Raw genomic sequence first — 44,163 nt, 5'->3', positions numbered from 1 at the left:
TTGAGGACTGTGGCGAGGTCTCGCAGAGGACCGGGCTGGAGGGCGTAGACGCGGCGCTGGCCGGTGCGCCGGGAGGTCACGACACCGGCACGCTCAAGGGCCTGCAGATGCTTGGTCGTCTGCGGCTGCCGCGCCCCGGCGAGCTGGGCCAGAACCCCGACCGAGCGGGGCCGGTCCGCCAGCAGTGCCACGAACCGCCAGCGGGCCGGGTCGGCCAGCGCGGAGAGTAGTGCGTCCATAGGATGAAGTATTCTCTAGAAAGAATATTCGCGTCAAGGAATATTCTGCTTGCGCTCGAACGGTTACGCTCAGCGACCACTGACACTCGGAGCCGATGTGGGGGTTGAGCAGGCTCAAAGCGCGAAGGGCGTCCTGAACGGTGTAGTCACGGGTCGGGGTGGCGCCGGAACAGTTGGCCCAGTGGTGCCGCGCACCGGGGGCGTATGGCGCGGGCGCAGCCGTCGGGGGTGGCCCGCCCGCAGACGCCGGCCGGCCGGGTCGGGGACGGGCGGGGGTGGATGCGGTGGCGTACGGGCGGTAGTTCGCTCCACCCGAGTACCGCGTGGGTCGTTCTGGACATCGGTCGCCGCCGAACACTTCGCCTTTTGACCCGACAACATCTGGCAGGGTTGCCGCCCCCAGACGCTGGCGGCGTATGCCGAGCGCCTCATCGACACCCACTCCTGGGAATTCTGGTGGGACTGAACCCGGCCTGCCGGGAAACGAACACTTGAGAACTGGGAAGCGATCTTCAAGGCCTCGTATTGGTCCGTGTCAGGGACACCCGTCAACTGCACAAACGTCCGCGTGGGACACGATGTTCAAGCAGCGCCCCGGAGAACGCCGCCCAAAAGAAGCCGTCTTGCCGCCGTAGATCGTGCGCACGTGCTCGGCGAGGGCCTCGACGGAGGCGTAGTCGGAGACGTACGTGCGAATCCATTCGACGCCCGCGACGCCTGTCGTCCCGGTCTTCTCCGAGTCGGCTTGACACCGCCTGAGCCGACCATGCGGTGGCGGGCGATCACTCCCGCCCCTGCTCCCTCCAAGGCCGGCAGCGCAACAAATGTGGCCGACGACCCGGTCTGCGCCTCCAGAAGCGCCTGGCCCTACTCCACCGCGTCTGCGTGCGGTTCGTGGCCGACAAGACCGCGCTGCCGGAGCTGATGTCCACCCGCCGGTACGACACGCGCTCGGACGAGGGACTGGCGACCGCCGTCGACTGCGCCGGCGCGTTCCTGCGGTAACTGATCGGGGACGCTCAACTGCGCAGCGAAGTGAGCCGCGACGTTGTCGCCTGAGCCGGTGGAGGCAGCTGTCGGCGATCGGGGGGTGCACCGGAGGTAACCGCAGGAACGAACAGTGCGGCCGGGCAGGATGATTCCGCCGGCCACTGTCCCGTCACAGCCGCCCGAAGGAAGACCGACTCGGTCGACGGACCAGGGCCTGTCCGGTCGGGCGGGGAGGAGACCGGACAGGCCCTGGTGGATTCAGGCGGTGCGCAGCCAGACCGTGGTGTCCGGCGGCAGCAGTCCGTCGTGGCCCAGGGGCCCGGAAGCGAGGAGCAGGTCGTGGGCTTCGGGGAGAGCCATGGGCCGGTGGGAGAGGTTGACGGCGCACAGCAGTCCGTGGCCGCGTTCGAAGAGGAGGGTGCCGTGGGGGCTGTCGAGCCAGCGGAAGTCCTCGCCGCGCAGGGCCGGGGTGGTGCGGCGCAGGCGCAAGGCGTCCCGGTAGAGGTGGAGCATGGAGGCGGGGTCGGCCTGGTTGGCTTCGGCGGTGTATGACTTCCAGTTCTCGGGCTGCGGGAGCCAGGGGGTGGAACCGGGCGGGCCGAACCCGAAGGGTGCGGTGTCGCCGCTCCAGGGCAGGGGAACGCGGCAGCCGTCGCGGCCGCGGGCCGTGCGGCCGGAGCGTTCCCAGGTGGGGTCCTGGAGGACGTTGTCGGGGAGGTCTTCGACTTCGGCCAGGCCGAGTTCCTCGCCCTGGTAGATGTAGGCGCCGCCGGGCAGGGCCAGCATGAGCAGGGCCGCGGCGCGGGCGCGGCGGGTGCCCAGGTCCAGGTCGCAGGGCTGGGTGTGGGCGCGCAGCGGGGCGCTCACACCGGTGTGGGCGCGGCCGTAGCGGGTGACGTGCCGGGTCTCGTCGTGGTTGGACAGGACCCAGGTGGCGGGGGCGCCGACGTCCGCGAGGTCGGTGACAGTGCGGTCGATGACCCTGCGCAACTCGTCGGCCTGCAGAGGGCATTTGAGGAAGTCGAAGTTGAAGGCCGTGTGGAGTTCGCCCGGGCGGAGGTAGCGTGCCAGGCGTCCGGGGCGAACGTGGGCCTCGGCGACGAAGACGCGGGGGTCGGGGTAGCTGTCGGCGACGGCGCGCCAGTCGCGGAAGATGTCGTGGACGCCGTCACGGTCCCAGTGCGGGTGGTTCGGCCGGTCCTCGTGGGCGATGACGGAGAACTCCGGCAGGCCGAGGTCGGGGAGTGCGGGATCCTTGGCCATGCCGTGGGCGACGTCGATGCGGAATCCGTCGACGCCGAGGTCGAACCAGAAGCGCAGGATCGACTCGAACTCGGCGCGGACCTCGAGGTTGTCCCAGTTCAGGTCGGGCTGTTCGGGGGCGAACAGGTGCAGGTACCACTGGCCGTCGCCGGTGCGGGTCCAGGTGGGTCCGCCGAAGGCCGCGTGCCAGTCGTTGGGGGGTTCGGATCCGTCTTCGCCCCTGCCGTCGCGGAAGACGTACCTGTCCCGCTCGAGGGAGCCGGGGCCGGCGGCGAGCGCCTGCTTGAACCAGGTGTGCTGGTCGGAGGTGTGGTTGGGGACGATGTCGAGGATGACGCGCAGGCCGAGCGCGTGGGCCTCGGCGATGGCCTGCCGGGCCTGGTCGAGGGTGCCGTAGGCGGGGTGGATGTCACGGTAGTCGGCGACGTCGTAGCCGCCGTCGGCCAGCGGGGACGGGTACCAGGGGTTGATCCAGATCGCGTCGACGCCGAGGTCGGCCAGGTAGGGCAGGCGGGAGCGGAGGCCGGAGAGGTCCCCGGTGCCGTCGCCGTTCCCGTCGGCGAAGCTGCGTATGTAGACCTGGTAGATCACGGCGGAACGCCACCAGCGGTCGGGTGCTGTGCTCACGTTGTGCCGGGTTCCTGACTGTTCGGTGTGCAGGTGAGGGGTGTCGCCGGTGAGAGCCTCGCGGCTCCGGTCAGCCCTTGACGGCGCCGCTGGTCAGGCCGCGGACGAAGTACCGCTGCAGGAACAGGAAGACCGCGAGCGGGACGAGGACGGAGAACAACCCGGCTGCCGTGACGAGTTCCCAGCCGGTGCCCTGCTGGTTCAGCAGGTTGCTGACCGCGATGGTGACCGGCTGCTTGTCGCCGGGGCCCACGAAGACCAGGGCGACCAGGAGGTCGTTCCACACCCAGAGGAACTGGAAGATCGCGAAGGAGGCCAGCGCGGGGGCCGACATCGGCAGGATCAGCCGGTAGAAGGTCTGGAAGTGGCTCGCGCCGTCGATCTTGGCGGACTCGATGACGTCCCTGGGGAGGGTCGCCATGTAGTTGCGCAGCAGGTACACCGCGAGCGACATGCCGAACCCGATGTGCGCGAGCCAGGCGGCCGGGAAGGTGCCGTTGAGGTGCATGGAGGCGTACAGCTTGATGATCGGGACGAACGCGACGTAGTTCGGTACGACGAGCAGGCTCACGATGACGATGAAGAGGGTGTCGCGGCCCTTGAACGTCATGAAGGTGAAGGCGTAGGCGGCGAAGGCGGCGATGAGCAGCGGCAGGAACACCGCCGGGAGGGTGATGGCCATGCTGTTGAGGAAGGCCGTGCCCAGGTCGGCCTGTTCGATGGCCTTGGAGTAGTTTCCGGTGGTCAGGTGGGTGAAGCCGCCGGGGTGGGCCAGCAGGGTCCACCAGCCGCTGGAGTTGGCGTCGTCGACACTGCGGAAGGACGTGACGACCACCCCGAGGGTGGGCACCGTCCACAGGGCGCACACCAGGAGCATACTCAGCTTGGTGGGCAGTCTGCGCCCTGCGTTCCTGCCGCGGGGTGTCCGGGCACGGCGCGGCCGCGCCGGGGCGGAGACCTTCTGCGTTGTCTGCGTTGTCTGGGTGCTCATGCCGACTCCTCCGCCCTGAACTGGCGAATCTGGTAGATCATGATCGGCACGATGGCGATGAGCAGCATGACGACGATCGCCGACGCGTAGCCGTAGTTGTAGTTGGTGTAGAGCTGGTTGAAGAACTCCAGGCCCACGACGTTGGTGTTGAACGACCCGTTGGTCATCACGTACACGACGTCGAAGACCTTCATCACGGTGATGAGGACCGTGACGAAGACGGTGATGATCGTGCCGCGGATCTGCGGGATGATGATCCGCCAGAAGATCCGGCCCTCGCCCGCGCCGTCCAGGCGGGCCGCCTCCAGGGTCTCCATGGGGACGCCCTTGATGGCGGCGGACAGCAGGACCATGGAGAAGCCCGCCTGTCCCCACAGCAGCATGATCATGAGCAGCATGCTGTTGGCGTGCGCGGTGCTCTGCTGGAGCCAGGGGACGGGGTCATGGCCGAAGGCGGTGACGACGCCGTTGAGCAGACCGGTCTGCTCGGTGCCGGCGGGCTGGGCGGCGTACATGAAGCGCCACACCGTCGCGGAGCCGACGGCGCTGATGGCCATGGGCAGGAAGACGATGGTCTTGGCCGCCTTCTCCGCGGAGGAGGAGAGGCGGTCGGCGAGCACGGCGACGAGCAGGCCCACCGCGATGCACGCGGCGGGGACCAGGGCTATCCACAGCAGCGAGTTGAGGAGGGTCTGCCGGAAGGCCGGTGTGCCGAGGAGGCTGGTGAAGTTGTCCAGTCCGACGAAGCTGGTGCCGTCGCTGCCCTTGAGGCTGTCGACGACGGTGACGACCGTGGGGTAGACCAGGTAGACGCCGATCGCCGCGATGGCCGGCGCGATGTAGAGGTAGGGCTTGATCCGGTCTTCCCAGCGGCCCGGGAGGACTTCGGCGAGTTTGTCGAGCACCCAGTAGACGGCCAGGGCGGCGGCGATGCCCGCCAGCACCGTGAGCACCGTCGAGAGTACTTGGCTGGCCACGGCGGTTCCTTCCTCGAGCACGGGAGTATCGGACGGGGCGGCGGGCCGCCGGGAGCGTGTGCCGGCGGCCCGCCCTGCGTGGTCAGCCGGCGGGCCAGCCGGCGTCGATGTTCTTCAGGGCGGCGTCCAGCGACTCCTCTCCGGTGATCCAGGCCGTCATCTCCTTCCAGAAGGTGCCGGTGCCGACCGCGGTGGGCATCGCGTCGGAGCCGTCGAAGACGAAGCCGGTGGAGTCGTAGGCGACCTTGGCGACCGACTGGGTCGTCTTGAGCGGGTAGGCGGAGAGCGGGAAGTCCTTGTGCGGGGAGATGAAGGACGAACCGTTGCCCGCTGCCGTGGTGCCGAGGTCGGTGGCCGCCAGCAGCTTCATGACCTTGCGGGCGGCGGGGCTGTCCTGGTAGATGGAGGCCGTGTCGCCGCCGCCCTCGACCGGGTTCCCACCGTTCGCGGTGGCCGGCGGCAGACCGAAGACGCCGACCTCGGAGTCCAGGTTCTTCTGGACCGGCTTGGGGAAGAAGCCGGTGATGAAGCTGCCCTGCTGGTACATGTAACAGCCCGGCTTGTCCTTGAACATCGCGTTGCCGGCGGTGCCGAAGGCGTTGCTGGCGATCGACTTGCGGCCGCCGAGCACGTTGCCGTCGGTGAAGGCGATCTTCTCGAACTGGGCGGCGGCCTGGCGGACCAGCGGCGAGTCGAACTTGACCTTGTGCGCGACCCACTCGTTGTACTTGTCGACGCCGCCGTACTTCAGGACCAGGTTCTCCATCCAGTCCGTGGCGGGCCAGCCGGTCGCCGTGCCGGACTCGATGCCCAGACACCAGGGCGTTTTCCCGTCGGCCTTGATCTTCGCCGTGAGGGTGTCGAGTTCGTCGAGGGAGGTGGGCGCGGTGTAGCCGGCCGACTCGAACGCCTTCTTCGGGTAGAAGACCAGTCCCTTGACGTTCATGCTGACCATCAGCCCGTAGGTCTTGCCCCTGGTCTTGGCGACGTCCAGCGTGCCTGCCGTCATGCTCTTGCTCAGCGCGGGCAGGTCGAGGACGTCGTCCAGCGGGGTGATCTTGCCCTTGGACGCGAGGTCCTTGATGATGCCCGGTTGCGGCAGAAGTGCGATGTCCGGCGCGTCGCCCGCCTGCACCTTCTGCACGAGCAGCTGGTTGATGTTGTCCACCCGGCGCCACTGGACGGTGAGGCCCTGGGCCTTGGCCTCGGGGGCGAGCTTGGCCTTGAGACCGTCGATGATCGGTTGGTCCATGCCCGTCCAGATCGTGATGGTCTTCTTGTCGCTCGCGCTGCTGCCGGAACCGGACGAGCAACCGGTGGCGAGCAGTGCGAGCGCGCTGAGCGCGGTGACACCCACAACCAGCTTCCGTGTGGACATGTGTTCCTCCTTGGCCGGTGCGCCGGGCGGTCGGGGAGCCGCCGTCATGCACCTGAGGTGACCTGGTCTGCCGGGGCGGGTCTTGCACCGGGCCACCGCGGCGGGTTACTAATTCGGGTTAGTGGCCGAAAGCTAGCCGCCAGCCGTTTCGTGCGTCAAGGACTTGTTACGAGGGAGTCATCCGTGGATGACCATCTGTATCCGCGGGGCCGGCCCGGCTCAGGCCCCGGCGGGCCCGCCGGCCGGCGGCGCCGTGGAAGCACGCAGCACGAGCGGGCAGTGCACCACGGTACGCCCGCTCTGCAGGGCAGGACCGCCCGCGGCCAGCTGCTCGGCGGCCAGCCGGCCCATCGCGTCGTACGGCAGCCGTACGGTGCTCAGCGCCGGGTGGATCTCGGCGGCGAGCTCGAACTGGTCGTCGTAGCCCATGACCGAGATGTCCTCCGGCACCCGCACACCTGCCTCCAGGAGTGCCAGGAGCGCACCGAACGCCATCCGGTCGTTGCCGCACATGATCGCGGTCGGCCGGGGGCTGCGCTGCAGCAGCTTGCGGGCCAGTTCGTAGCCGGAGTCGGCGTGGTAGTTCCCGGACAGGACGGCGGACCGGCGGGGGTCGAGGCCCGCACCGCGCAGTGCTTCGCGGAATCCGCGCAGCCGGGCTTTGGTGGCCCAGACGCTGGCCGTACCGGTGAGGTAAGCGATGTCCCGGTGCCCGAGATCGAGCAGCGCCTGGGTGGCCTCCCGTCCGCCGCGCACCTCGTCGGGCAGGATCGTCGGGAGGGGGTCGCCCGGGACGAAACAGTTCAGCAGAACCGTCGGCACCCTTGCGGCATCGTCCGGGAGCGTCACCGATCTGGTGCCGGCCACGGCGAAGATCAGGGCGTCGGCCTGCCGGTCGAGGAGCTCGCCGACCAGTTGCGCGGCCTGGCGGTTCGAGCCGCCGGTGTTGACCAGGACCAGCAGGTTGCCGTGGCGTATCGACGCTTCGTGCGCCCCCTTGATCGCGGCGGCCGCGAACACGCCGAAGTCGATGTCATGGCTGACGAAGCCGATGGTCGCGCTGCGCCCCTGGCGCAGCCCCTGCGCGGCGCGGTTGGGACGGTAGTCGAGTTCGGCGGCAGCCTGCAGAACCCGCTGCCGGGTCTCGTCGCTGATCGTCTGCCCGGCTGTCCGGTTGAGGACGAAGGAGACCGTCGCCGGCGAGACGCCGGCCAGCCGCGCGACATCGGCCCGGCGGGTCCGTCTGTCCCTGGGTGGGTGATCTTCATGGGTTGACACGCGGCAAGAGTACGAGATGCCCCACCCCTGAGAGTCGGCCACCGCACGGGCCGGTCCCATCTGCTCAATAGCGCGTTCCATCATGATGAGAGGTATCTGCGATATGCCCACATGGCTGCACTACGAGCCCGCGAAGGGTTGGATGAACGACCCCAACGGGCTGATCCACTGGCGGGGCCGACACCACCTCTTCTACCAGTACAATCCGGACGGAACGGAATTCGCCAACCAGCACTGGGGCCATGCCAGCTCCCCGGATCTGCTCACCTGGACCGAGCACGAGACGGCACTCTTCCCGGGCCCGGCCGAAACCGCGCCGTACGACGCCACGGCCTGCTTCTCCGGCTGCGCCGTCGCCCACGACGGCGGCGTCTCGATCCTCTACACCGGTGTCCTCGGCGACGCCCAGCTTCCCTGCCTCGCACACGCCGCCGACGACGGGCTGTCGGGCTTCGTCAAGGACCCGGCCAACCCGCTCGTCCCCGCGCCGCCCGCCGCCGACATCACCGAGTTCCGCGATCACAGCGTGTGGCACGAGGCCGGGGAGGACGGCGGGGCCGGCCGGTGGCGGCAGTTGGTCGCGGGCGCGCGCCGCGAGCACGGGGGCTCGGTGTTCGCCCTGTCGTCGGCGGACCTGCGGGCGTGGGACTACGACGGCGTCTTCGTGGACCGGGCCGCCGCGAAAGTGCCGGGCGCGGTGTGGGAGTGCCCGGACTACTTCCCCGTGGACGGTACGGGGGCGCTGCTGGTCTCGGTCATCCACGAGGACGGCGAGGAGGGGCCCGCGGTCTGGTGGATGACCGGCACCGTGTCGGAGGCCGGCTTCGAGGTGCGTGAGAGGGGCGTCGCGGATGTCGGCGACCGCTTCTACGCCCCTCAGTCCTACTGGGCCGCCGACGGCCGCCGGATCCAGTTGGGCTGGATCCGTACGCACGAGGACCCCGCCGGCCTCGGCGGACCGGCGGTGGGTTTCATGTCCCTGCCGCGCGAGCTCTCGATACGGCAGGGCCGCCTGCGCTCCCGGCCGGCGGCCGAGCTGACGCGACTCCGACGGGCCGCGACACCCCTGCCGGAGACCGGCGCGGTCCACCTGGATGAGGGAAGGGTCGCGGGTGAGCTGGTGCTCGACGCCACGGCAGCGGACAACGCACGGTGCGTCGTCCTGCGTTCCCGGGACGGAGCCGAGATGACCGTGACCCTGGCGGCGTTCGCCGGAGCCGACGGAGAGCTGCGTTTGTTCTGGGACGCCGGCATCGTCGAGGTCTATCGCGGCGGCATCGTGGGGACCTGGTCGGACCTGCGGATCGCCGAGGTCGCCGAGCTGCGGCTGGACGGCCGCCCGGATGCGGCGGGCGGCCGGGCCCAGCTCTGGGAACTCTCCCGGCCGGACCGCCATGCCGGCCCGGCCGCCGGGCACGCCGCTGGATGACGGCGCCTCCAGCAGCACACGGCAGCGGCGGGGCGGACGCCACGCCCCGCCACCCTCCCGGCGTCCAGCGGGCCCCGCGACCGGACGGCCGAGGCTCCCCTCCACCCCGTCGGCCGCAGCGTTCAGCTGTTCAACGACGACGCCGTCTCCCTCATCCGACAAGCCCATCGCCGAAGCCACCGGCCGCCTCTTTGTCGTCCCCCGCCGAAGAGAGCGGCCTAAGCCTCCCGCGGGAACACCGAATCCATGCCTGAGCAGCGGGAAATCAAAGCCCACACCCGGTAAGGCAGCGGCTTCTGAGGCAGGGGCGGTGCTGAGCAACAAGTGACCGAGCTGTGCACAAGTGAGCCAAAAGAGCGACGAGTTGAGCACGGATCAAGCTTTCGTGAACTTGTCGGCGAACATATCCTCCTCGACGGCCAGGCCGCTCATTGACGCCCATCTCCAAAGGAAGAGCCTTGTTGAAGAGAACACTCCTCTCGCTCGCGGCCGCCGGGGCGAGCGTCGCCCTCACGGCCCCCGCCGGTACCCGGTACCCGGAGGGTCGGCCACGGCGTGGAAACACCCGCCATGGCCACGGCGTAGGCGCCTTGCAGGCGCAGGGCGACTTGACCTCAAGTTCGCTTGAGGTCCCAGAGTGATCCGCATGAACACCGAAGCCGCAGACATCAAAGCCATCGAACAGGTCGTGGCCGCCGTTGAGCGCGCCCAGCGCGCCAAGGATGTGGAGGGTTTCCTCGCGCTGTTCCATCCCGATGCCCTCTGGACGACCGCCCATGGCAAGGTCCTCGTCGGCTTCGACGCGATCGCCGAGTTCACCCGCGCCGTGCTGCCCACTGCGAGCTGGGACGGTGAGGTCACCTACGAGGCGGTGCACATACAGTTCCTGCGGCCCGACGTGGCGGCCGTCAAGGTCCGCCAGATCTACCACTCGGCAGAGGGCGACACGGAAGGCGCTCCGCTCTACGTCATGACCAAGCAGGACGACGGGAAGTGGCTGATGCACGCAGGCCAGAACACCGAAGTGCGGGTCGGTTAGGACCTGCCCGAGCGATCATGTGACTGAAGCGCCTTCGGACCGTGGAGGACGGTCTCAACCTTGCCGGCGAGGACTCCTGGAACCTCCCGCACGTTGCCGACCACCACGACACGTCTCCGACGATCGCCCCGCTGGGACCTCCTCAGCGGGGCGATCCCGTTCCCACTCATCGGCGCCCTCCGCGCCGGACCCGTCGGCGTTTTCAGCGTCGCCCGACAGACAGGGTCGCCGCCCTTGATGCGGCGGGCCGGATTCAAACCCTGCCCCATCGGGTCGACCGCACACACCCCTTCTGCCTTCCGCCTGACCAACTGACCCGACGCCGACAGGTATGCCGGCGCTCACAAGAGAGGGCGCCGATATCCGATACATCATTACTCTTCAGGTTTTCCAATCCCTTATCGGACCTCTTGACCTGCCCATAGTTCCGGCATTACGGTCCCCCCTCAGAATCTCGAACAGTGTTCGACATTTCGAATTGAATACCCCGCATGAGTGCCCAATGGAGGACACCTCAATGCGTTACCGACTTAGATTCAGCAACCGCCTGATCGCCGCGCTGTGCGGCTCGATGCTGTCCACGAGTCTGTTGGCCGTAGGGCCCGGGGCCACCCCCGCCCAGGCGGCCGACGACCCCAACGCGGTGGCACTCGACAAGGACGCGATCCTCGCCGCCAGCGGGCTCGACGAGCGGCAGTGGTACAAGGACAACATCCCGTTCGTCGACACCCCCGACAACGACATCGACGACGTCTACTACTACCGGTGGAGCACCTACAAGCGGGCGCTCCGCTACACCGTGCCGGGCACGGGTTACGTGTCCACCGAGTACGACGTGCCGATCGGCTACGCCAACAATCCGTACACAGCTCTCCCGGACGCGGCCGGCTACCACCTGCTGGACGGACGCTGGCTGCACAACCGCGACTACGCGGGTGACTACCTGAACTTCTGGCTGCGCGGGGCGGGCAACTCGGGCGCGCGGAGCTTCAGCGAGTGGATCACGAGCGCCGCCTACCAGCGCTATCTCGCGACCGGTGACGCCGCGCAGATCAAGTCGGCCCTCCCCCACCTCATCGCCCTGTACAAGCGGTGGGACGCCGACTTCAACACCGACATCACGGTGAACGGCACCCAGTCGACCAGCGACCTCTACCACCAGAGCCCGCTGTCCGACGCCACCGAGTACACCGAGACGTCGATGCACAGCAGCAACTGGTTCAGCGGCGGCCGTGGCTACCGGCCCACAATCAACGCGTACATGTTCGCCGCCGCCCAGGCGATCAGCAAGATCGCCACCATGACCGGCGACACGGCGACCGCGAACGACTACGACGCCAAGGCCACGCAGCTCAAAAGCGCCGTGCAGAACTCGCTCTGGGACCCGCAGCGCAAGTTCTTCATGCAGGTCTACAACACGGACGGCACCAACGGCGCCCTGAAGCAGACCAGGACGACCTGGCGGGAGCTGATGGGCTACGCCCCCTGGGCGTTCAACCTGCCGGACGCCCAGTACTCGTCGGCATGGCAGTACCTGACCGACGCCAAGAGGTTCAAGGCGGCGTTCGGACCCACGACCCTGGAGCGGGTGCACGACTTCGAGGCCGAGCAGGCCACCCGCAACCACGCCGACCTGTTCAACTCGGCGACCGCCTCGGGCGGCCAGTACATCGGGAAGATCGACTTCGACGACAGCTACGTCACCTTCACCGTGGACGCGCCCGCCGCCGGGACGTTCCCGGTGACCGTGTACTACGCCAACGCCACCGGCGGCACGTCGACCCACAACCTCGTCGTGAACGACGCCACCGCCACCCCGATCACCGTCAGCTACCCGGCCACCGGAACCTGGGGCAAGTTCGCGGAGTCGCAGGCCGTCACCGTGCAGGTCCCGATGAACGCCGGGGCCAACACACTGAAGTTCGCCAAGGGCACGAGCTTCGCCGAGATCGACCGGATCACGGCGAACCCGTACTTCAACTACCAGGCGATACCCGCCACGCAGAAGCACGACGACGCCAACTGCTGCCACTGGAACGGCCCGAGCTGGCCCTTCCAGACGAGCCAGGTCCTCACCGGCATGGCGAACCTGCTCCAGGACTATCCGGCGCAGAGCTACGTCACGAAGCAGGACTACGCGACCATGCTCGCCCAGTTCGCCGACCTCCAGCACAAGGACGGCAAGCCCTATGTCGCCGAAGCCGCCAATGGTGACACCGGCGAGTGGATCTACGACGGAACCAACTTCAGCGAGAACTACAATCACTCCAGTTTCAACGATCTGGTGCTCACCGGTCTACTGGGCATCAAGCCGCAGGCGAGCAACACGCTGGTGCTGAAGCCGCTGGTCCCGTCCAACTGGGACTACTTCGCGGTGGAGTCCCTGCCCTACCACGGGCACACCTACTCGATCCGCTGGGACAAGGACGGCACCCACTACGGCAAGGGCAGCGGACTCCAGGTCTTCCAGGACGGCCAGCGCATCCACCAGTCCTCGACGCTGGCCAACACCACGGTCGACGTCGCCGCCCCGATCACCCCGGCACAGCCCCCGCGGATGGTCAACGTGGCGGCCAACCCGCTGACCGCCGAGCAGGACTGGCTGGGCCGGGCCATCACACAGCCCTTCCCGAAGGCCTTCGCCTCCTACACCAACACCGTCTCCAACGGCCCGCACTGCCACAGCGGACAGACCTGCAAGCCCACCACGTTCGACGCCCCGCTACGGGCCACCGACGGCTGGATCCGCTACGACAAGACCCCCGACGACCGGTGGACCAACTCCGGCTCGCCGAACGCCACCGATACCCTCGGCGTCGACTTCGGCGCGCCGCGGAAGATCAACGAGGTCAAGTTCTACACCTACGACGACGGCGCGAACATCCGCGTCCCGGCGAGCTACACCGTCCAGTATTTCGCCAACGGCTCGTGGGTGGACGTCCCGAACCAGACCAGGAGCCCGGCCGCGCCGGTCGCCAACAACGCCAATGAGGTGACGTTCCCGACGGTCACGACGTCCCAGTTCCGAGTCCTCTTCACTCCGCAGGCGGGCAAGTTCGTCGGCGTCACGGAACTGGAGTCCTGGTACCCGGAGACCCCTGCCGTGAAGATCGTCAACAAGAACAGCAACCTGGAGCTCGGCATCTCCGGCTCCTCGATCAACGCCGGTGGCGCCGCCCAGCAGCAGACAGCCGACATCACGGCCAATCACTGGTGGAAGATCGTCCCCGCCGAGAACGGCTACTACAAGATCTTCAACACCAACAGCGGCCAGGTCCTCGGCATCAAGGACGCCTCCAAGACGGCCGGCGCCGTCGCACTCCAGTGGGGCGACACCCTCACCTCCGACCACCTGTGGTCGCTGGTGGACGCCGGCGGCGGCTACAGCAAGATCGTCAACAGGAACAGCGGCCTGGTCCTGGGCGTCCAGAGCATGTCCACCGCATCCGGGGCCACGGTCCTGCAGTGGGACGACACAGGCACCCCCGATCACCTGTGGCGCATCGTCACAGACGACGGATCCACCCCGTTCAACTCCTGACCGGACCCTCCCCCGCCGCGTCGGCATCACCTGACGCCGCCGCGGCGGGGACCCGTCCGTCACCGGCATTCATCCGTCGTCGGGGCGGATGCGGTGCCTTCACGAACGTGGAACCCCTAGCGCAAAGCACCCGTGCCGCCCACCGTGCCCTGGCGGCTCGGACCGGCCGCGTAGCCAGGCAGGGGCGATTGCGGAGAACTCCGGGGTCCTGCCGACGGTCCGGCTGTGCCTGTGCCTGTGCCATGGCTACGGCCGCGGCTGTCGGGCCGCCGCAGTCAGAGCTGGAACTCCGCCGGGGACAGGCCCAGCGCACCGCAGGCCTCCCGCAGGATCGCCTGCTCCGCCTGGGAGAAGTGGCCGTCGGCGCCGGCGATGACGATGCCGGTCTGGACGACCGCGCGGGCTTCGGTGGGCTTCTTCGCGGCCTTGGCGATCTCTTGCAGGGCCTCGGCCCTGCCCTGCGGGAAGTTGCGCGTGAGCTGGTCCACATGCCGGTTGAAGCGCTGGCGCAACTGGTCCGGCGGGAAGTTCTGCAGCACGTCGTTGCTGAGGATCATCGACTCCATCTGCTGGCGCTCGGCGGCGTCCACATGCCCGTCCGCCGCCGCGACCAGGGCGCACATCGCCATGCTGGCGTCCCGGTACGCACCACTCTTCAGTTCCGCCTTCAGCGAGCCGAGCTGTGTCTTCAGCAGGCCCACCAGCTGGGCCTTCGAACCGCCCCGCGAACTGCCGTGCGAACCCGTGGCGCCGTGGCCGGCGTGACCTGCGGCCGTGCCGTGACCGCCGCCCTGGACCTGCTGTTGCAGCTGCTTGGCCTGGTCCTTGAGCCGGTCGAACAGTGCCATGGATGTCACCTCGGTATTCGTCGGGTCGTGCACGCTCACTCGATCAACGTCCACCCATGGGCCAAGGTTCCGTGCAAGCGTCCCGGTCCACCTCTGCGGACCCGCACAGCCCGTGGCGGCGAGGCTCGGACGAGAACACCGACGGCCTCCCGCGGCAGGTCTGTCCCAAGGGCGAAGACCCCTCGAAGGGCACCGAGCACAAGGCGCCGGTCCTTTCGCCTGACGGTCACTGGGGGCGAAGGCCTGGCGAAGCCAGCCCTCCAGGAGCAGAGGATCGTCGGCCGCTGCGGCCGCGTTCTCGCCGGTCATGGCGGGGTCCAGGCCGCTGGGTCGATCGACTGAGGCGCGGTCGCTGACCGATGGACGCAGCGTTGGTGGTCGTGGGAGGAGTGGTTGTGCTGGTCGTCCCCGTGTTCCTGCCAGATCGTGTTCTGGCGGCGCTGGAGGCACGGGGCCTTCCTCGGGGCGAGACACGGTTCGCCGACTCCTCCGTCGACCTGTTGCTGCGGACCTTCGCGCCCGCGTGCTCGGCCTCGTCCCGCTTCGCTCAGGAAGCAGGCTCGGGAACTTCGCCCGGCCTGACCTGCACGATCTCGACACGGGTGCAGCCCACTGCTTTGAGCTCGGTGCGGCGGTGCTTCGCCGACCGCTTGTCGTACCTGCCGCCCGACGCCTGCGCAGCGCCGTCCGGGTCGGTCCACAGGAGACCGTAGTACTGCATCACGCTCGTCATGGGGATCATCACTTCCCCTCCCCCGCCGGCTGTAAGCACCCTGCAGAAGGTCCGTGGACGATTGCACGGCGGCCGTTGCCTCGGCAGCGACGCCCAGCACTCTCGGCTGCCCCGGGAACGAGGAGTTCCCCCTCGTCCTGTCGCCGGCAACGCCCTGCGCCAGGGTAACGGCCGAGATCACTTCGCGGGTTCGGTCGGGTCGCCGCGGGCCCGACCGTGCGTGACGGCTGAGCACATCTGCGACCGGGAGGGCAAAGCCGCGACCGTCGACGTCTCCTTGTGACCCGGAAAGTTGCGAACACCGCTGCTTCGATACGAACGCCCCTGCTCGCCAGGCTCGTTCCCCTAGGGTGTCGCCCTGTCGCTCGTGGCCTGCCCTGCCTGCCCTGAGCGGCCATCAACCCGTCGAGAGGGAACGGTTGCCCGTGGGTGAGACAAGCGGACGTTCGTACGGCGACGGCCCTCGGGCCGGGTCAGGTCGACGGGAGAGCAGCAGATCCAGGCGCGCACGCGGCAGGTTCGTGCGCATGTACCGCCGCTACCACGCGTGGCGGGCCCCGTTCCCGCTGTGGGCGCGGATCGTGTGCGACGTCCTGTTCTGGGCCGTGCTCGCCGCCGTGGCGTACGTGGCGATCGGCAGCCTGTGCGGAGCCGTCCTCATCGCAGCCCCTCTTCTCGGGTTCCTCGGCCTCGCGTCGAGCAAGGAGCACGACGACGGCATCGACTGGAGCGACCACCGGATGGGGGGACAGCCCAAGAACCCCGGGCCCAAGATCTAGGACGCCCCCGCCGGGACGGGCGCGCCACGGCGCCCGCGCAACCGGGATTCAGGCAGTCGGCCGACGGAAGCAGATACGCAGCGGCGGATCCCGCGGCCCTACCCGATCCGTCGGTCGGCACGGACCGCTAACGTCTCGGTCCCGCGAAGGCGTAGGCCGCGGTGCCGGCGAGCGTGAGGAGCAGGGCCGTCCAGGTGGCCGCTGCCGTGCCTGCCGGCAGGAGCATCCAGGTCGCCACCTGCGTCGGCGTACCGGCGTCGGAAGGGGCGAAAAAGGCGACCGCCAGCCAGGCGAACGGCAGCGTCCACGCGTACCGGCCGCCCGCGAGCGCCGCGCCCAGGGCGGCCAGTCCCATCAGGCCCGCGCTGTCCCGGACGACGAACACGGCGGCGGCCCGGTGCTCGCCCATGGTCTGCGCCGTCAAAAATGCCGCACCGACGACTGCGCCGGCGAGCAGCACGTGCGCCGCTCTGCGGGGCGCCCAGCGGATCGCGGCCGTCCGGTCCAGTGGGAGGTCCTGCCCGCTGAGCCCGGTGGAGGCTGCCATCGCCCCCATGGCGAGGATGAGCACGGGCAGTCGCGGATCAGCGGGGCCCTGGCCGTCGTCGCCGGCGAGGGCCCACAGGGTTACCGTGCCGATCACCAATGCGGCGAGCGACGCGGGTACCTGACGCGAACGGGCGTACAGCATCAGCCATCTCATCGGGACGCACCGCCTTTCAGCACGTCGAGCGCATCGCCCTTGCAGGAGAGCGCGGCGGTGCGCATCGCGTTGATGCGTGAGAGCTGTTCGGCCCGGGGAAGCGCCTTGAGTTCCTTCCACACCGGGCCGGTCTCGTCGTCGACCGTGCGGGGCGTGTGGGCCGGGAGGGCGCCGGGAAGGGGGTGGAGGTCTCCGAGGACCCAGCCCACCGCGACGGCCTGCGCGGCTGCGTCCGCGTATTGCCCCGAGCTGCTCCAGCCGACGGGGGTGCACCCCGGCACCATGGCCTCGGCGATCAGGGCTCGGGTCAGTTCGTCGCCCCTGGCCGCGGCGATGACGTCGTCGTCGAAGTCGAAGAGCACGGTCGTGCGGGACCACTGCTGCATGGCGCCGTCCGGCAGGGCGGCGGTGTTCTCGCGGACCGAGACCGGCGCCTGGTCGCCCAAGGTGCCGGCGAGCAGGCGCAGCGCCTTCTTGCCGGGGCCCGCCAGCTCGGCGAGTCGCGCCCGGTGTGTCTTCGTCACGCACACCGGTCCGTCGCACACCTGCTTCGCGGCGTCCTCGTCGACGACGTACATCCGCTGCGGGTCGGAGGGGAGGACGAGCAGGGCTGCTGCCGCGCCCGCCAGGACGGGTGTCAGGGCGATCAGCCGGGTGCGAGGGGTCGCGGCGACCAGCAGTGCGAAGCCGGTCGCTGCCATACCGAGCAGCCAGATCGTCTGTCCGATGTGCACGGAGACGGAGAGGGTGACGAAGACTTCGCGTACCTCCTCCACCGTCGGTGACAGCAGGGAGACCCGGTTCGGCTCCGTGCTCGGGAACCCTCCTGCGGTGGTCGTCTCCGTCCGGCCCAGGGAGATGTACATGAGGGCTGTGAACGCGAAGGCGCTCATGGCCAGCGCGGGCGGGGTGAGCGGGGAGGGCAGGGCCCGCCCGGCCCCCATGCCCAGTACGGCCCCGGCGACGAGGAAGAGCGCTCCAACCAGCGAGACGGGCAGCCATCCGAGGTGTGTGTACCGGGTGTTGCCGAGCACCTGGAGCGCGCCCACGAGGATGAGGAGGGCGAAGGCGGAGACCAGTGTGATCGTCATCGCGCCGGCCGTGGTGGCTGCGCGGTGCCGGGTGGGTCTGGGTGTGCTGGTGAGCAGCTCGGACATCTTCGAGCGGTGGTCGCGCAGACCCTGCAGCGCCCCGAGACCGACGGCGAGCGGCCACAGGTAGAACAGCAGGCTGCGGGTCCACAGGGCCAGGGGCGTCCACTGGGCCGTCCATGCCGTGGTGCCCCTCGACCATGGGCCGTCGATCGGGTACAGGAACGCCAGTGCGGTCGTGAGGATCACGGCGCCGGCCCAGGGGGCGAGGGAGCGTCTCAGTTCGATGCGCAGGATGCGGATGTTCACCAGGCTCCCCTTGTCGGCTCGGGGTGCTGCAGCAGAGCCGAGTAGCCGCGTTCCCATGGGCTGTCGCCTTCGTGCTGCGGGCCGCCCGCGGCGGCGAGTTCGCCGGGGGTGCCCTGGAAGACCAGCCGGCCGTCGGCGAGGAGGACCACGTCGGTGCAGGCGGCGGCGACGTCCTCCACCAAATGGGTCGAGACGACCACGCAGCTGTCCTGGCCCAGCTCCTGCAGCAGTTCGCGGAAGCGCAGTCGCTGTGCGGGGTCGAGGCCGGCCGTCGGTTCGTCCAGCAGCAGGACCGACGGGTCGTTGACGATGGCCTGGGCGATGCCGGCCCTTCGCACCATGCCGCCCGACAGGGCTTTCATCCTTTCGTCGGCGCGGTCCGCCAAGCCCACCCGTTCCACGGCGCGCTGCACGGCTGCGGGGATGTCCGCCTTGGGCACCTCCTTCAGCCATGCCATGTATTCGACGAACTCGCGCACGGTGAAGCGTTTGTAGTAGCCGAACTCCTGCGGCAGGTAGCCGATCCGGCGGCGCAGCGCCCGGTGCTCGCCCATGCCGGCCACAGAGTCGCCGAGCAGTTCCAGGGCGCCCTCGGTCGGACGCAGTACGGTGGCCAGCGTCCGGATGAGGGTGGTCTTGCCCGCTCCGTTGGGGCCGAGGAGGCCGTGTACGCCGGTGCCCAGCGACAGGTCGAGCCCGTCGACCGCCATCCGGTTCCTGCCGACCCTGACTTTCAGCCCGGTGGCCTGGATCTCCCAGGCGTAGGCCGTGGGTGAGATGTCGGCCGCGTTCGGCGCGGACGTCATGTGGTGTTCCCTTCCTGGTGTCATCGATGGGCTCCCAGCACGGAGTACGCGCCCCTGCGGGCGATCACGACGCCGATGCCGAGGGTGAGGATCAGCCCCCACACGGGCAGTGCGTCCGTTTGGAGGGCGAAGGTCGTACGGCTGGCGACCGCGGTCGGCGCCACGACCACGGCGGCCCACACGAGTGCCAGCGTGGTGGCGGCGCGTGTCACGCCGACGACACCGCCGAGCGCCAGGGTCATCGAGGTGAAGGCCAGACAGGGCAGCAGCCACTGGGCGACCATCACTCCCGTCGTCCATCCGCCCACCAACAGGGCGGGGAGGACCACGGCGAGCACGGACGCGGTGCGCCGCAGCACCAGTTGGAGCCCGGCCCGGGGCGCCGACGCGGTCAGCTCGTAGGCCGGGTCCAGACCGCGCGACCACGATGCGGCGACGCCGAGCACCGGCAGGACCGGCGCGAACAGCAGCACCAGCGACACCTGGCCGGAGCCGGAGCCGGATCCGGTGTCGGAGCCGGTGTCGGCCAGGTCGAGCAGCAGCGCGAGCAGCGTCACGGCCATGACCATGAACAGCCACGGCACCATGGCGGGCGTCAGCCACCTCGACAGCGGCGCCGACCAGCGCCGTCCGCGCGGCATCGTGGCCGTGACGGCCAGTTGGGGTTCGAGGCCGGACCACACGTCGGCGACCAGCGTCGCCACGGCCGGCGCATGCGCCGTGACGGCGGCGGACAGCCGCTCACGGCAGAGCCGGCACGCCTCCAGATGGGCCTCCAGAGCCCACACCTCGTCGGCGGCGAGGTCCGTGCCGCCGCGCGCGTATCCGTCGATGATCCGCATCGACGCGTGCTCCACGCTCATGTCAGCGCCTTCCGCATCGCGATCCGGGCCCGGCGGGCACGGGTCTTGACCGTGCCCTCGGGCAGCCCGAGCAGGACGGCGGTCTCCCGAACGGACAGCCCGTCGAGCACCATGGCCTGCAGTACCTGCCTGAGTTCGGGCGCCAGGCGCCGCAGCGCGTCACCGACGTCCCCGCCGACGGTGACCGCGAGCGCCTCTTCCTCGGCGGCCGGCGCCGCGTCGGCGAGCGCGGCGGCCGGCGGCGGTTCGGCGTGATGGGCTCTGCGCCGGAAGGCGTCGACGAGGCGGCGGGCCGCGATCGTCCACAGCCATCCGACGGCCGTCCCGCCCACCGAGGCCCCCGCGAACGCGCCCGCCGCGCGCCACACCGCCAAATACGTCTCCTGCATGACCTCCGCGACGATCTGCTCGTCGGCACAGCGACGGCGCAGTCGCAGCGCCATCCACGGTGCTGTACGCCGGTACAGCTCCTCGAACGCCGCGCGGTCTCCCGTGGCCACCAGGTGGACGAGACGCTCCTCGTCCAGCTCGCCCGGGGCCTTCCTGACTGATCTCACACCCTCTAGACGCCGGGTCCGGACTTCCGGTTTTCCCCTCTGCGTGATCCACGCCACACGCCCGGCCGTGTGTGCCTCGGCCCGGCGAGGGTTCGGGGCCGGCCTGGAACGTGTCTCTGCCGTCGCCTTCAGGTGCCGATGCCCGTCTTCCCCGGTCGGCTGACGGGACCGTGTCCCAGGACGCGGTCTGCTGCCATGCTGGAGTCGCCGTCGTCGGTCGGCGTCCGATCGTCGTGGTCTTACAGGGGGAAGGGGCGGGCATGGCCGATCGTGAGGGGATCGGGGTACCGGATCGGCGCGCCGTCGCCTGGGGCTGGTTCGTGGCGTGGCTCGCGGTGGGGGCGTGTGCCGGAACCGGACTGGCCGCCCTGCTGTCGGTGGGCGTCGTCCTGTTGTCGGCGGCCGCTGTCGCGGCGGGTCTCCTGTTGCGCAAGAGCCCCAGGAACGCGATCGTCGGGCTGTCGGCCGGTCCGGCCGTGCCGCTGCTCTACCTCGCTTACCTGAACCGGGGCGGTCCGGGGACCGTGTGCCGGACGTCCGCCGGCGGCCAGTCGTGCACCGAGGAGTATTCGCCGGCCCCGTTCCTCGTCGGGGCGGTCGTTCTCCTGTGCGCAGGCTTTCTAATCTTCATCGCGCTCGACCGCAGAAGCAGGCGAACCGACTGACCCGGTGGACCCGGTCGACCCGGCCGACCCGCTGGACCCGGTGGACCTGGTGCTGTGTCCACTGCTGGGGGATCACGACGAGGGTGGACGTGGTACGGGTGTCCTTGCCGGGGCCCGGGCTCGGCCCCGGCAGGAGCCGGTGTGTCACGCCGTTCTTTCCTCGCCGGTGGCGAAGAACCGGTCCACGTACTGACCCGGCGCCAGCGTGCTCTCGCGCATGAGGGAGAACACCTCGGCGCCGTCCCCGGGCGTGCCGAAGAGGCTGAACGACTGGGCCAGGTGCGCGGATTCGACGCCGTCGAGATCCTCGCAGTACTCGGCGGCCTCGGCCTCCGCCCGCTCGATCGCCTCGTCCGGTGACCGGGCGGTCCACAGGGTGATGCGCTCCTCGTAGACCCCCAGGGGGACATGCCGGAAGACGCACCGGACGCCGTACCAGGACGGAGCCTGCGGGTCGAGCGGGTCGAGCGGTCCGGGGCTTGCTGACATGACTGTTCGTTTCCTCTTGTCGGATGCTCGGGCATGCCGGGTTGTCGGGCGTGGAGGGAGCGGTCCGGGCCGGGCCGCCCCCTCCACGGGGTCAGCCAACCACGGGGTCAGCCCCTCCGGGGAGTCAGGCGAGGGCCCATTGGTGCACACCTTGCACTACCGGTTACGGTCGCTGTCGCGCCGAGGTCGCCAGACTCTCCCGCAGGGCGTCGTTGTCGTCGTGATGGACGACCTCCTCGAACCGCAGCCGTAGCCCGTGCTTGTCCAGCAGCTCCGCCACGATCGCGTCCAGCTGTGCGCGGTGCTCCTTCGTCTGCGCCTGGAGGTACGCCTCGCGAACATCTTCGGGCTCGTCCGCGAGGACCTGGTCCATGCGCTCGCGGATGTACCGCTTGAGGTTGATGTGCTCCATGAACACCTCACCGACGCCCGCGTCGACGAGCCGGCCGAAGAGGTCGTCGAGGAGCTCCGGCTGGGTGGCGAAGTGGGGCAGGAGCGGGCCGATGAAGGCGTAGGTGTGGATGCCGGCCTCGTTGAGTTCGGCCAGAGTGCGCAGGCGGCGGGAGGCGAGCGGGGCGCGGACCTCCAGCCAGCGGCTCACCTTGTCGTCGGTGGTCGTCACGGTCATGCCGACCTCGGCGCGAGGCAGGCCGGTGAGGAGGTCGATGTCGCGGGTGACGACGGGCGACTTGGTCAGGATGCGGACCAGGCCCGGGTATTCGACCGCTTTCAGTTCGCGCAGGATGCCGCGGGTGAGCCGGTACTTCGTCTCGTGGCCCTGGTAGGGGTCGGTGACCGAGCTGAGCAGCATCGTGCCCCGCCGCTTGTCCTCGGGCATCTTCGCCAGCTCCTTGCGGGCCAGCTCGACCGCGTTCTCCTTCACGTACAGGTAGTCGCCCCACTCCGTCACAGATCGGCCGAACTGGCGACCGGCGAAGGATGCGAAGCAGTAGGCGCAGCCCAGTACACAGCCGGTGTAGGGGTTGATGACGTAGTCGTTCGACGGGGTCTTCGACTTCTGGATCAGGGTCTTGGCCTCGATCTCGACCGGCTCCATGACGGATTTCCCTCTCTCTGGGCCCGGCCGCCCGTGGGAAGCGCCGGGTCGTTCCTCTGCTGTCTGCGGGTCGGCCGTGAAGGACCGAACCTCATCCATAGAACAATAATCCGAGGAACTTGCTTCCATGGAATGTAAATGGTTTGCTGGCCAGAGGCCGGGCCTTGCGGCTTCTTCTCTGAGGTAGGGGATGCAGGGGCTTGCCGTCTGCGAGTCGTCGTTGCCGTCGCCGCCCGCCCCCGAAGTCGCCGCCGCCCGTCAGGAGTGAGTGTCATGACCGTTCCCGTCTTCAACTCGGTTGCCTGGTTCGAGTTCGGCACCGACGAGCCGGAGAAGGTCAAGGAGTTCTACGGTGAGCTCTTCGACTGGACGTACGTGCCGAACACCAACACCCCTGGCGTGAGCTACCACTCGGTCATGACGCCGGGCGCCGGGCGGCCGGCCGGCGGCGTGTGGGAGTCGGAGGGAGACTTCCCCAACTACGCGATCTTCTACGTCCTGGTCCAGGACGTCGCCGCGACCGTCGAGCGCGCCCGCGAGCTCGGCGCAAAGGTCCTCATGGAGCCGGTCTCCGACTCCGTGGGCTTCACCTTCGCCCGGCTGCAGGACACCGCCGACAACCACTTCGGCATCTTCTCCGTACCCGCCCCGTAGCCGACACCACGAGCACGGCCCGTCCTCCCCCATGGCGTTGTCCGCCGGGGGCTGACCCTCTGGTCGGCCCGTTGCGTCTTCCTGTCCCTGATGGCCGTGGGACCCACACATCGCGTTGCCGATCCGACCTTCGACCCGCCCGGCGAATACGCCGTGCCGCTGCCCGGCGACCACAAGATCGTCAAGACCGACCCCGCAATCCAGGAAGGCCGCCACAAGATCGAGGCCGCCTTCGCCGAGGCGGGCCTGGCCGATCGCCTCGACTTCGCCCGATGACCCCGCCCCAACCCAAGGAGATAGTGATGACCACTGCCAGCCTCGACCTCGCCCGCGCCTACTTCCAGGCCGTGCAGACCGGGAACATGACTGCCCTCGGTGACCTCCTCGACGAGCAGATCGTCTGGCACCAGCCGGGCTCCAACCAGTTCTCCGGCGAGCACAAGGGCCAGGGTGCCGTCTTCCAGATGCTCGGCAGCATGATGGAGGCCAGCCAGGGCACCTTCGCCATCGACACGATCCACTCGCTGATGGGCAACGGCGACCTGGTCGCTGCCCACATCCACTTCACCGGCCGCCGCGGTGATGCGTCCATGGCCATGGACGGCGTGGACCTCCTGCGCATCGCCAACGGCAAGATCACCGAGATGTGGCTCTTCTCCGGCGACCAGGGCGCCGAAGACGCCTTCTGGGGCCGCTGAACCACGCGCGCGCCCCGAGACCACACCGGACTCGGGGCGCGCGTCGGAGCCGCCTCGTGGCAGTGTTGTCCACCAGCGCGAAAGGCATCGCATGCGGAAGATGACCAGCGAGCAGTGGCGTGCGTTCATCACGCACGGCACCCGCACCGGCAAGCTGTCGACCGTGCGGGCCGACGGAAGCCCGCACGTCACCCCGGTCTGGTTCCTCCTCGACGGCGACGACATCGTCCTCACCACCGAGAAAGACGGCGTCAAGGGCCGCAACCTCGTCCGCGACGGACGCTTCGCCCTCTGTGTCGACGACGACCGGCCCCCCTACGCGTTCGTCGTCCTCCAAGGACGCGCCGAGACCTCCCAGAACCCCGCGAAGACGCTGCGCTGGGGTGGCCTCCTCGGCGCCCGCTACATGGGCGAAGACCGCAGCCGAGAATACGCCGCCCGCAACGGCGGCCCCGGCAACCTCCTCGTCCGCGGTCACATCCACAAAGTCATCGCCTTCGACGGCATCGCCGACTAGAAACGGATGCGGGCGGTTGGTGCGGGGCGGCGGGTGAACCATCCTCACCCGCCGCCCCGCACCAATCGCCCGCAGCCCTGGCGAAGGCGGCGTGCTTCACGATGCCGCCGACCGGCTGGGTTGCTTCGGCGCCCGCATCGCCGGCGCCGGCGCCGGCGTCTGGCCCGCGGCCTTCCGCTCCGCGTCCAGAGCGCGTCCGGCTGCCCGCAGCGTGCTGAGCACCGAGGTCACCTCCCGCACGGACTGCTCGGGGATCACCTTCCCGATCCGCAGCTCCAACTCCTCCTCGAAGACCTTCACCGCCGCCTCCGTCAGCTTCCGCCCTTCGGCCGTCAGCTCGATGATCGAGGAACGCCGGTCATGCGGATTCGCGCGGCGCTCACACCAGCCCGCCGCCTCCAGGCGGTCGACCACCTTGCTCGTGCCGCCCACCGTGATCGAGAACTCCTCGGCGATGTCCTGGATCCGCGACCCGGGGCGACGCAAGAGGAGATGCAACACCTCGAACGACGTCAGCGGAAGGTCGTACTCCGCCCGCAATCGCCCCTCGACGCCGTTCCACAGCTCGATCTCCAACGAGACCAGCTCCCGGTACAACCGCGTCAGGTCAGCCATCTCTAATATTCCTTAGAATCATCTTCCATGGAAATTTTAGTGTAGGTCATCGGGGACAGGACGACCCTCGCCTGTGCAGGATCGTCAGCGCTGCCGACGGCCCCTCACCGCACCCGGAAACGGTTGAACGAGACCATGTGGCGGGCACGGCCTGTCGCGGGTCCGACATGAAGGGGCATGCATGGCCCCTATGCCCCACCGCAGGCCCCGGACCCATCTCACAGCTGCGGCTGAACGGATGACCACCAAGTGCCGGCAGCGGGCGGGGCCCCGCGCCGTCCATCAGGTCACCGGGTCCGGATCACGGCCCTGAGCACAACTCTCCCACCGCCGCCGAAGCCTCAAAGCAACTTCCGACTCACAGCCACCGCTTGGCTGCTTCGACGCTGTCGCCGCCGCTCGTATTGAACGCGATCGCAGCCTTCGGCGCATGACGCCGGACCAGATTCACGACCAGTTCAAAGAGGGGCAGAAGCGGCTCCGGCTTGCGGATCCCACCCCCGATGACGACGACGTCCCAGTCGTGCTCGGACAGTGCTGCAACGATCGCCGGCTCAGCAGACTCGTCCAGCTCGATCAGCGTCATTGACGCATCGATGGCGTGTTCGCCGAAACGGGCCAGTTCCTGGTCGAGAGCCACTCGAAGGGCGCCTCCGCCCATACCCGGCACCGCACATGGGTCGATTCCGAGAACGAGAGCGCGAGGCATGCCCAAGAGGACGATCAGCGACCCGTCCAGGTTCCCACGAGGCCCGCACCGTCCCGCTCCGGCTCCGGTGACCAGGCGGGCGGCGGCGGTCTTGTCGAGGCGGCGAATCGCCTTCCCGATCGAGCGGCGCGCCATTGACGCGTTGTCGTGGTGGACCCGCGGGGTAGCGTCCTCGGCATGGACATTCGCACCACCGTTGAGCGCGCTCAACGACTCAAGCAGCTGCATGCCGAGTACAAGCCGCTCGTACTGCCGACCGTCTGGGACGTCTGGTCCGCGCGGACGGCAGCCGGCGCCGGATTCCCCGCGCTCACCATCGGCAGTCATCCGCTCGCCGACTCCCGTGGGGCCGACGACCACGAGGGGCAGACCTTCGAGGAGGTGCTCGCCGCCGTCAGGCCCATCATCGCGGCAGTCGACGTTCCCGTCTCCGTGGACCTGGAGGCCGGCTACGGACAAGAGCCCGCCGACCTCATCGCCGGACTCACCGAAGCCGGCGGAGTCGGTCTCAACGTGGAGGACACAGTCCACTCGGACGGCGGACGCCTGCGCACCACCAAGGAACACGCAAACTACATCGCGGGCCTGCGCGCAGCGGCTGACGACGCCGGGATCCCGGTCTGGGTCAACGGGCGCACCGACCTCTTCCTCCAGGCCGAGGACGCCTCCGCCGTCCTCGAGGAGGCGATCGAGCGACTGCACGCCCTGGAGCAGGCGGGCGCCGACAGTGTCTACCCCGTGGGCATTCAGGACAACGACGGCCTGCTGGCCGCCGTGACCGACGCAACCACCGTTCCGGTGAACTCCACAGCGCATCCCGTCAAGCATGATCTGGAGCGCTTCCGCCGCCTCGGCGTCGGCCGGATCACCTACGGACCGCTGCTGCAAATCGCCCTGACCGACACGATGAAGGAGATGCTCACGCCGTGGGCGCCCTGACCAACGCGTGCACGGCCGGTGGCGGGACCCCTCTCTGAAACGCTCTCGCGTCCGGCGGGGACACGACCTCCAGTGATCGGCCTGAGCGCACCGCTGCTGCCGGTGCGCTCCTTCTGCACGCCGCTGCCGACCTTCCCGCAGCCGAGTCGACCTGGCGCCGGGTGCTGGAATTCCTCGACTGCGGTCGCGCATCACGATTGATCTTGAACATGCAATGATCTTGCGTCCCCGTCGCAGCCACCGACGAGCGGCTGCGCGCACCGCGTTCGATACGGGCCCTGGCGACTTGATCGGCAAGAGGCCCCATCGGCAGGCCGGCCTTTCGGTCCGCCTGGCGTGCTCCGCTCTGAAGCGGGCAGCCGGTCGGTAGCAAAAAGACGAGTCCGTGTGACGGCACGGAGTTGTGCCCCTTCCAGACCGGCCCAGGAGCTCCCATGATGATCGTCGGCGTGATCGCCTTCTGCGTTGTCCTCGCGATACTCGCTTTCGTCGTCCCACGGCTGAGCAAGCATCCTCAGAACGGCGCCCAGCGCACGCTGGGTTGGGGGTCACGTGCCGGTTCCAAGGCCCCTGGCCCGCTCGGGCGCTTGTTGAGCAAGCCTTTCCAGTCCAGCTCGCGGGCCGTCGGTCGCAGCGGCTCCGCGGGTCGCCGGGCGCGTGGCCGTCTTCCCTTCTGATCCGACGACGGCGGTGCGGCGTCCCGGCGCACGCATCGTGATCCATACCTCGACTCTTCGAACTCGGCCCCGCCCGGCGTCCTCGCCGGCCGGGGCCTCGCGAATGTCCGCACACGTGTCCGCACGCAGCCGCCGCATCGCCCCTAGGAGGTGATCGGTGTGGTGCCGAACGACGCCGTGGTGGCGTCCGGACGCCATGTTCCTTGGAGTGACCGGCTGGGCCGACGACGCCCCCGGAACACCTCCGCCGGGGGGCGAGTCATCTGCTCGAGAAGACCCCGAACGTCGATCCGAAGCCGAGAATCAGCAGTCGGACGCCGGTTCCCCGGCGTCATGTCGGGTGTAGGGCAGCCACCACCGCATCCACGTCGAACAACAACCCACGCACGAACGAAGACAGATGCACACCCTTCGTCAGCGTTGCGCGCGCCGCGTCAGCTCTGCGTGCGCCGCGCCGCCTGCGGCGACAGATACCGGGCCAGCGTATCGAGCGCGTCGGTGACTTCCTTCATCGCCGCAGGGTCCTCGTCTCCGAGCGCGTCAGCGAGCGCGCCGTCGATAGTGGACGCCCTGACCTGGACCATCCGGTCGGAAGGACGGGGCGCTTGACGCACCAGGAGGCGGCGGCGGTCGGCGGGATCGCTCTCGGTGACGACCGCGCCGGCCTCCTTCAGACGGGCCACGGCCGTGGAGACCTGGCTCTGCGGGAGTCCGGTGCGGGCGGCGATCTCGCCGACCGCACTGTCGGGGTGGGATGCCAAATCGTTCACCACGATGAGCACGGACCGCACGCCGCCGCCGTAGCGAGCCGTACCGCCCTCAGGCTCGGGCATGGCGCCTTCCCCGATCTTCATCAGGGTGCGCCCCAACAGGAACAGCTCGACTCCATCCATACCCGCACAGTACATCCGTCTCGATACATCGTCCAGAGATACATCTCTATTGATACATCTCTGATGATGCATTAGCGTGAGGGACGACGGCGGGCGACCGGCCCGCAACCCCCCGACGGACGAAGGAGACTGCTGTGCGCAAGTGGCGCGCGAACCCCTGGGCGGTGCTGGTGACGCTCTCGCTCGGGTTCTTCATGACCCTGCTGGACCTGACGATCGTGAACATCGCGATCCCCGACATGATCAGCGACCTCGGCGCCACGCTCGACCAGGCCCTGTGGACGGTGAGCGGCTACGCCCTCGCCCTGTCGGTGTTCCTCATCACCGCGAGCAGGCTCGGCGACCTGCGCGGCCCGCGCACCCTGTTCGCCGCCGGCCTCACGGTGTTCACCTTGGCGAGCATCGCCTGCGGGCTCGCCCCCGGCGCGGCCGCCCTGATCGCCGCCCGCGCTGTGCAGGGCCTCGGCGCTGCGCTGCTCGTCCCGCAGACGATGACGCTGATCGTGTCCGTCTTCCCCGCCGACCGGCGCGGCACGGCGCTGGGCATCTGGGGAATGGTCGCCGGCGCGGCCACCCTGGCCGGCCCCACTCTGGGCGGCGTCCTCGTCTCCACCGTCGGCTGGCGCTGGATCTTCCTGGTGAACGTGCCCCTCGGCATCGCGGCGCTGGCCCTGACGTTCACCGTCGTCCCCGACATCCGCCCTGCCCGCACCCACCGCTTCGACCTGCCCGGCGTGCTGCTCGCCACCGCCGCCCTGTTCTGCCTCGCCTTCGGCCTCCAGGAAGGCGAGCGCTACCACTGGAGCGCACTCATCTGGACCCTGCTCGCCGCAGGAGCGGTACTCGCCGGCGCTTTCCTGCTGCACCAGCGCGCCACCCAGGAGCGGGAGCCGCTCGTCCCCTTCGCCCTCTTCAAAGACCGCAACTTCACCGTCATGACCGTGCTGGTCGGCCTCATCTCCATCGCCATGCTGGGCCTCGTGCTGCCCTTCAACCTCTATCTGCAGTCCGTGCTGCACATGAGTGCGATGAAAGCCGGCCTGGTCCTGGCACCCTCGTCGGTGGTGTCGATGGCTCTCGGCCCGTTCGCGGGCCGCCTCGCCGACCGCGTCGGCGGCAAACCCCTCCTCCTGGCCGGCCTCACCCTCTACGCCTGCGGCATCGCGGCCATCGCGGCCATCGCGGGCCCCGCAACACCCTGGTACGCCTTCCTCCCCGCCACCCTCCTCACCGGCCTGGGCATCGGCTGCACCGTCGCCCCCATGTCCACCGAGGCCATGCGCCGTATCCCGCCCCACCTCGCCGGCGCCGCCTCCGGTGTCAACAACACCGTCCGTCAGACCGGCTCCGTCATCGGCGCCGCCACCGTCAGCGCCCTCCTCCAGAACCGGCTCACCGCCGAACTCGCCACCGGCGCCCCCTACTCCGCCGCCTTCCTCTCCACCCTCCACACCACAACAGCCCTCCCGCTCGCGGTCCTCGCGGTTGGCTTGCTCACCTGCCTCTTCCTCCACAACCACACCAAATCCCGCACCTCGCACCCGACCCCCGCCGCACCTCGCACACCCACCCCGGCCGGCCGCTGACCCCCAGGCCGCCCACGGTCCACGCCGCCGAAACCGTCGCCCGGCACTGAAATCGCCAACGAAGCCGAAGGCGCAAACGAAGGCGGCGTACACGAGGCGACGGGGGCCGACGGCCAAGCCCCTCCGGGTCGGCGCCTCTACGACCTCCTCCTCGTGGAACCACACCTCGTCTCTGCGGTCGGCCGGCACCACGAAAGCAGTTTCACCATCATCGGCGCGTAGCGACCACACATCGCCTTCGGCAGGCTCGGCAAACCGCGGCCCGCCGGCACACCGGCTGCGAACGCCCGCGGCTTTGCAGGCCTGACGGGAAACAACTCGAGGAAGCAATACGATCTGCGCATGCCCTCACGACGTAGACATGACAACTTAGCCGACCTGCCGCGCGACCCCCGAGCCGACCGGAATCCCATGCCGACCGTGCCCCACGGCTGGTACGCCGTCCTGCGCAGCCACGAACTGCCCGCCGGCAAAGTCGTGAGCCTGCACTACTTCGGACGCGCACTCATCGCCTTCCGGGGCGTCGACGGCCAGGCAGCCGTACGCGACGCGCACTGCCCGCACTACGGCGCACACCTCGGCGCCGGCGGGAAGGTGGTGGACGGCACGGTGGAATGCCCGTTCCACGGCTGGCGGTTCGGCGCGGACGGCCGGTGCGTGCAGGCGCCCTTCGCGGTGCACACCCCCAAAGTCACGCTCGGCGGATTCCCCGTCCGCGAACACAGCGGGCTCGTCTTCGTCCACGCCGGCCCGGACCAGCCGACGTGGGAGGTGCCCGAGATCCCCGAGACAGAATCGAAGGAGTTCGCCGCACCCATCGACGACGCCTGCCGCGCGCGCATCCACATCCAGGAGATGCGCGAGAACATCGTCGACGAGTCCCACTTCCACTTCATCCACGGCCAGAGCGAACCCCCCGTCCAGCACTGGACCACCGACGGCCCCTTTGCCGAGGCCCGCGGCCACATCTCCCGCCGCGTCCTCGGCAGAGACATCGACAACACCTTCGACGCCTTCATGTACGGCCCCGGCGTCATGGTGGTCCGCACCCACGGACCCGTACTGTCCGTGACCGCCGTCGCCCTCAGCACACCCGTCGACGACCACACCAGCGAACTACGGATGCTCTACTACATCCGCAAACCGGCACGCCTGCCATTCCTCACCCCCCTCGCCAAGCTCGTCTTCCGCATCGAAGCACTCGACGAAGTGCGCAAAGAGACGGCCATCTGGGACCACAAGATCCACCAGCCCCACCCCATCCTGCTCCCCCACGAAAAAGGCATCAGAGCACTCCGTCGCTGGTACGCACAGTTCTACCCGAGCGGCTGACAGACCAGCCGGCCCTTCAACCGGCCCTTCAAGCTGACCGTCGGCCCCGCGGCCCCGTGGCGGAGGACCACCGGACCACGCCACCACGCCGCCCTCACTCCCTCTGCCGAAGGGGATGGCCCGTGCCGCTGCGGCAGCGGCGGCACCGTCGAGTCACCCACCGTGGTGAAGATCAACGGCATGTACCACTTCTTCGGCTCCCGTCTGACGGGCTGGAGCGTGAACGACGGCGTCTACGCCACCGCCACTTCACTGTGCGGACCGTGGTCGGCGTTCCGCGACTTCGCCCCCCCCGGCACGTGGCCCTGCCGGTCGCCTCGGCGTGAACGCCTCGCGCGGTGCGCGCGAGGCGTTCACGTCCGTTTCCGGGCCTCGATCCAGTCCGGTCCCTCTGCGCGGTCAGGTGCGGGGGTCAGTCTTCGTCCCTCGGCCGTCGGCGGGGGCGAGGACGATGTCGAAGCGGACCTGCGTCCAGGTGCCGTCGACGACCCGCCCGTCGGGCGTAGGTGTGCCCGACGGATGCCGGTGGAAGTCCTTGACCAGGGAGTCCTTGACGCCGAAGACCGTGTCGGAGTCGAGCAGTTCGTCGCCCCGGACGAAGATGTGCGTGACCAGGGTGCGGCACCCGGGAGCCTCGACCAGGAAATGCAGGTGGGAGGCGCGCATCGGCGAGCGGCCGGTCGCCGCCAGCATCCTGCCCACGGGGCCGTCGTGCGGAATCGGGTACGGCGTGGGTGTGACTCCCCAGAAGCGGTAGCTGCCGTCGGCCTGCGTGAACAGGTGCCCGCGGGCGGCCACCCGGTCGTCGCCGTACTGGACGTCGTAGAAACCGTCCTCGTCGGCCTCCCACACCTCGACCCTGGCCCCGGCGATGGGGCTGCCGTCGGCGTCGGAGACGGTCCCCTCGACCCAGCAGGGCTCACCGGCAGCGCCGAAGGACATGTCCCCGCCCTGTTCGAGCGCCGGAGACCCCTCGACGAAGAAGGGGCCGAAGACGGTGGCCTCGGTGGCGTCGCCGTAGGCCTCGTTGTTGATGGCGATCGTCTGCATCGACGCCCCGAGCGTGTCGGAGAGCAGGATGAATTCCTGGCGCCTGTCGTCGGTCAGACGGCCGACGGCGGTGAGGAACTCGATGCCCTTGCTCCACTCCTCCTCGGTGAGGCGGACGTCGCGCAGGAAGGCGTGGAGGTGCTTGACGAGCCCCTGCATCAGCTCTTTCAGACGGGGGTCCCTGCAGGAGTCGAAGGAGCGCTGTACGCGCGCGATCAGGTCTTCCTCTCGGGCCGTCTGTTCCGGGGAGACGCCACGGGTGGACGGGATCATGCGGGGTCACTTCCTTCCCAGGCCGCGCGCAGCAGTGCGGTGAGGTTCTCCTCGGTGACAGCGGTGGGGTTGTCGGCGGGGACGGCGGCCAGGACGGGGGCGACCGCCCGGGCGATGCCGTCCTCGGGCATGCCGTAGTCACGCAGCGCGCGCGGGGCGTCGAGCGTCTCGCGCAGTGCGGTGAGTCCCGCCACCGCGGTGGGGCCGGCGAGGGCCTCCGCGATGCGCCGCTCGGTCTCCGGTACGGCCGGGGCGTTGAAGGCGAGCACGTGCGGCAGCACCACCGCGTGGGTCTGGGCGTGCGGGAGGTTGAACATGCCGCCCAGCACATGGCAGATCTTGTGGTGCATGCCCGAGCCGGCCGAGGCGAACGCGACGGCGGCCAAGTAGGCGCCGTACAGCGTCTGTTCACGCCCCTCCGGCCCGGTCGGGTCTGCGGCCACGGCGGGCAGGCCCCGGGCCAGGGCACGGATGCCCTCGGCCGCCAGGGCCCGGTCGATCGGGTCGGCGTGCGGCCCCCACATGGAGTCGACGCAGTGGGCCAGGGCGTTGAGTCCGCTGGCCACGGACATCTCCACCGGCAGGCTCGACAGCAGCGAGGCGTCGTAGACGATCGAGCGCGGCAGGACCCGCGGGTCGACGCCGGTCGTCTTCACCTCGCCCTCGGTCAGGCCCCAGACGTTCGTGGCCTCCGAACCGGCGTACGTGGTGGGGACGGCCACGATCGGCAGGCCGGTCGTCAGCGCCACCGCCTTGGCGAGGCCGGTCGTCGAGCCGCCGCCGACGCACACCAGCGCGTCCACGGCGCCCGCCGTGGCGGCCCTGCGGGCACGTTCGGCGACGTCGACCGGGACATGCATGACGACCTCGTCGTGGCGCACCGCAACCGGCAGGTCCGCGCCGACGCGGTCGGCTACGGCGGCCGCGGCCGGTGCGGCGATGAGCATCACCCTCGTCGCCTTCAGCGCGGCCACCTCGGCGGCCACCGCGGCCGGCGCCGCGCCGGGGGCGAAGACGACCCGCTGCGGCAGGGTCTCGTGGACGAATCGCACGGTCACGCCTTTCCGAGGAGCTGGGCGAGGGCGCCGCGCAAGGCCGCCTCGGGGTCGTCGGCGAGGCTCATCGAGCGCCAGGCGACGTGTTTGTCCGGACGCACCAGGATCGCACCCGACTCCTCGACCTCGCGCAGCTTGGCCCAGTCGTAGTAGAGGTCCGTCACCTCGCGGCCGGGGCCGATCACCACGGTGCCGAGGGGGACGCCGAGGTCCTGCGCGACCTTCTCGGCGGCACCGGCCCAGTCCTCTCCGGCGATGCCCGTGATCAGGGTCCAGCGGGTGTACGGCACCAGGTCCATCAGGGCGAGCTTGGTGACGTTGTCGCCGACCCAGGCGTGCGGGAGGTGCGCGCCGGGGCTGGTGGACATGACGTGGTAGAGGTCCTCGTCCCTGCTCGGGGCGGGGCGGGTGCCGTCGGAGACGACGGCGGCGGACTCGTAGAACTGGCCGAGTTCGACGCCGTGCGCGTTGAACTCGTAGTTCTTGGTCTCCATCGCCGTGACGAGGGCGGCGCGCCTCGCCGCTCCTGCGGGCGTGTTGGCCTTGCGCTCCTCGATCAGGGCCCGCATCTCGTCCTCGTCCTCGGCGCCGAGGACGCCGAGGGCCTGGAAGATGTCGGTGAACTCGCGGCTGGACTTGTTGGCCCGGGTGACGATCCGCTGCGCGACGGGCGCCCGCTCCACCGAGTACGTCTCGAGCAGCGACGGTTCGGCCTGCCCGCGCAGCACGGCGGCGAGCTTCCAGGCCAGGTTGTAGGAGTCCTGGACGCTGGTGTTCGAGCCCAGGCCGTTGCTCGGCGGGTGCCGGTGGACGGCGTCCCCCGCGCAGAAGACACGCCCCCTGTGCAGGTGGGTGGCGTACATCTCGTTGTTGCCCCAGAGGCTGGTGCCGGTGATCTCGACCTCGAGGTCCGGGATGCCCAGCAGCTGCCGCACGATGCGGATCGCCTCGGCCTCGTCGACCACGGGTGGCTCGGAGTCGATGTCGTAGCCCCACACGATGAGCCATTCGTTCCACGGGCGGACCATCCGGACCAGGCCGGCGCCGATCCCGCCGACGTCGGCGCCCGGCTGGATCACCCAGTACAGGACGGAGGGCCGGTGGCCGACGTAGGAGGCGATGTCGGCCTTGAAGGTGATGTTCATCGAACCGGCGATGTCCATCGCGCCCTCGAAGGGCAGGCCGATGTCCTCGGCGACCCGGGAGCGGGCGCCGTCGGCGCCGATGAGGTACTTGGCCCGGATGTCGTACTCCTGGCCGGTGAGGCGGTCACGGACCCGGACGGTGACGCCCGTGTCGTCCTGCATGTGGGAGAGGTACTCCGTGGAGAAGCGGGTGTGGGTGCCCCGGACGGTGGCGTTCTTGACGAGGATCGGCTCGAGGCGGGTCTGCGGGATGTCGACGGTGAGGCAGGGCGAGGCCAGCCGGTAGTCGGCCTCCCGGTCTGGCCGGGTGCCCCAGGTGCGGATGCGGCCGATCTCCTCGCCCGCGATGGAGGTGCAGAAGACGGTGTCGCCGACGAGGTCGTGGCCGGTGGCGTCGGCCAGTACCTGGTCCTCGATGCCCATGTCCCGGAAGATCTCCATCGCCCGCTGGTTGGTGATGTGCGCTCGGGGCGTGTTCGCGGTCCACCGGTACTTGGTGATCACGATGTTGTCGATTCCCAGGGTCGACAGGAGCAGCGCCGCCGAGGCGCCGGCCGGTCCGGAGCCGACGATCAGGACATCGGTCTCAACGTGCGACGATGCCGGGAGGCCGGTCTCTGCCTGACCGTCGTTGAACTCGGGCATGGGGCGTCTCGCCTTCTTCTCGCGGTGCTGTGAAGGCAGCGTGCCTCCGGCCGCGACCGCATTGGGCGGGACTGGCCGCAGGACGGCCGAAATCCGTATGACGCGGCTGTTCCCGGGGACGCCTCGCGACTGCGGCACCTCCTTTCGCCTGCGTGCGTGTGCCGTTCAGTCCCGCTGCGCGGCCGTACGGCGCAACTCCCCCGCGGTGATGCCGAATCGGGCGTGGAAGGTCTGGGAGAAGTGGGCGATCGAGCGGAATCCGCACCTGGTGGCCACCGTCGCCGTGCGCGTCTCGGCCGCGTCGGGTCCGGTCAGCAGGCCGTGGGCGGCTTCGAGGCGCCGGCCGAGCACGTAGCGCGGGAACGTCGTGCCCGCGTCGGCGAAGACGCGGGTGAGCTGACGGACGCTGATGCCGACCGCGTCGGCGACGTCGGGGGCCGACAGCCGCGGATCGTTCAGCCGGTCCTCGACGAGGGCGCAGGCGAGCGCCCGGTGGACGACGGGCGGGCGCGTGGCCCCGCCGCTCACCAGCACGGACGCGAGGTCGACGACGGCCTGCTCGTCGGCCCGGGTAGCGCCCTCGACGCCGACGGCGCGTCCGACGAGACGGGCGAGCGCGCGGCCGTACGGGTTGCTCTCGTCGCGCCGGACGATGAGCGGTTCCCCGACGTGCACATCGTCCGGCAGCGCGCTGCGGTCCACGCGCACCGCCAGTTCGTCGAGTCCCTGGCCGAACCCGCGGACGAAGCTGCCGTCCGCGTCGCAGACCAGGACGTCGCCGGGGCGGATGACCCGCCGCCGACCGGCCTGCTGGAACAGCGCCTCCCCGCGCAGGGCGGCGTAGATCGCGACGGAACCCGTGGGCCGCCGTTCGATGAGGTCGGCAGGGCGCTCGACCACGTGCGCCGTGGTGCGGACCCGCGCCAGATGGACCCGCCCGAGGTCGACGTTGTCCTCCCGCGCCCGGAAGTCCTGCCCGCCCGGTGCACGGCACGTCAGGGCGATCAGGGCGTCGGCGTTGTGCTCCTCCCAGGCCCGCAGCCGCTCCGCCGGCGGTAGGTGTGCCGTCGAGAACGCCTGCGCCGGGCGGGGCGTTGCGTCGATTGCCGGGTGCATGATGCCGAGAGTAGGACCGCAATCCCGGGTTCCCAACCCGTCAGCCCCAGATGGCGCTGTTACGGGCCTGGGTGCTGTGCCGCGGAACGGCCCCCGCTCGGCGTAAGGGCTCTGCGTCACGACGCGCATCACGTCATCTCGGGCACCGCCTTCGCCTCCTGTGGCGGGGCCCGCTGCACGAACCACCGTGGGACGGACGTGCCGAGCTCCTGCTGGACACCGACCTCCGATGTTCCCGGAGTAGGTCTCTTTTCAGCCATCCCCCCATGACGTCCCTGCACGGAAAGGTACTTCCGCAGAGGAGCATGCACCTGACATCTTGCATCCACCACTCGTTTCGTACGGCCCGGCCTGTGCTCTTTGCACGGCCGGGCCGTCTCCGGAGGACGCATGAGACCCCACATATCCAGCCGACCCAGACGCACGCTGGTGCTGGCGGCCACGCTCGGCGCCGCCCTCGCGTTCGGCGCCCCCGGCGCCCTCGCGGGCACGCTCCCCATCGGCCCCTCCACCGCGCCGGCCGCCAAGGCCCACGCTCCGGCCGCCGTGCCGGCGTCCCAGAGTGCGGCCTGGGTGGCCGGCACGCGTGCCTACCTCGTGATCACCGCCCCCGGTGACAATGCGGCGGTCCGCTCCGCGGTCGCGGCCAACGGCGGCACCGTCTTCTCGAACTTCGACGCCATCGGCGTGATCGTCGCCCACTCGGCGTCCAGCGGATTCGCCACCGCCATGCGCGGCGTCGCCGGCGTGCAGCAGGTCGGTGCCACGCGCACCTCGGACGTCCCCGCCGACGCCTACAACCCGGCGCTCCCGGCCAATCCGGCCCAGGCCTCCACCCCGGCCGGCGAACCGGTCCGCGCCGACATGAGCCAGATCAAGGCCGACCAGGCCTGGGCCGTGAACCCGGGCTCCGCCTCCGTCAAGGTCGGCATCCTGGACACCGGTGTGGACGACCAGCACCAGGACCTGGCGCCCAACTTCGACGCGGCCGACTCGGTCTCCTGCGCCTACGGCAAGCCCGACACCCGTGCCGGCGCGTGGCGGGACGTCGACACACACGGCACCCACGTGGCGGGCACCGTCGCCGCGGCCAAGAACGGCAAGGGCGTCGTCGGCGTGGCACCCGGCGTGAAGATCGCCGCGGTCCGGGTCGCCGAGCCGGGCAACGCCTTCTTCTTCGCCGAGAACACCATCTGCGGCTTCGTCTGGGCCGGTGACCACGGCTTCAAGGTCACCAACAACAGCTATTACACGGACCCTTGGCAGTTCAACTGCCCGGACAACATCGACCAGGCCGCCATCATCGAGGGCGTCGAGCGCGCCCAGGCGTACGCCGAGGGCAAGGGGTCCCTCCAGATCGCGGCCGCCGGCAACGAGAACTACGACCTCGCCCACAAGACGACCGACTCCGCGAGCCCGAACGACTCGACGCCGGTCACCCGCACCATCACCAACGCCTGCCTCGACATCCCGACCGAACTGCCGGGCGTGGTCACGGTCGCGGCCAACGGCACGGGCGTCACCAAGGCGTCGTTCTCCAACTTCGGGCAGGGCGTCATCGACGTCGCGGCGCCGGGCAGCAACGTGTACTCCACCGTCCCCGGCGGCGGCTACGGCAGCAAGAGCGGCACCTCGATGGCCACCCCGCACGTGGTCGGCGTGGCGGCGCTCATCGCGAGCGCCGACCCGGGCATCACCCCGGCGCAGATCCGCGCCAAGCTGGCCGCACAGGCCAACGACATCGCCTGCCCCTCGGACAGCCGCTGCACGGGCACGACGGCCGACAACTCGTTCTTCGGCGAGGGACAGGTCGACGCCCTCAAGGCCGTCGGGACGACCCCGCCGCCCGGCAAGTACTTCGAGAACCTCACGGACTTCGCCGTCAACGACAACGCGACCGTGGAGAGCCCGATCGCCGTCACCGGCGTGACCGGCAACGCCCCGGCCGCCCTCAAGGTGGGTGTGGACATCAAGCACACCTACATCGGTGACCTGAAGGTCGACCTGGTGGCGCCGGACGGCACCGTCTACACGCTGCACAACCACGCCGGCGGCAGCGCCGACAACATCGCCCAGACCTACACCGTGAACGCCTCGTCGGAGGTCGCGAACGGCACCTGGAAGCTGCGCGTCAACGACAACGCCGCCTCCGACACGGGCAAGATCGACGCCTGGAACCTGACCTTCTAGCGCAACACCTGCTCGGCGGCGGGCGTACACGCCTGGACCGCGGTGTACGCCGCGGTCAGTGCCGCCATGCCGAACGCGCAGGAGTACCGGCCGGGCCGGGACGGCGGGCCGACGTCCCGGCCCGGACCGCCGAGCCGGCCGACGTCCCGGCCCGGCTGGTCCGATCAGCAGCACGGCGGCGCACCGGCGCGGGTGCGCCGCATCGGACGGGACGGACACGGCGGGTGCTATCAAGTCCGTCGGCGTGACCTCGCCGCCCGGCCGCCCGCACCGGTGGGGTCACCGAGGACGACCGGGTGCGGGCCGACCGGTCCGTCAGGCGCTGGACCGGATGACCAGTCCGGTGGGCAGGATCAGCGGGGTGGGGTCCTGACCGTCGAGGAGTGCGACCAGCATGCGGGCCGTCTCCCGGCCGAGGGCCGTGATGGGCTGATGGACGGTGGTGAGCGGCGGGTCGGCGATCCTGGCGATCTCCAGGTCGTCGAAGCCCACCACGGCGACGTCGGCGGGGACCAGCCGGCCGGCCTCACGCAGGCTGCGCAGCGCCCCCGCCGCCATGTTGTCGTTGGCGGCGAACACCCCGTCGACGTCGGGGTGGCTCTGCAACAGGGCGGCCATGACGGCGGCGCCGCTGGGCTCGGTGAAGTCCCCCTCCAGCGCCGAGAACGGTTCGAGGCCGGCCGCCAGCACGGCGTCACGGTATCCGCGGTACCGGGCGCGGCCGGCCTCGGTGTCCAGACGTCCGCAGATCGCGGCGACACGAGTCCGGCCGTGGGAGAGCAGGTACTCGGTGGCCTCGCGCGCTCCCCCGACGTTGTCCACGTCCACGTACCATCGCGGAGCCGGACCGACCGGGCGCCCGCCGAACACGACGGGTATCTCCGCCTCCTGGGCCATCCGGGCCAGCGGATCGCCCTCGCGCAGCGCCATCAGCATCACGCCGTCGGCGCCCCGGGACCGGAACAGCTCCTCCACCCGCTTGCGCCCCCGGTCGGAGGCGGCCAGACAGAGCATGAGGTGCAGGTCGGCCTCCTCCAGGGCGGCCGACGCCCCCACGATCACCTGGGCGAAGAAAGGGTCCGCGAAGATCGACGGATCCTCGCCGGAGACGACCAGGGCGGCAGCCCCCGTCTGACGGGTGGCCAGGGCACGGGCGCGCGGGTTGGGCACGTAACCGAGCTGCCGGACGACCCGTTCGACCGCCTCCCGTTTGGCGCGGCTGACATGCGGAGCGTTGTTGAGGGCGCGAGAGGCCACGGAACGGGAGACGCCGGCGAGTGCGGCCACCTCGTCGAGCGTCGGCTGCCGACGAGGCGCGGCTTCTGCCATGGACCGTGCGCCTTTCCGTCAGGCCCCGAAGAGCCGGAGAACCCGAGAACCCGAGAACCCGGGAATTGGAGCCCTTGGGGGTCGGGGCGGAATGCTGGAAGCGCTTCCAGTTCCAGGACTGTAGATCCTCTTCCTCGCCCTGGGAAGACGTCTGACGCCCCGCGGCCGGCCGTACGAGCACGTGACAAGTGCTTCTAGCGCGAACGCTTGACAGTTCTGACGCCCCGCCACACCATACCGACCACACCCCAAAGCTCTCCGCACTACTGGGAACGCTTCCAATGGGAGCGCTCCCAAAGCCGCACCTCAGCACCGCCGCACCGCCGCACTTCACCACCTCCGCACCTCCGCACCTCCGCACCTCCGCACCTCCGCAGCGCGTCGCATGCTCGGGACGAGCGTGTGCGACGCATCCCCGCCAGGAAACCGAGGTTCAGTCATGCGCCGCAGGCTCCGCGCCCTCGTGACAGCGTTCTTCGCTCTGCCGCTGGCACTCGCCGCCGCACCGTCGGCACACGCCGCCGACCCGACCACCATGACCAGCGGGTTCTACGTCGACCCCGACGCCAGCGCGAAACGGTGGGTCGCAGCCAACCCCGGCGACGGCCGGGCCTCCGCGATCAACACCTCCATCGCCAACACCCCGGCCGCCCGCTGGTTCGGCTCCTGGAGCGGCTCCGTCGGCACCGCCGCCGGCGCGTACGCGGGGGCGGCGGACCGCGCGGACAAACTGCCCCTCATGGTCGCGTACAACATCTACAACCGCGACTACTGCGGCGGTCATTCGGCGGGCGGCGCCTCTTCACCGTCCGCGTACGCGAACTGGATCTCGCAGTTCGCCGGCGGCATCGCCAACCGCCCGGCGGTCGTGCTTCTCGAACCGGACTCCCTCGGTGACTACGGCTGCATGAACCAGGCCCAGATCAACGAACGGCAGGGCATGCTCAGCGGCGCCCTGAGCCAGTTCAGCCGACAGGCCCCCAACACCTGGGTCTACCTCGACGCCGGCAACCCTGGCTGGACCGACGCGGGGACCATGGCCCAGCGGCTGAACAACGCCGGCCTGCGGCAGGCCCACGGCTTCTCGCTCAACATCTCCAACTACTTCACCACGGCCGAGAACACCGCCTACGGCAACGCCGTCAACCGCGAACTGAGCTCCCGCTACGGCTACACCAAGCCGTTCGTCGTGGACACCAGCCGCAACGGCAACGGCTCAAACGGCCAGTGGTGCAACCCGTCCGGCCGCCGCATCGGCACCCCCACCCGGCTGGGCGGAGGCGCAGAGATGCTCCTGTGGATCAAGGTGCCCGGTGAGTCCGATGGCAACTGCGGCGTCGGAGGCGGCTCCTCGGCCGGTCAGTTCCTCCCGGAGGTCGCCTACAAGATGATCTACGGCTACTGATCCACCGCTCCCGTGGCCCGTGGCCCGTTGCCCATGGCCCGTAAACGCGCGGCCCGTGGCCCCCGGCCTGCTGTCCGCGTCCCCCGGCCCGCTGTCCGTGCCCCGTTCCCGGCGAACGGGACACGGCCGGCGGGCGCTCCCCCGCCCCCTCCATCCCCCATCGATCAGGAGCACCCGTGAAAGCACCTCGCCTGCCGCGCCGCGCTGCCGCCGTCGCAGCGGCGCTCGCCGCCTGCGCCGCTCTCACCGCGACCCAGGCTCAGGCCCTGCCGGACCCCCAGCCCCGGTCCCAGCCTCCGTCCCCGTCCCAGGGCACACCGAGGCAGGACGCGATCACCGCCGGCACGAGGTTCTACGCGGACCCGCACAGCAAGGCCGCACGGCAGGCCCTCGTGGACCTCGAACACGGCGACCTCGCGAACGCCGCGAACATGGCCCGGCTCGCGAGCTGGCCCCAGGCCGAATGGTTCACCGAGGGCACGCCCGGCGAGGTACGCGCCAAGGTGCACCGGCTCGTCCAGCGGGCCGGGGCCGCGCACCGGACGCCCGTCCTGGTCGCCTACGACGTGCCCGGCCGCGACTGCACGCAGTACTCCAGCGGTGGCGCGGCGTCCTCCGCCGCCTACCGGCAGTGGATCGACGCCTTCGCCGCCGGCATCGGCCCCGGCCGGGCGGTGGTCGTCGTCGAGCCCGACGGCCTGGCTCTTCTCCCGAAGGACTGCGGCCCCGGCACCGACCCGACGGGCGCGCTCACGGCCGACCGCATGGCCGACCTCGCGTACGCCGTCAGGACTCTCAAGGCCCTGCCGCGCACCGCGGTCTACCTGGACGCGGGGAACGTCCTGTGGCGGCCGGTCGGCGACATGGCCCAGCGGCTGCTGGACGCCGGGGTCCGCTCCGCCGACGGCTTCTCCCTGAACGTGTCCAACACCCTCCCGACCGCCCACAACGCCAGGTACGGCTCCTGGGTGGCGAAGTGCATGTGGTTCGCCACCGAGGGACCGCAGCAGGCACGCGGCCACACCGACTGGTGCGCCAGTCAGTACTACTCGTCGGCCGCCCCGAACGACGGCGTGCCGGGCAACGCCGTCGACTCCGCCGATCCCGCCACCTGGCGGTGGACCGACGCCTGGTTCGACCAGAACGCGGGCGCCCCGCCGGCCGGCCGTCTGCAGCATTTCGTGATCGACACGAGCCGCAACGGTCTGGGCGCCTGGACCCCGCAGCCGGGCAAGTACAGCGGGGACCCGGAGGTCTGGTGCAACGCGCCCGGACGGGGTCTCGGGCCGCGTCCGACCGCGGCCACGGGCGTTCCCCTCGTCGACGCCTACCTGTGGATCAAGATTCCCGGCGAGTCCGACGGCAGCTGCACGCGCAACACCGGCGGCACGATCGACCCCGAGTACGGCATCGTCGACCCGCCCGCGGGCGCCTGGTGGCCCGACCAGGCCCATGCGCTGGCCCGCAACGCGGCACCGCGACTCGTGTTCAACCGCTGAACGGCCGGACCGCCCCGCCCGCCCCGCCGCAGGCCGGGCGGGCGGGGCGGTCCGCTCACGTACCGGGACGAGGTTCTTCCTCCAGCTTCTCGAAGAAGAACTCATGCTTGAGGAAGGAGACGTCGTACTCGTGACCGGCCTGGGGCGGCAGCAGCTGGGAGGCCTGGAACAGGCGCCACCCGTCGCACAGCGCGGAAAGCCCGGTGGCGTAGGGCGGCTCGTCGCCGTCACCGGTCGTAGGGCGGGTCCGGCCGGTCCCGTCGTACCGGGACCAGCCGACGACGTCGGAGTCCAGCGCCGACGTGGCGAGATAGAGGACCAAGACCTGCTGCCTCATGCCCGGCTCCCCTGGGTCGGCCTGTTGGTGACACGGGTGACCCAGTGCTCGACGTCGAACAGGTCGTCGCCGGTCAGGGCCCGCCACAGCAGGACGCGGTTGTGTATCTCCAGTCGGGCGGTGGCCTGCTCGTACCAGGGGAAGCCGGCGGAGAGTTCCGCGGCGACGGCCGGGTCGTGCAGGTCGGAGGTGTCCCAGAGGCGCACCTGCGGCACCGTGGGGTTGAGGCGGAGCTTGTACATGTGACGGCGCTGCTCGGTGTCGTTGCGTCGCCCGCTGTGCCAGATGCCGTGGTGGAGCAGGACGACCGTCCCCGCGGGGCAGGTCAGACGCGTCTGCCCCCGGAGATTCTGGACGCGCCCGATGTCCGTCTCGTTGATCCTGCGCAGATGGCTTCCGGGCACGCTCAGGGTGCCGCCCATCGCGGCGGTCACCTCGTGCGGGTAGTACATGAGCTGGATGTCGAACGCGTCCGGCCGTACGTCGATGATCGCGTCCGCGTGGAGGTCCTGCGCGTGTCCCTCGTGCGGCTCGCGGACGTGCACGGCGTGGTGGTCGACGGTCGGCCCGGGGCCGACGAGGCTCTCCACCGCGCCGGCGACGACCGGCAGGGCGAGCAGTTCGTGGACGAAGACGTCCCGGGCGAAGGCCTCGCTCAGCGGGGTGCCGTACGGCACCTGCGGCAGTCCGTCGTCCAGGGCCGCGACGGCCCGTTCGTTGATCTCCTGCGGCACCGCCCCGTCCAGGCGCAGGAATCCCTGCGCGACGAAGCGGGCCACCTGAACCGATGTCAGGAGGTGCTTGCTGGTTGACATGCGACGAACGTATGCGCCCGGGACTTCTGGGT

The 44,163-nt window shown here is 69.9% G+C and carries 42 protein-coding genes; 17 read left to right on the top strand and 25 right to left on the bottom strand.

The window, feature by feature from the left end:
* The coding region (locus tag ACH4ZA_RS32625) for an ArsR/SmtB family transcription factor (RefSeq protein ID WP_398432854.1) at nucleotides 1–239 on the bottom strand (239 nt) is incomplete at its 3' end.
* Between the two features lie 379 nt (nucleotides 240–618).
* On the opposite strand from ACH4ZA_RS32625, the gene ACH4ZA_RS32620 reads away from it, so the two are divergent.
* The gene (locus tag ACH4ZA_RS32620) at nucleotides 619–705 is read left to right on the top strand and encodes a hypothetical protein (RefSeq protein WP_398432860.1); all 87 of its coding nucleotides are present in this window, start codon (nucleotides 619–621) and stop codon (nucleotides 703–705) included.
* 782 nt (nucleotides 706–1,487) lie between these two features.
* On the opposite strand, the gene ACH4ZA_RS32615 is transcribed toward ACH4ZA_RS32620, so the two are convergent.
* From ACH4ZA_RS32615 to ACH4ZA_RS32595, 5 genes are all read right to left on the bottom strand, one after another.
* On the bottom strand, nucleotides 1,488–3,119 hold the full coding sequence (locus ACH4ZA_RS32615) for a glycoside hydrolase family 13 protein (protein WP_398432853.1): 1,632 nt from the start codon (nucleotides 3,117–3,119) through the stop codon (nucleotides 1,488–1,490).
* 70 nt (nucleotides 3,120–3,189) lie between these two features.
* On the bottom strand, nucleotides 3,190–4,110 hold the full coding sequence (locus tag ACH4ZA_RS32610; RefSeq protein ID WP_398432852.1) for a carbohydrate ABC transporter permease: 921 nt from the start codon (nucleotides 4,108–4,110) through the stop codon (nucleotides 3,190–3,192).
* Entirely contained in the window at nucleotides 4,107–5,087 is a 981-nt protein-coding gene (locus tag ACH4ZA_RS32605) for a carbohydrate ABC transporter permease (RefSeq protein WP_398432851.1), read from the bottom strand. The genes ACH4ZA_RS32610 and ACH4ZA_RS32605 overlap by 4 nt, the downstream gene beginning before the upstream one ends.
* Nucleotides 5,088–5,169: 82 nt before the next feature.
* A complete protein-coding gene (locus tag ACH4ZA_RS32600) occupies nucleotides 5,170–6,465 on the bottom strand; it encodes an ABC transporter substrate-binding protein (RefSeq protein ID WP_398432850.1) in 1,296 nt (431 codons plus the stop codon).
* 219 nt (nucleotides 6,466–6,684) lie between these two features.
* Complete coding sequence (locus ACH4ZA_RS32595; protein WP_398432849.1) at nucleotides 6,685–7,743, bottom strand: LacI family DNA-binding transcriptional regulator; 1,059 nt, start codon at nucleotides 7,741–7,743, stop codon at nucleotides 6,685–6,687.
* A 103-nt stretch (nucleotides 7,744–7,846) separates the two neighbouring features.
* On the opposite strand from ACH4ZA_RS32595, the gene ACH4ZA_RS32590 reads away from it, so the two are divergent.
* From ACH4ZA_RS32590 to ACH4ZA_RS32580, 3 genes are all read left to right on the top strand, one after another.
* Nucleotides 7,847–9,172: a glycoside hydrolase family 32 protein gene (locus ACH4ZA_RS32590; RefSeq protein WP_398432848.1), complete on the top strand. Its 1,326-nt coding sequence runs from the start codon at nucleotides 7,847–7,849 to the stop codon at nucleotides 9,170–9,172.
* A 646-nt stretch (nucleotides 9,173–9,818) separates the two neighbouring features.
* On the top strand, nucleotides 9,819–10,211 hold the full coding sequence (locus ACH4ZA_RS32585; protein ID WP_398432847.1) for an SgcJ/EcaC family oxidoreductase: 393 nt from the start codon (nucleotides 9,819–9,821) through the stop codon (nucleotides 10,209–10,211).
* A 502-nt stretch (nucleotides 10,212–10,713) separates the two neighbouring features.
* Nucleotides 10,714–13,752 carry an MGH1-like glycoside hydrolase domain-containing protein gene (locus ACH4ZA_RS32580; RefSeq protein WP_398432846.1) on the top strand — a complete coding sequence of 1,013 codons (3,039 nt, stop codon included), beginning with the start codon at nucleotides 10,714–10,716 and terminating at the stop codon, nucleotides 13,750–13,752.
* Between the two features lie 275 nt (nucleotides 13,753–14,027).
* On the opposite strand, the gene ACH4ZA_RS32575 is transcribed toward ACH4ZA_RS32580, so the two are convergent.
* Entirely contained in the window at nucleotides 14,028–14,600 is a 573-nt protein-coding gene (locus ACH4ZA_RS32575; protein WP_398432845.1) for a tellurite resistance TerB family protein, read from the bottom strand.
* A gap of 547 nt (nucleotides 14,601–15,147) precedes the next feature.
* Complete coding sequence (locus ACH4ZA_RS32570; RefSeq protein WP_398432844.1) at nucleotides 15,148–15,342, bottom strand: hypothetical protein; 195 nt, start codon at nucleotides 15,340–15,342, stop codon at nucleotides 15,148–15,150.
* A 518-nt stretch (nucleotides 15,343–15,860) separates the two neighbouring features.
* Here ACH4ZA_RS32570 and ACH4ZA_RS32565 point away from each other — a divergent pair.
* A complete protein-coding gene (locus ACH4ZA_RS32565; RefSeq protein WP_398432843.1) occupies nucleotides 15,861–16,112 on the top strand; it encodes a hypothetical protein in 252 nt (83 codons plus the stop codon).
* A 127-nt stretch (nucleotides 16,113–16,239) separates the two neighbouring features.
* Here the strand turns inward: ACH4ZA_RS32565 and ACH4ZA_RS32560 are convergent, their stop codons facing one another.
* The 5 genes from ACH4ZA_RS32560 to ACH4ZA_RS32540 are packed head-to-tail and all read right to left on the bottom strand — an operon-like array spanning nucleotide 16,240 to nucleotide 20,441.
* Nucleotides 16,240–16,815, bottom strand: coding sequence for a hypothetical protein (locus ACH4ZA_RS32560; RefSeq protein ID WP_398432842.1), 576 nt, complete (start codon nucleotides 16,813–16,815; stop codon nucleotides 16,240–16,242).
* Entirely contained in the window at nucleotides 16,812–18,215 is a 1,404-nt protein-coding gene (locus tag ACH4ZA_RS32555; protein ID WP_398432841.1) for a hypothetical protein, read from the bottom strand. The genes ACH4ZA_RS32560 and ACH4ZA_RS32555 overlap by 4 nt, the downstream gene beginning before the upstream one ends.
* Nucleotides 18,212–19,045, bottom strand: coding sequence for an ABC transporter ATP-binding protein (locus ACH4ZA_RS32550; protein ID WP_398432840.1), 834 nt, complete (start codon nucleotides 19,043–19,045; stop codon nucleotides 18,212–18,214). The genes ACH4ZA_RS32555 and ACH4ZA_RS32550 overlap by 4 nt, the downstream gene beginning before the upstream one ends.
* Complete coding sequence (locus ACH4ZA_RS32545; protein WP_398432839.1) at nucleotides 19,042–19,884, bottom strand: zf-HC2 domain-containing protein; 843 nt, start codon at nucleotides 19,882–19,884, stop codon at nucleotides 19,042–19,044. Before ACH4ZA_RS32545 ends, ACH4ZA_RS32550 begins: the two co-directional genes overlap by 4 nt.
* A complete protein-coding gene (locus tag ACH4ZA_RS32540; RefSeq protein ID WP_398432838.1) occupies nucleotides 19,881–20,441 on the bottom strand; it encodes an RNA polymerase sigma factor in 561 nt (186 codons plus the stop codon). Before ACH4ZA_RS32540 ends, ACH4ZA_RS32545 begins: the two co-directional genes overlap by 4 nt.
* Before the next feature lie 260 nt (nucleotides 20,442–20,701).
* Here ACH4ZA_RS32540 and ACH4ZA_RS32535 point away from each other — a divergent pair, with 260 nt between their 5' ends.
* Nucleotides 20,702–21,106, top strand: coding sequence for a hypothetical protein (locus tag ACH4ZA_RS32535; protein ID WP_398432837.1), 405 nt, complete (start codon nucleotides 20,702–20,704; stop codon nucleotides 21,104–21,106).
* Nucleotides 21,107–21,250: 144 nt separating this feature from the next.
* Here ACH4ZA_RS32535 and ACH4ZA_RS32530 read toward each other — a convergent pair whose 3' ends face one another.
* On the bottom strand, nucleotides 21,251–21,595 hold the full coding sequence (locus ACH4ZA_RS32530) for a hypothetical protein (RefSeq protein ID WP_398432836.1): 345 nt from the start codon (nucleotides 21,593–21,595) through the stop codon (nucleotides 21,251–21,253).
* A gap of 163 nt (nucleotides 21,596–21,758) precedes the next feature.
* A complete protein-coding gene (locus tag ACH4ZA_RS32525; RefSeq protein WP_398432835.1) occupies nucleotides 21,759–22,652 on the bottom strand; it encodes an SPL family radical SAM protein in 894 nt (297 codons plus the stop codon).
* A 273-nt stretch (nucleotides 22,653–22,925) separates the two neighbouring features.
* Between ACH4ZA_RS32525 and ACH4ZA_RS32520 the strand changes: the two genes are divergently transcribed.
* The 4 genes from ACH4ZA_RS32520 (at nucleotide 22,926) to ACH4ZA_RS32505 (ending at nucleotide 24,521) form a co-directional block, all read left to right on the top strand.
* Nucleotides 22,926–23,306, top strand: coding sequence for a VOC family protein (locus ACH4ZA_RS32520; protein WP_398432834.1), 381 nt, complete (start codon nucleotides 22,926–22,928; stop codon nucleotides 23,304–23,306).
* 90 nt (nucleotides 23,307–23,396) lie between these two features.
* The gene (locus ACH4ZA_RS32515) at nucleotides 23,397–23,582 is read left to right on the top strand and encodes a hypothetical protein (RefSeq protein ID WP_398432833.1); all 186 of its coding nucleotides are present in this window, start codon (nucleotides 23,397–23,399) and stop codon (nucleotides 23,580–23,582) included.
* A gap of 26 nt (nucleotides 23,583–23,608) precedes the next feature.
* Nucleotides 23,609–24,004 carry a nuclear transport factor 2 family protein gene (locus ACH4ZA_RS32510; RefSeq protein ID WP_398432832.1) on the top strand — a complete coding sequence of 132 codons (396 nt, stop codon included), beginning with the start codon at nucleotides 23,609–23,611 and terminating at the stop codon, nucleotides 24,002–24,004.
* A gap of 91 nt (nucleotides 24,005–24,095) precedes the next feature.
* On the top strand, nucleotides 24,096–24,521 hold the full coding sequence (locus ACH4ZA_RS32505) for a PPOX class F420-dependent oxidoreductase (protein ID WP_398432831.1): 426 nt from the start codon (nucleotides 24,096–24,098) through the stop codon (nucleotides 24,519–24,521).
* Between the two features lie 96 nt (nucleotides 24,522–24,617).
* On the opposite strand, the gene ACH4ZA_RS32500 is transcribed toward ACH4ZA_RS32505, so the two are convergent.
* Both ACH4ZA_RS32500 and ACH4ZA_RS32495 read right to left on the bottom strand, forming a co-directional pair.
* A complete protein-coding gene (locus ACH4ZA_RS32500; protein WP_398432830.1) occupies nucleotides 24,618–25,136 on the bottom strand; it encodes a MarR family winged helix-turn-helix transcriptional regulator in 519 nt (172 codons plus the stop codon).
* 358 nt (nucleotides 25,137–25,494) lie between these two features.
* Nucleotides 25,495–25,845 carry a hypothetical protein gene (locus ACH4ZA_RS32495; protein ID WP_398432859.1) on the bottom strand — a complete coding sequence of 117 codons (351 nt, stop codon included), beginning with the start codon at nucleotides 25,843–25,845 and terminating at the stop codon, nucleotides 25,495–25,497.
* A 177-nt stretch (nucleotides 25,846–26,022) separates the two neighbouring features.
* Between ACH4ZA_RS32495 and ACH4ZA_RS32490 the strand changes: the two genes are divergently transcribed.
* Together ACH4ZA_RS32490 and ACH4ZA_RS32485 are read left to right on the top strand one after the other, a co-directional pair.
* Nucleotides 26,023–26,784: an isocitrate lyase/phosphoenolpyruvate mutase family protein gene (locus tag ACH4ZA_RS32490; protein ID WP_398432829.1), complete on the top strand. Its 762-nt coding sequence runs from the start codon at nucleotides 26,023–26,025 to the stop codon at nucleotides 26,782–26,784.
* Nucleotides 26,785–27,218: 434 nt separating this feature from the next.
* Entirely contained in the window at nucleotides 27,219–27,461 is a 243-nt protein-coding gene (locus ACH4ZA_RS32485) for a DUF6411 family protein (protein ID WP_398432828.1), read from the top strand.
* 434 nt (nucleotides 27,462–27,895) lie between these two features.
* Here ACH4ZA_RS32485 and ACH4ZA_RS32480 read toward each other — a convergent pair whose 3' ends face one another.
* Nucleotides 27,896–28,354, bottom strand: a complete 459-nt coding sequence (locus tag ACH4ZA_RS32480; protein WP_398432827.1) for a MarR family transcriptional regulator — start codon at nucleotides 28,352–28,354, stop codon at nucleotides 27,896–27,898.
* Between the two features lie 134 nt (nucleotides 28,355–28,488).
* On the opposite strand from ACH4ZA_RS32480, the gene ACH4ZA_RS32475 reads away from it, so the two are divergent.
* Together ACH4ZA_RS32475 and ACH4ZA_RS32470 are read left to right on the top strand one after the other, a co-directional pair.
* Nucleotides 28,489–29,940, top strand: coding sequence for a DHA2 family efflux MFS transporter permease subunit (locus ACH4ZA_RS32475; protein WP_398432826.1), 1,452 nt, complete (start codon nucleotides 28,489–28,491; stop codon nucleotides 29,938–29,940).
* A 411-nt stretch (nucleotides 29,941–30,351) separates the two neighbouring features.
* Nucleotides 30,352–31,272: a Rieske 2Fe-2S domain-containing protein gene (locus tag ACH4ZA_RS32470; protein ID WP_398432825.1), complete on the top strand. Its 921-nt coding sequence runs from the start codon at nucleotides 30,352–30,354 to the stop codon at nucleotides 31,270–31,272.
* 399 nt (nucleotides 31,273–31,671) lie between these two features.
* Here ACH4ZA_RS32470 and ACH4ZA_RS32465 read toward each other — a convergent pair whose 3' ends face one another.
* The 4 genes from ACH4ZA_RS32465 to ACH4ZA_RS32450 form a co-directional block, all read right to left on the bottom strand.
* Nucleotides 31,672–32,595, bottom strand: a complete 924-nt coding sequence (locus tag ACH4ZA_RS32465) for a dioxygenase (protein WP_398432824.1) — start codon at nucleotides 32,593–32,595, stop codon at nucleotides 31,672–31,674.
* Complete coding sequence (locus tag ACH4ZA_RS32460; protein WP_398432823.1) at nucleotides 32,592–33,647, bottom strand: maleylacetate reductase; 1,056 nt, start codon at nucleotides 33,645–33,647, stop codon at nucleotides 32,592–32,594. Before ACH4ZA_RS32460 ends, ACH4ZA_RS32465 begins: the two co-directional genes overlap by 4 nt.
* A 2-nt stretch (nucleotides 33,648–33,649) precedes the next feature.
* On the bottom strand, nucleotides 33,650–35,440 hold the full coding sequence (locus ACH4ZA_RS32455; RefSeq protein WP_398432822.1) for an FAD-dependent oxidoreductase: 1,791 nt from the start codon (nucleotides 35,438–35,440) through the stop codon (nucleotides 33,650–33,652).
* A gap of 165 nt (nucleotides 35,441–35,605) precedes the next feature.
* Nucleotides 35,606–36,556, bottom strand: a complete 951-nt coding sequence (locus ACH4ZA_RS32450) for a helix-turn-helix domain-containing protein (protein ID WP_398432821.1) — start codon at nucleotides 36,554–36,556, stop codon at nucleotides 35,606–35,608.
* A 429-nt stretch (nucleotides 36,557–36,985) separates the two neighbouring features.
* Here ACH4ZA_RS32450 and ACH4ZA_RS32445 point away from each other — a divergent pair, with 429 nt between their 5' ends.
* Entirely contained in the window at nucleotides 36,986–38,746 is a 1,761-nt protein-coding gene (locus ACH4ZA_RS32445; protein WP_398432858.1) for a S8 family peptidase, read from the top strand.
* Between the two features lie 315 nt (nucleotides 38,747–39,061).
* Here the strand turns inward: ACH4ZA_RS32445 and ACH4ZA_RS32440 are convergent, their stop codons facing one another.
* Entirely contained in the window at nucleotides 39,062–40,075 is a 1,014-nt protein-coding gene (locus tag ACH4ZA_RS32440; RefSeq protein ID WP_398432819.1) for a LacI family DNA-binding transcriptional regulator, read from the bottom strand.
* A gap of 439 nt (nucleotides 40,076–40,514) precedes the next feature.
* Here ACH4ZA_RS32440 and ACH4ZA_RS32435 point away from each other — a divergent pair, with 439 nt between their 5' ends.
* Nucleotides 40,515–41,480 carry a glycoside hydrolase family 6 protein gene (locus ACH4ZA_RS32435; RefSeq protein WP_398432818.1) on the top strand — a complete coding sequence of 322 codons (966 nt, stop codon included), beginning with the start codon at nucleotides 40,515–40,517 and terminating at the stop codon, nucleotides 41,478–41,480.
* A 176-nt stretch (nucleotides 41,481–41,656) separates the two neighbouring features.
* Nucleotides 41,657–42,979 carry a glycoside hydrolase family 6 protein gene (locus ACH4ZA_RS32430; protein ID WP_398432817.1) on the top strand — a complete coding sequence of 441 codons (1,323 nt, stop codon included), beginning with the start codon at nucleotides 41,657–41,659 and terminating at the stop codon, nucleotides 42,977–42,979.
* Between the two features lie 55 nt (nucleotides 42,980–43,034).
* Here the strand turns inward: ACH4ZA_RS32430 and ACH4ZA_RS32425 are convergent, their stop codons facing one another.
* Complete coding sequence (locus ACH4ZA_RS32425; protein WP_398432816.1) at nucleotides 43,035–43,316, bottom strand: hypothetical protein; 282 nt, start codon at nucleotides 43,314–43,316, stop codon at nucleotides 43,035–43,037.
* Nucleotides 43,313–44,131: a phytanoyl-CoA dioxygenase family protein gene (locus ACH4ZA_RS32420; RefSeq protein WP_398432815.1), complete on the bottom strand. Its 819-nt coding sequence runs from the start codon at nucleotides 44,129–44,131 to the stop codon at nucleotides 43,313–43,315. Before ACH4ZA_RS32420 ends, ACH4ZA_RS32425 begins: the two co-directional genes overlap by 4 nt.
* Nucleotides 44,132–44,163 lie beyond the last annotated feature (32 nt).

Source organism: Streptomyces sp. NPDC020597 (assembly GCF_044335095.1).
Classification (GTDB): domain Bacteria; phylum Actinomycetota; class Actinomycetes; order Streptomycetales; family Streptomycetaceae; genus Streptomyces.
The sequence above is the reverse complement of the archived record's forward strand: the minus strand, read 5'-3'. Positions and strand labels throughout refer to the sequence as shown.

Coding starts and splice junctions, on each gene's coding strand:
- ACH4ZA_RS32610 (WP_398432852.1), bottom strand. CDS start 4,110: ATGAGCACCCAGACAACGCAGACAACGCAGAAGGTCTCCGCCCCGGCG.
- ACH4ZA_RS32600 (WP_398432850.1), bottom strand. CDS start 6,465: ATGTCCACACGGAAGCTGGTTGTGGGTGTCACCGCGCTCAGCGCGCTC.
- ACH4ZA_RS32590 (WP_398432848.1), top strand. CDS start 7,847: ATGCCCACATGGCTGCACTACGAGCCCGCGAAGGGTTGGATGAACGAC.
- ACH4ZA_RS32585 (WP_398432847.1), top strand. CDS start 9,819: ATGAACACCGAAGCCGCAGACATCAAAGCCATCGAACAGGTCGTGGCC.
- ACH4ZA_RS32580 (WP_398432846.1), top strand. CDS start 10,714: ATGGAGGACACCTCAATGCGTTACCGACTTAGATTCAGCAACCGCCTG.
- ACH4ZA_RS32575 (WP_398432845.1), bottom strand. CDS start 14,600: ATGGCACTGTTCGACCGGCTCAAGGACCAGGCCAAGCAGCTGCAACAG.
- ACH4ZA_RS32570 (WP_398432844.1), bottom strand. CDS start 15,342: ATGATCCCCATGACGAGCGTGATGCAGTACTACGGTCTCCTGTGGACC.
- ACH4ZA_RS32565 (WP_398432843.1), top strand. CDS start 15,861: ATGTACCGCCGCTACCACGCGTGGCGGGCCCCGTTCCCGCTGTGGGCG.
- ACH4ZA_RS32560 (WP_398432842.1), bottom strand. CDS start 16,815: ATGAGATGGCTGATGCTGTACGCCCGTTCGCGTCAGGTACCCGCGTCG.
- ACH4ZA_RS32550 (WP_398432840.1), bottom strand. CDS start 19,045: ATGACACCAGGAAGGGAACACCACATGACGTCCGCGCCGAACGCGGCC.
- ACH4ZA_RS32545 (WP_398432839.1), bottom strand. CDS start 19,884: ATGAGCGTGGAGCACGCGTCGATGCGGATCATCGACGGATACGCGCGC.
- ACH4ZA_RS32535 (WP_398432837.1), top strand. CDS start 20,702: ATGGCCGATCGTGAGGGGATCGGGGTACCGGATCGGCGCGCCGTCGCC.
- ACH4ZA_RS32530 (WP_398432836.1), bottom strand. CDS start 21,595: ATGTCAGCAAGCCCCGGACCGCTCGACCCGCTCGACCCGCAGGCTCCG.
- ACH4ZA_RS32525 (WP_398432835.1), bottom strand. CDS start 22,652: ATGGAGCCGGTCGAGATCGAGGCCAAGACCCTGATCCAGAAGTCGAAG.
- ACH4ZA_RS32520 (WP_398432834.1), top strand. CDS start 22,926: ATGACCGTTCCCGTCTTCAACTCGGTTGCCTGGTTCGAGTTCGGCACC.
- ACH4ZA_RS32515 (WP_398432833.1), top strand. CDS start 23,397: ATGGCCGTGGGACCCACACATCGCGTTGCCGATCCGACCTTCGACCCG.
- ACH4ZA_RS32510 (WP_398432832.1), top strand. CDS start 23,609: ATGACCACTGCCAGCCTCGACCTCGCCCGCGCCTACTTCCAGGCCGTG.
- ACH4ZA_RS32505 (WP_398432831.1), top strand. CDS start 24,096: ATGCGGAAGATGACCAGCGAGCAGTGGCGTGCGTTCATCACGCACGGC.
- ACH4ZA_RS32500 (WP_398432830.1), bottom strand. CDS start 25,136: ATGGCTGACCTGACGCGGTTGTACCGGGAGCTGGTCTCGTTGGAGATC.
- ACH4ZA_RS32495 (WP_398432859.1), bottom strand. CDS start 25,845: ATGCCTCGCGCTCTCGTTCTCGGAATCGACCCATGTGCGGTGCCGGGT.
- ACH4ZA_RS32490 (WP_398432829.1), top strand. CDS start 26,023: ATGGACATTCGCACCACCGTTGAGCGCGCTCAACGACTCAAGCAGCTG.
- ACH4ZA_RS32485 (WP_398432828.1), top strand. CDS start 27,219: ATGATGATCGTCGGCGTGATCGCCTTCTGCGTTGTCCTCGCGATACTC.
- ACH4ZA_RS32480 (WP_398432827.1), bottom strand. CDS start 28,354: ATGGATGGAGTCGAGCTGTTCCTGTTGGGGCGCACCCTGATGAAGATC.
- ACH4ZA_RS32470 (WP_398432825.1), top strand. CDS start 30,352: ATGCCGACCGTGCCCCACGGCTGGTACGCCGTCCTGCGCAGCCACGAA.
- ACH4ZA_RS32465 (WP_398432824.1), bottom strand. CDS start 32,595: ATGATCCCGTCCACCCGTGGCGTCTCCCCGGAACAGACGGCCCGAGAG.
- ACH4ZA_RS32455 (WP_398432822.1), bottom strand. CDS start 35,440: ATGCCCGAGTTCAACGACGGTCAGGCAGAGACCGGCCTCCCGGCATCG.
- ACH4ZA_RS32450 (WP_398432821.1), bottom strand. CDS start 36,556: ATGCACCCGGCAATCGACGCAACGCCCCGCCCGGCGCAGGCGTTCTCG.
- ACH4ZA_RS32440 (WP_398432819.1), bottom strand. CDS start 40,075: ATGGCAGAAGCCGCGCCTCGTCGGCAGCCGACGCTCGACGAGGTGGCC.
- ACH4ZA_RS32435 (WP_398432818.1), top strand. CDS start 40,515: ATGCGCCGCAGGCTCCGCGCCCTCGTGACAGCGTTCTTCGCTCTGCCG.
- ACH4ZA_RS32425 (WP_398432816.1), bottom strand. CDS start 43,316: ATGAGGCAGCAGGTCTTGGTCCTCTATCTCGCCACGTCGGCGCTGGAC.
- ACH4ZA_RS32420 (WP_398432815.1), bottom strand. CDS start 44,131: ATGTCAACCAGCAAGCACCTCCTGACATCGGTTCAGGTGGCCCGCTTC.